46 protein-coding genes (2 of these 46 running past the window's edge) are annotated in these 57,671 nt (G+C 69.0%); 16 read left to right on the top strand and 30 right to left on the bottom strand.

Features of this window, described 5'->3' with window-relative positions; genetic code table 11:
* Positions 1–206: the 5' portion of a hypothetical protein gene (locus tag OG801_RS15480; RefSeq protein ID WP_406029604.1), read on the bottom strand. It extends 100 nt beyond the left edge of the window; 206 of the gene's 306 nt are visible here — the first part of the coding sequence; the start codon lies at positions 204–206; its stop codon lies beyond the left edge, outside the window.
* A 164-nt stretch (positions 207–370) separates the two neighbouring features.
* Here OG801_RS15480 and OG801_RS15475 point away from each other — a divergent pair, with 164 nt between their 5' ends.
* Positions 371–1,573, top strand: a complete 1,203-nt coding sequence (locus OG801_RS15475; RefSeq protein ID WP_406029603.1) for a sensor histidine kinase — start codon at positions 371–373, stop codon at positions 1,571–1,573.
* The gene (locus OG801_RS15470) at positions 1,570–2,262 is read left to right on the top strand and encodes a response regulator (protein ID WP_406029602.1); all 693 of its coding nucleotides are present in this window, start codon (positions 1,570–1,572) and stop codon (positions 2,260–2,262) included. The genes OG801_RS15475 and OG801_RS15470 overlap by 4 nt, the downstream gene beginning before the upstream one ends.
* Before the next feature lie 113 nt (positions 2,263–2,375).
* Here OG801_RS15470 and OG801_RS15465 read toward each other — a convergent pair whose 3' ends face one another.
* The 6 genes from OG801_RS15465 to OG801_RS15440 form a co-directional block, all read right to left on the bottom strand.
* A complete protein-coding gene (locus OG801_RS15465) occupies positions 2,376–4,460 on the bottom strand; it encodes a DEAD/DEAH box helicase (protein ID WP_406029601.1) in 2,085 nt (694 codons plus the stop codon).
* Positions 4,461–4,487: 27 nt separating this feature from the next.
* The gene (locus OG801_RS15460; protein ID WP_406029600.1) at positions 4,488–6,116 is read right to left on the bottom strand and encodes an ABC-F family ATP-binding cassette domain-containing protein; all 1,629 of its coding nucleotides are present in this window, start codon (positions 6,114–6,116) and stop codon (positions 4,488–4,490) included.
* Positions 6,117–6,517: 401 nt separating this feature from the next.
* Complete coding sequence (locus OG801_RS15455; RefSeq protein WP_406029599.1) at positions 6,518–8,203, bottom strand: M4 family metallopeptidase; 1,686 nt, start codon at positions 8,201–8,203, stop codon at positions 6,518–6,520.
* Positions 8,204–8,365: 162 nt separating this feature from the next.
* On the bottom strand, positions 8,366–10,318 hold the full coding sequence (locus OG801_RS15450; protein WP_406029598.1) for a M13 family metallopeptidase: 1,953 nt from the start codon (positions 10,316–10,318) through the stop codon (positions 8,366–8,368).
* A 50-nt stretch (positions 10,319–10,368) separates the two neighbouring features.
* A complete protein-coding gene (locus tag OG801_RS15445) occupies positions 10,369–11,583 on the bottom strand; it encodes a M15 family metallopeptidase (protein WP_406029597.1) in 1,215 nt (404 codons plus the stop codon).
* A 61-nt stretch (positions 11,584–11,644) separates the two neighbouring features.
* Entirely contained in the window at positions 11,645–12,238 is a 594-nt protein-coding gene (locus tag OG801_RS15440; protein ID WP_355018765.1) for a TetR family transcriptional regulator, read from the bottom strand.
* Between the two features lie 104 nt (positions 12,239–12,342).
* Here OG801_RS15440 and OG801_RS15435 point away from each other — a divergent pair, with 104 nt between their 5' ends.
* Together OG801_RS15435 and OG801_RS15430 are read left to right on the top strand one after the other, a co-directional pair.
* The gene (locus OG801_RS15435) at positions 12,343–12,903 is read left to right on the top strand and encodes a TetR/AcrR family transcriptional regulator (protein ID WP_406025209.1); all 561 of its coding nucleotides are present in this window, start codon (positions 12,343–12,345) and stop codon (positions 12,901–12,903) included.
* A gap of 25 nt (positions 12,904–12,928) precedes the next feature.
* The gene (locus OG801_RS15430) at positions 12,929–15,271 is read left to right on the top strand and encodes an MMPL family transporter (RefSeq protein WP_406029596.1); all 2,343 of its coding nucleotides are present in this window, start codon (positions 12,929–12,931) and stop codon (positions 15,269–15,271) included.
* 66 nt (positions 15,272–15,337) lie between these two features.
* Here OG801_RS15430 and OG801_RS15425 read toward each other — a convergent pair whose 3' ends face one another.
* Entirely contained in the window at positions 15,338–16,756 is a 1,419-nt protein-coding gene (locus tag OG801_RS15425; protein ID WP_406029595.1) for a fatty acid desaturase, read from the bottom strand.
* A 77-nt stretch (positions 16,757–16,833) separates the two neighbouring features.
* On the opposite strand from OG801_RS15425, the gene ppgK reads away from it, so the two are divergent.
* A complete protein-coding gene (gene ppgK / locus OG801_RS15420) occupies positions 16,834–17,589 on the top strand; it encodes a polyphosphate--glucose phosphotransferase (RefSeq protein ID WP_355018769.1) in 756 nt (251 codons plus the stop codon).
* A 2,124-nt stretch (positions 17,590–19,713) separates the two neighbouring features.
* On the opposite strand, the gene OG801_RS15415 is transcribed toward ppgK, so the two are convergent.
* From OG801_RS15415 to OG801_RS15395, 5 genes are all read right to left on the bottom strand, one after another.
* Positions 19,714–20,328: a nitroreductase family protein gene (locus OG801_RS15415; RefSeq protein WP_355018770.1), complete on the bottom strand. Its 615-nt coding sequence runs from the start codon at positions 20,326–20,328 to the stop codon at positions 19,714–19,716.
* A gap of 53 nt (positions 20,329–20,381) precedes the next feature.
* Positions 20,382–21,017, bottom strand: coding sequence for a YitT family protein (locus OG801_RS15410; RefSeq protein WP_355018771.1), 636 nt, complete (start codon positions 21,015–21,017; stop codon positions 20,382–20,384).
* A gap of 85 nt (positions 21,018–21,102) precedes the next feature.
* On the bottom strand, positions 21,103–22,503 hold the full coding sequence (gene pntB / locus OG801_RS15405; protein WP_406029594.1) for a Re/Si-specific NAD(P)(+) transhydrogenase subunit beta: 1,401 nt from the start codon (positions 22,501–22,503) through the stop codon (positions 21,103–21,105).
* 12 nt (positions 22,504–22,515) lie between these two features.
* Positions 22,516–24,057, bottom strand: coding sequence for a Re/Si-specific NAD(P)(+) transhydrogenase subunit alpha (locus OG801_RS15400; protein WP_355018773.1), 1,542 nt, complete (start codon positions 24,055–24,057; stop codon positions 22,516–22,518).
* A 212-nt stretch (positions 24,058–24,269) separates the two neighbouring features.
* Positions 24,270–25,274 carry an aldo/keto reductase gene (locus OG801_RS15395; protein WP_406029593.1) on the bottom strand — a complete coding sequence of 335 codons (1,005 nt, stop codon included), beginning with the start codon at positions 25,272–25,274 and terminating at the stop codon, positions 24,270–24,272.
* Positions 25,275–25,376: 102 nt separating this feature from the next.
* On the opposite strand from OG801_RS15395, the gene OG801_RS15390 reads away from it, so the two are divergent.
* Positions 25,377–26,231 (top strand): helix-turn-helix transcriptional regulator, encoded by an 855-nt coding sequence (locus tag OG801_RS15390; protein ID WP_406029592.1) that lies wholly within the window; start codon positions 25,377–25,379, stop codon positions 26,229–26,231.
* Here the strand turns inward: OG801_RS15390 and OG801_RS15385 are convergent.
* Together OG801_RS15385 and OG801_RS15380 are read right to left on the bottom strand one after the other, a co-directional pair.
* Entirely contained in the window at positions 26,203–27,402 is a 1,200-nt protein-coding gene (locus tag OG801_RS15385) for a glycosyltransferase (RefSeq protein ID WP_406029591.1), read from the bottom strand. The genes OG801_RS15390 and OG801_RS15385 overlap by 29 nt on opposite strands.
* The gene (locus OG801_RS15380; protein ID WP_406029590.1) at positions 27,399–29,402 is read right to left on the bottom strand and encodes an ArnT family glycosyltransferase; all 2,004 of its coding nucleotides are present in this window, start codon (positions 29,400–29,402) and stop codon (positions 27,399–27,401) included. The genes OG801_RS15385 and OG801_RS15380 overlap by 4 nt, the downstream gene beginning before the upstream one ends.
* Positions 29,403–29,840: 438 nt before the next feature.
* On the opposite strand from OG801_RS15380, the gene OG801_RS15375 reads away from it, so the two are divergent.
* The 4 genes from OG801_RS15375 (at position 29,841) to OG801_RS15360 (ending at position 35,165) form a co-directional block, all read left to right on the top strand.
* A complete protein-coding gene (locus OG801_RS15375) occupies positions 29,841–31,115 on the top strand; it encodes a DUF222 domain-containing protein (protein WP_406029589.1) in 1,275 nt (424 codons plus the stop codon).
* Positions 31,116–31,856: 741 nt separating this feature from the next.
* A complete protein-coding gene (locus OG801_RS15370; protein ID WP_406029588.1) occupies positions 31,857–33,206 on the top strand; it encodes an FAD-dependent oxidoreductase in 1,350 nt (449 codons plus the stop codon).
* 123 nt (positions 33,207–33,329) lie between these two features.
* Positions 33,330–34,091, top strand: a complete 762-nt coding sequence (locus tag OG801_RS15365; protein WP_406029587.1) for a Clp protease N-terminal domain-containing protein — start codon at positions 33,330–33,332, stop codon at positions 34,089–34,091.
* An 84-nt stretch (positions 34,092–34,175) separates the two neighbouring features.
* Positions 34,176–35,165, top strand: coding sequence for a hypothetical protein (locus tag OG801_RS15360; protein ID WP_406029586.1), 990 nt, complete (start codon positions 34,176–34,178; stop codon positions 35,163–35,165).
* 57 nt (positions 35,166–35,222) lie between these two features.
* Here the strand turns inward: OG801_RS15360 and OG801_RS15355 are convergent, their stop codons facing one another.
* The 4 genes from OG801_RS15355 to OG801_RS15340 form a co-directional block, all read right to left on the bottom strand.
* On the bottom strand, positions 35,223–36,116 hold the full coding sequence (locus tag OG801_RS15355; RefSeq protein WP_406029585.1) for a dioxygenase: 894 nt from the start codon (positions 36,114–36,116) through the stop codon (positions 35,223–35,225).
* On the bottom strand, positions 36,116–37,168 hold the full coding sequence (locus OG801_RS15350; protein WP_406029584.1) for a maleylacetate reductase: 1,053 nt from the start codon (positions 37,166–37,168) through the stop codon (positions 36,116–36,118). Before OG801_RS15350 ends, OG801_RS15355 begins: the two co-directional genes overlap by 1 nt.
* 25 nt (positions 37,169–37,193) lie before the next feature.
* A complete protein-coding gene (locus tag OG801_RS15345; RefSeq protein WP_406029583.1) occupies positions 37,194–38,984 on the bottom strand; it encodes an FAD-dependent oxidoreductase in 1,791 nt (596 codons plus the stop codon).
* 118 nt (positions 38,985–39,102) lie between these two features.
* On the bottom strand, positions 39,103–42,597 hold the full coding sequence (locus tag OG801_RS15340; RefSeq protein ID WP_406036278.1) for a BTAD domain-containing putative transcriptional regulator: 3,495 nt from the start codon (positions 42,595–42,597) through the stop codon (positions 39,103–39,105).
* A gap of 184 nt (positions 42,598–42,781) precedes the next feature.
* On the opposite strand from OG801_RS15340, the gene OG801_RS15335 reads away from it, so the two are divergent.
* The gene (locus OG801_RS15335; RefSeq protein WP_355018786.1) at positions 42,782–43,039 is read left to right on the top strand and encodes a hypothetical protein; all 258 of its coding nucleotides are present in this window, start codon (positions 42,782–42,784) and stop codon (positions 43,037–43,039) included.
* Between the two features lie 38 nt (positions 43,040–43,077).
* Here the strand turns inward: OG801_RS15335 and OG801_RS15330 are convergent, their stop codons facing one another.
* Positions 43,078–43,962, bottom strand: coding sequence for an alpha/beta fold hydrolase (locus tag OG801_RS15330; protein WP_406029582.1), 885 nt, complete (start codon positions 43,960–43,962; stop codon positions 43,078–43,080).
* 121 nt (positions 43,963–44,083) lie between these two features.
* Here OG801_RS15330 and OG801_RS15325 point away from each other — a divergent pair, with 121 nt between their 5' ends.
* Positions 44,084–44,542, top strand: a complete 459-nt coding sequence (locus OG801_RS15325; protein ID WP_406029581.1) for a nuclear transport factor 2 family protein — start codon at positions 44,084–44,086, stop codon at positions 44,540–44,542.
* Positions 44,543–44,585: 43 nt separating this feature from the next.
* Complete coding sequence (locus OG801_RS15320; protein ID WP_406029580.1) at positions 44,586–45,824, top strand: epoxide hydrolase family protein; 1,239 nt, start codon at positions 44,586–44,588, stop codon at positions 45,822–45,824.
* Between the two features lie 82 nt (positions 45,825–45,906).
* Here OG801_RS15320 and OG801_RS15315 read toward each other — a convergent pair whose 3' ends face one another.
* The 7 genes from OG801_RS15315 to OG801_RS15285 form a co-directional block, all read right to left on the bottom strand.
* Positions 45,907–46,506, bottom strand: coding sequence for a TetR/AcrR family transcriptional regulator (locus OG801_RS15315; RefSeq protein WP_406029579.1), 600 nt, complete (start codon positions 46,504–46,506; stop codon positions 45,907–45,909).
* A 41-nt stretch (positions 46,507–46,547) separates the two neighbouring features.
* Positions 46,548–47,612 carry a branched-chain amino acid ABC transporter permease gene (locus tag OG801_RS15310; protein ID WP_406029578.1) on the bottom strand — a complete coding sequence of 355 codons (1,065 nt, stop codon included), beginning with the start codon at positions 47,610–47,612 and terminating at the stop codon, positions 46,548–46,550.
* On the bottom strand, positions 47,609–48,475 hold the full coding sequence (locus OG801_RS15305; protein ID WP_350662735.1) for a branched-chain amino acid ABC transporter permease: 867 nt from the start codon (positions 48,473–48,475) through the stop codon (positions 47,609–47,611). The genes OG801_RS15310 and OG801_RS15305 overlap by 4 nt, the downstream gene beginning before the upstream one ends.
* A complete protein-coding gene (locus OG801_RS15300) occupies positions 48,475–49,194 on the bottom strand; it encodes an ABC transporter ATP-binding protein (protein WP_355018793.1) in 720 nt (239 codons plus the stop codon). The genes OG801_RS15305 and OG801_RS15300 overlap by 1 nt, the downstream gene beginning before the upstream one ends.
* The gene (locus tag OG801_RS15295; protein WP_406029577.1) at positions 49,191–49,928 is read right to left on the bottom strand and encodes an ABC transporter ATP-binding protein; all 738 of its coding nucleotides are present in this window, start codon (positions 49,926–49,928) and stop codon (positions 49,191–49,193) included. The genes OG801_RS15300 and OG801_RS15295 overlap by 4 nt, the downstream gene beginning before the upstream one ends.
* The gene (locus OG801_RS15290) at positions 49,925–51,217 is read right to left on the bottom strand and encodes an ABC transporter substrate-binding protein (RefSeq protein WP_355018795.1); all 1,293 of its coding nucleotides are present in this window, start codon (positions 51,215–51,217) and stop codon (positions 49,925–49,927) included. Before OG801_RS15290 ends, OG801_RS15295 begins: the two co-directional genes overlap by 4 nt.
* Positions 51,218–51,441: 224 nt before the next feature.
* Positions 51,442–52,416 (bottom strand): helix-turn-helix domain-containing protein, encoded by a 975-nt coding sequence (locus OG801_RS15285; protein ID WP_406029576.1) that lies wholly within the window; start codon positions 52,414–52,416, stop codon positions 51,442–51,444.
* A gap of 136 nt (positions 52,417–52,552) precedes the next feature.
* Here OG801_RS15285 and OG801_RS15280 point away from each other — a divergent pair, with 136 nt between their 5' ends.
* The gene (locus tag OG801_RS15280) at positions 52,553–53,083 is read left to right on the top strand and encodes a DNA starvation/stationary phase protection protein (RefSeq protein ID WP_355018797.1); all 531 of its coding nucleotides are present in this window, start codon (positions 52,553–52,555) and stop codon (positions 53,081–53,083) included.
* A 74-nt stretch (positions 53,084–53,157) separates the two neighbouring features.
* Here the strand turns inward: OG801_RS15280 and OG801_RS15275 are convergent, their stop codons facing one another.
* The 3 genes from OG801_RS15275 to OG801_RS15265 form a co-directional block, all read right to left on the bottom strand.
* Positions 53,158–54,438: an NAD(P)/FAD-dependent oxidoreductase gene (locus tag OG801_RS15275; protein ID WP_406029575.1), complete on the bottom strand. Its 1,281-nt coding sequence runs from the start codon at positions 54,436–54,438 to the stop codon at positions 53,158–53,160.
* Positions 54,435–54,782, bottom strand: coding sequence for a non-heme iron oxygenase ferredoxin subunit (locus OG801_RS15270; protein ID WP_355018799.1), 348 nt, complete (start codon positions 54,780–54,782; stop codon positions 54,435–54,437). The genes OG801_RS15275 and OG801_RS15270 overlap by 4 nt, the downstream gene beginning before the upstream one ends.
* 62 nt (positions 54,783–54,844) lie before the next feature.
* Entirely contained in the window at positions 54,845–55,651 is an 807-nt protein-coding gene (locus tag OG801_RS15265; protein ID WP_406029574.1) for an IclR family transcriptional regulator C-terminal domain-containing protein, read from the bottom strand.
* 122 nt (positions 55,652–55,773) lie between these two features.
* Here OG801_RS15265 and OG801_RS15260 point away from each other — a divergent pair, with 122 nt between their 5' ends.
* Complete coding sequence (locus tag OG801_RS15260; RefSeq protein ID WP_355018801.1) at positions 55,774–56,997, top strand: MFS transporter; 1,224 nt, start codon at positions 55,774–55,776, stop codon at positions 56,995–56,997.
* Positions 56,984–57,671, top strand: the 5' portion of a protein-coding gene (locus OG801_RS15255) for an aromatic ring-hydroxylating dioxygenase subunit alpha (protein WP_355018802.1). It continues 596 nt past the right edge of the window; the window shows 688 of its 1,284 coding nt (coding positions 1–688); it begins with the start codon at positions 56,984–56,986; its stop codon lies off the right edge, out of view. Before OG801_RS15260 ends, OG801_RS15255 begins: the two co-directional genes overlap by 14 nt.

Here is a 57,671-nt window from a genome sequence, read left to right as displayed (position 1 = left end):
TACTCCTCCTGCGACAGCGTCGGGTCGAGCTGCGCCTGGAACCGGATCCGCCACCGGTGCCGGAGGGCCTGAGCCAGACGCTCCGGGGTGCCGAAGGCCTCGGCGTGGGCCGGTGACCACGGCAGCCGGCGCGCGACGCCGGATCGCAGCTCCGCCTCGGCCTCGTTCAGCAGCCGGTAGCGCTCATGGGTCTGGTTCCACGTCATCGTCCTCACCGTCTCCGTTGTCGTCGCGATGGTTCGACGCTACGGATCGGGGAGACCTCGGCGCATCAGCCGCTGGCAGGCACCTGCGTTCCTACCGTGGTAGGAGAGCGGGCGCCTGCCGTGGTCGGATGCGACGCGAGTCACGCGTTTCTAGACTGAACGGCATGAGTGTCCAGGACTCGGCTCGCGATGTGCGTGATTTCCTGGAACGGCGCTGCCGCAGCAAGGGTCTCGACATCCCCTGGTGGGCACCGCTGCTGTCGGCCTTCGGGCTCCTCGCGATGGTCACCGTGGCGGTGCTACAGCGCGAGGCCGCCGGTGACATGGTCATCGCGGGGCTGGTCATCGTCGTCCCGTCACTGAGCATCTTCTTCATCCCGAACACGGGCGAGTGGCTCAAGAACCACATGTGGGCCGTCGACCTCGTGCCGACCCTGGCCGGGTCGGCCTGGCTGATGTCGCAGCCCGCCTCCGCGTTCTGGCCACAGCACGACTTCGCGCCGGCGGTGCTGGTCCCGCTCACTCTCGAGATGGTCGTCCGAGAAGGTTTCCGGACCGGGACCCTCTACGCGATCGCCTCGGCCGTGGTGATGGGGATCTTTGCCTCCGACACACCCAGCGGCGTCGGCGTCCACTTCCTGCTGCTCTTCGTCGGCTGGATCCTCGGGCTGCTGATCCTCGCCCAGATGCGGGCGCTGCGGGCCGAGCGGCAGGCACGATCGCAGGAGCACGCCCGCGCGACCGAGGCCGAGCGCATCCGGATCGCCCGCGAGATCCACGACCTGGTGGGGCACTCGCTCTCGATCACCCTGCTGCACCTGACCGCGGCGCGACGCTCCGTCGCCGAGGGCGACGAACCGGACGAGGCGGTGTCCGCGCTCACCGAGGCGGAGGCCGTCGGGCGCCGGGCGATGGCCGAGATCCGGCGTACGATCGGGGCGCTGTCCACCGCGGGCACCGGCACCGCGCCTCTCCCCGGCGCCGCGGACGTGGTCCGGCTCGTGGAGGAGGGCCGCAGCGCGGGTCAGGCGATCACGTTCTCGTCCTCCGGCGACCTCTCCCGCATCGACGCCGGGGTCGGGCTGGGCATCTACCGGATCCTGCAGGAGTCGCTCGCCAACGCCATCCGGCACGCTCCCGGCGCACCGGTCTCGGTCTCGTTGGCGGTCGCCGACGGCGTACGTCTCTCCGTGCAGAACCCGCTCGTCGGCACCCGGCGCGGGGTCGGCGAGGGATCCGGGCTGGCCGGCATGGCAGCCCGCGCCGAGCAGCTCCGCGGCCGGTTGTCGGCGGGAGCCGAGGAGTCGATGTGGAAGGTTGACCTGGTGATCCCGTCGCACTGTCTCGTACGCAAGGCCCTCGCATGACGCCGGTCAACCCCACCGCCAGCAACACAGCCTCGCCGATCCGGGTGATCGTGGTCGACGACCAGGAGCTCGTACGCAGCGGCCTGCGCCGCATCCTGCGGCGGCGCGACGGGCTGGAGATCGTCGCCGAGTGCGGCGACGGCTCCGAGGTGGTCGCGGCCCTCGAGGCCAACCGGGCGGATGTCGTCGTCATGGATCTCCGGATGCGGCAGGTCGACGGGATCACCGCCACCGGCCTGGTCCGGGCGCTGCCGTCGGCGCCGCCGGTGCTGGTGCTGACCACGTTCGACGAGGACGAGCTCGTCTCCGGCGCCCTCCGCGCCGGCGCCGCCGGCTTCATCCTCAAGGACTCGCCCGCCGAGGAGCTGGTCATGGCCGTACGCTCCGTCGCTCTCGGCGACGCCTGGCTCGACCCCGCCATCACCGGCCGCGTCCTGGCCACCTACCGCTCCGCCGTCGCACCGACGTCGAGCGCCGTCGAGGTCTCCGAGCTCACTGACCGCGAGCTCGAGGTCCTCCGCGGCCTCGCCTCCGGCTGGACCAACTCCGAGATCGCCGAACGGCTCGTCATCTCCGAGCTCACCGTCAAGTCCCACATCGGCCGCATCTTCGCCAAGCTCGACCTCCGCGACCGCGCCGCCGCCATCGTCTTCGCGTACGACCACGGCATCGTCCGGCCAGCGAGCTGAGGGAGTGTTCCTCCATCAAGGTATGCAGCCGAAGGCGCACATCCCACGCCGAGTTCCGCTAGGGATGTGGACCTTGGCCTGCATACCTTGACGAAGTAACAAGCTGGCGCACCCTACGTCGTCGTCGCCAGCACCAACGGACTCACCGAGCCGGCGCCGGCGTCGAGGAGGGCTCGAGCGGCGAGGGTGACGGTCCAGCCGGTCGCGATGCGGTCGTCGATGAGGAGTACGTCGGCGCCGGGCGGGACGTCGGCGTGGAGCGAGAAGCGGCGGCCGATGGCGGCGACGCGCTGGGCGGAGTTGGAGGCGCCCTGGCCGGGAGCGACGTCGGGGTCGACGATGGCCCACGAGCCGAGGACGGGGACGCGGAGATAGCGCGAGAGGCCTTCGGCGAAGTCGCGGGTCAGGGTGGGGCGGGTCGACGACTCGACGTAGACGATGGCGCCGACCCGTGGACGCCAGTCGCCCAGGACCTCGACGACCGCCTTCACCAGCGGAACCGGGACCGGGCCGTCCTGCGCGGGTTCGCGGAAGAGGTCGCGCAGCGCCTGGCCGTACCCGAGGTCGGTCAGCCGCGCGACCCCGCGCCCTTCGAGCGGGCCGTCCTTGATCTTGCCCTTGAGCGAGATGCCGAGCCGGTCGAGGCCGGTGGGCCACATCTTCTTCGGTTCCACGACCACCCCGGGACGCGACAGCCGCGCCGAGGCCTCCTCGACCGCTCCCTCGGAGACCGACGACGTCACCGCGAAGCCACCGCAGTTGTCGCACCGACCGCAGTCGACGGCACCGGGATCATCGAGCTGCTCGCGCAGGAACCGCATCCGGCACTGGTCGGTCGAGATGTAGGCGAGCATCGCGTCCTGCTCGCGGCGCCGGGCCTCGGCGACCCGGGCGTACCGCTCCGCGTCGTAGTCCCACGGGACACCGGTCGCTTCCCAGCCGCCGCCGACCCGGCGCGCGGCGCCGTCCACGTCGAGCACCTTGAGCATCTGCTCCAGGCGCGAGCGGGACAGGTCGACGTACGTCTCCAACGCCTGTGTCGACAGGGCCCGGCCGGCCTCGGACAGGACCCCGAGCGTCTGGCGCACCTGCTCCTCACGAGGGAACGCCAACGATGCGAAGTAGGCCCAGATGTCGCGGTCCTCGATGCCTGGGAGCAGCACGACGGAGGCGTCGGAGGTGCCGCGCCCGGCACGGCCGACCTGCTGGTAGTAGGAGACCGGCGAGGAGGGCGCGCCCATGTTGACCACGAACCCGAGCGTCGCGTCGAAGCCCATCCCGAGCGCCGAGGTCGCCACCAGCGCCTTGATCTTCCCGGCGGCCAGCGACTCCTCCAGGTCGGCCCGCTCGGCCGCCTCCGTGCGCCCGGAGTAGGCGGCCACGTCATGACCGCGCGAGCGCAGATAGTCGGCGATCTCCTCGGTCGCGGCCACGGTCAGGCAGTAGACGATGCCCGAGCCGGGCTGCTCGGAGAGATGGTCGGAGAGCCAGGCCAGCCGCTGCTCGGGGGTCTTCAGATCAACCACCCCGAGCCGCAGCGACTCCCGGTCCAGCGAGCCGCGCAGCACAAGGACGCCCTCGCCCATCTGCTCGGCGACGTCCGAGGTCACCCGAGAGTTGGCGGTCGCGGTCGTCGCGAGCACCGGGATCCCGTCGGGAAGGTCGGCCAGCAGTGTGCGGATCCTGCGGTAGTCGGGCCGGAAGTCATGCCCCCAGTCGGAGATGCAGTGGGCCTCGTCGACCACCAGCAGGCCACACTCGGCAGCCAGCCGAGGCAGCACCGCGTCGCGGAACTTCGGGTTGTTGAGCCGCTCCGGGGAGACCAGCAGAACATCCACCTCACCTGCGTGGATGGCCTCCTCGGTCGCCGCCCAGTCCTCAGGGTTGGTCGAGTTGATCGTCACCGCTCGGATCCCGGCCCGCTGCGCCGCCGCGATCTGGTTGCGCATCAGCGCGAGCAGCGGCGAGACGATCACGGTCGGCCCGAGACCGGCCTCACGAAGCAGCAGCGTCGCCACGAAGTAGACCGCCGACTTCCCCCAACCGGTCTTCTGCACGACCAGCGCCCGGCGACGCTCGACGGCGAGCGCCGAGATCGCCGACCACTGGTCCTCACGCAGCGCCGCATCCGGACGCCCCACCAGGGCGCGCAGATGCGCCTCGGCACGGGCACGTACGTCGGTGGCCGGATCAGTCATGACCACAGGTCTACCAGGGACCACCGACTACTTTCCCAGCGCCAACGTCGGCCAGTCGGCCAGGTCAGCCAGCATCTGACGATCGTGCGTGGCCACCACGACCGCAGCCGGCGTCGCCCGCAGCGCGGCCGTCAGCTTGTCGACAAGACCGGCCGAGAGATGGTTGGTCGGCTCGTCCAGGATCAGCAGCTGCGGGAGCGAGGCGAGCCTCAGCGCCAGCTCGAGCCGCCGCTGCTGCCCTTGGGACAGCCGCGAGGCAGGCGTACGCCGCGCCTCGGCGTCCACCAGCCCGGTCGACCGGAGCGACGGGATCGCCCGCTCCGGCACCACCCCGGCGGCGACCAGCTGCCCACAGTGCTGGGAGTAGACCTCCGCCGCCGTCAGACCCGGCGCCCACTCGGGCTCCTCCTGACCGACGAGCGCGACCCGCGCGCCCGAGGATGTCCACACCGACCCCTCGGACGGAGGAAGTACGCCGCCCAGAACCTGCAGCAACGTCGACTTGCCCGCCCCGTTCGGACCGGTGACGACGAGCCGCTCGCCGCCGTCGAGGGCGAACGAGACCGGTCCGGACAACCGGCCGGGCACGCGTACGCCTTCACACCGCAGCAAAGTTCCTCCGACATCCGAGGAGAGCGCCGGGAACCGCAAGGACATCGGCGGCTCCGGCACGGAGATGCGGTGCGCATCGAGCGCCGCGAGGTCACGGTTGAAGGAGCGCACCAGACCGGGCGCCCGGGTCTGTCGCTGATGCTTGCCGGTGCCCTTCGGCGGGCGCCAGCCGGTGCTCAGCCGGTCCCGCGCCGCCGAGACCGAGTCCTGCAGCCGTCGGTGCTCCTCCTGCTGAGCCGCGTAGTCCTGCTCCCAGCGCTCCCGGTCGCGGCGACGACCCTCCTGCCAGCCCTGGTAGCCACCGGCGTACGTCCTGGGCCGGCCGTCCTCGCTCGGATCCAGGTCGAGGAACTCCTCGCCGACCTCGCGCAGCAGCGCCCGGTCGTGCGAGACGAGTACGACGCCGCCGGCATGAGTCCGGACCTGCTCGGTCAGGAACGCCAGCCCCGACGCGTCGAGATGGTTGGTCGGCTCGTCGAGCACGAGGAGGTCGTGGTGCGCCCCGAGCAGGCAGGCCAGCCGCACCCGGTAGCGCTGGCCGACCGACAGCGTCGCCAGCTCTCGTCCGTGATCGGTGCACGCGCCGAGCGCCTCCAGGGCGATCTGGACCCGGCGGTCGGCGTCCCAGGCGTCCAGCGTGGTCGCACGCTCCAGCGCGGCGGCGTACCTCCCGCCGGAGTCCGTCGGGTCGTCCGACAACGCAGCAGCAGCCTCGTCGAGCGCGCGGAGCGCGGAGTGCGACTCGGCCAGCGCGGCAGAAGTGAGGGTGCCGACGGTGTCCCCGGTGCGTACGTCCAGGGCTTGTTGGGCGATCCCCAGACTGCCGTGCCGCTGAACCCGGCCGGAGTCGGGTTCGAGCAGCCCGGCGAGGACGTGGAGCAGCGTCGTCTTGCCGCGGCCGTTCTCACCGACGATGGCCAACCGCGACCGGTTGGCGGCGGAGACGGTCAGGGAGACGCCGCGCAGGACGGGGCGACCGCCGCGGGTGACAGAGATGTCCTCGGCGCGCAGATGGGCAGAGGTGTGGTGGGTCTGTACAGACACGAAAGTGAACTTCCAGCTCGCATACGGGAGCCGGGAAAGCGAAGGCAGCTACCCGGCATGGCCGGACAGCGGCGTGAGTATGCCTCGCAGCGCCGCCGTCAGGCGGCGGGGCGCAGGCGCATGTAGGCGATACCGGAGTACATGCCTCCAGGGTAGACAGCGACGACCCGTCCACGCGAACCGTTATTCACCCGAGCGCGCAAGCAAACGCCGAGCCGGCGCTGTTGGTCCTCCCCCACGGGGACCCGCAGAACCGGCCCGGCATCTCCAGTATGCGTCCAATCGCCGAACCGGCATAACCACACGCCCGAATTCGTACTTTAGTTACCCAAAGCGGTCGACGGCGCCGCCTCCTGTAGGAAACGGCGCCGTCGGGCCACTCTGTTGTCAATGTGGCGAGATCAGCTCACCGAGACCGCGGTCCACGCCGCCTCGACGGCCGTGACCTCGGGGCTGGAGGCGCCGTAGAGGTCCGAGGCCGCCTGCACCGTCGCGTCGCGCGCGCCGGCGTAGTCGGTGGTCGAGGTGAAGTAGGTCGAGTTGGCCCGGAACCAGATCTTCTCCGCCTTGTCGCGACCGATCCCGGCGATCGTCGAGCTGTCACAGGTCGTGCTCGAGTGCTCGACCCCACCGATCGTCTTCGTACCCGAGCCCTCGGAGAGCAGGTAGAAGAAGTGGTTGCCGACGCCGCTGGAGTAGTGGACGTCGAGGCCCCCGGTCGAGGACGACCAGCAGTTGACCGAGTTGCCGTCGAAGGACGGGTTGTCCATCCGGCGCAGCGGGTCGCCGCCGTCGAGGATGAAGGACTCACCGATCAGGTAGTCGCCCTGGTCCTCGGCGTTGTCGGCGTAGAACTCGACCGCCGTGCCGAAGATGTCCGAGGTCGACTCGTTGAGGCCACCGGACTCACCGGAGTACTCCAGGCCCGAGGTGTTCTCGGTGACACCGTGGGTCATCTCGTGGCCCGCGACGTCCAGCGAGACCAGCGGTCCGTAGCCGACACCGTCGCCGTCGCCGTACGTCATCTTCTCGCCGTCCCAGAAGGCGTTGACGTAGTCGTTGCCGTAGTGGACCCGGTTGTAGGAGCCCGAGCCGTCACCGAAGATGCCGTCGCGGGCGTGGACGTTCTTGAAGTAGTCCCAGGTGACGTTGGTGCCGTACTGCGCGTCTGCCGCCGCGGTCGCCCGGTCGTCGTTGGAGCCGTTGCCGAAGGTGGTGGTCGGGCTGGTGACCACCGTTCCCGCCGCGCAGCCGAACCCGAGAAGCTGGCACAGCAGGCTGTCCTCGGCGTTGTTCATGTCGGTCGTGTAGGTGCCGCCGCGGGTCTCGTCACGCAGCTCGTACGTCGAGCCGTTCTGCTTCACCTGCAGCGGGACGGTCCCGGAGTAGAGGGTGCTGCCCTCGCCGTCGATGGTGTGGATGCCCTCGACCCGGCGCAGCACCTTGCCCGTCTCCGCGTCGACGTAGGTCGCCAGGCGCGAGGGAGTGCCGTCGGCCTGCTTGCCCTTGGTGGTCACCCGCCACGCCAGCGTCGGGGCGCCGTCGACCGCGTCGACGACGAGCTCGGGTGCGTACTTCTTGTCGGCCTGGAGCTTGGTGATCGTCTTGGTCACGGCGTCCAGGGTCAGCGCGGCCTTGGTGGCCGCGGCCCCGGTGACGGCCGGCTTCACCGAGAGGTCGAGCACCTTGGTCAGCCCCTGGGAGACCGAGGTCAGGGTGCCGGCCTTGCTCTGGTGGGCGACCAGGTCGCCGCCGACGACCTCGAGGCCCTCGTACGTCCGGTTCATCCGGACGTGGGTGGCACCGTTGGTGTCCTTCAGGGTCACCACGGGCTCGAGCTCCTGGCCCGCGCCGACCTTCCAGGTCGACGGCTTGCTCGTCAGCGCGCGGATCGCCTTGTCCGCGATCGACCCGTCGTCGATGACCTTCTGGGCAGCCAGGCCCGTCTGCGTGATGCTCGTCGGCGTGATGGCGGAGGCGGAGTCGGCAGGGGTGGCGCCGGCTGGGCTTCCGAAGGAGGCGATGAAGGCGGTTCCTGCAACGGCGGCAGCGGTGGTGGCACCAGCCGCTCGAACGAATCTACGCATGGGGGTACTCCTCGAGATCAGGACCAGGATGGGACCGGATCCTTCCACCCGAATCGGGTGTGCGACCGAACAAATTCCTGCAATGCAGCTTTATGAAGCGGTCGCCCCGCGTAACTCGTTTACGTCGTTATCAAATATTAACCAAACGCACCCGGGGGCATATCACCAGATGCGCACTCGGTCCTCCGGATCGAGCCACAGTCCGTCGCCCGGAGCGGTGCCGAAAACCTCGTGGAACTCGTCCAGGTTCCGGGCGATGTTGGCACGGAACTCCGGCGGGCTGTGCGGGTCGATCGTGAGGTACTGCTGCGCCTGCTCCTTGCGTCGCACCGTACGCCACACGTAGGCCCAGTTGAGGAAGAGCCGCTGCCGGTCGCCGACGCCGGCGGCACCGTCGGTGGCGAGCATGTAGGCGGTGTGCGCGATCGTCAGGCCACCCAGGTCGCCGATGTTCTCGCCGACGGTCAGCGCACCGTTGACGAACTCACCCGGCAGGTCCCGCGGCGAGAGCGCCGAGTACTGCTCGATGAGCGCCTTGGTCTTCACCTCGAAGGCCGCCTTGTCCTCCGGCGACCACCAGTCCTGCATGTTGCCGTCGCCGTCGAACTGGGCACCCTGGTCATCGAAGCCGTGCCCGACCTCGTGGCCGATCACCGCGCCGATGCCGCCGTAGTTCTCCGCCGGGTGCGCGTCCTTGTCGAAGAACGGGCGCTGCAGGATCCCGGCCGGGAAGCAGATCTCGTTGGTGCCGGGGTTGTAGTAGGCGTTGACCGTCTGCGGCAGCATGAACCACTCGTCGCGGTCCACCGGGCTGCCGAGCTTGCCGAGCTGCCGGTCGGTCTCGAAGACCGAGGCGGCCGAGACGTTGCCGATCAGGTCGTCCTTGGAGATGGTCAGCGCCGAGTAGTCGCGCCACTTCGACGGGTAGCCGATCTTCGGTGTGAACTTGTCGAGCTTCTCGTACGCCTTCTCCTTGGTCTCCTCGCCCATCCAGTCGAGCTCGGAGATCGACTTCCGGTAGGCCTCGAGGAGGTTGTGGACGAGCTCGTCCATCTGCGCCTTCGCCTCGGGCGGGAAGTGACGCGCGGCGTACTCCTTGCCGACCGCCTCACCGATCGCGCCCTCCACGATCGCCACCCCGCGCTTCCAGCGTTCGCGCAGCTCAGGCGTGCCGTTGAGGGTGCGCCCGTAGAAGTCGAAGTTGGTCTCGACGAAGTCGTCTGTCAGGTAGGGCGCCGCCCAGCGCAGGACGTGGAAGTAGAGCCACGACTTCCAGTCGTCGATGTCGACCTCGCCGAGCACGGTCGAGAGGTGGGAGAAGAACGACGGCTGCCGCACGACCACCTCACCGAGCACCGCCTCGGTGGACAGCTTCGAGCCGGAGAGGTTGCGGACGTACGCATCCCAGTTGAAGTTGGGGGCCAGCTCGCGCAGCTCGGCGATGGTCAGCAGGTTGTAGGTCTTCTGCTTGTCGCGGGTCTCCTCGCGCGCCCAGTGGCCCTCGGCCAGGCGGGTGTCGATCCTGATGATCGTCTCGGCGGCCGCACGCGGGTCGGGGTGCTCGGCGAGCTCGTAGAGGCGGGTCAGGTAGTCGGCGTACTTCGCCAGCACCTCGGCGAACTTCTCGTCGAAGTAGTAGTCCTTGTCGGGCAGCCCGAGGCCGCCCTGGAGCAGGTTGAAGATGTAGCGGTCGGACTGCTTGTCGTCGTTGTCGACGTAGGACCCGAACAGCCCGTGACCGCCGATCCGCTCGACCTCGCCCAGGAACGCCGCCAGGTCGTCCGCGTCGCGAAGCCCGTCGACGGCAGCCCTCAGACCATCAAGAGGACGTACGCCGCGCGCAGTCACCCCCTCCACGTCCATGAAGCTCGCGAAGAGGTCGCCGATCTTCTGGGCGTCGCTGCCCTGCTCGCCACCCGAGGCCGCGAGCTCCTCGATGATCGCCCGCACGTCCTTCTCGGCCTGGTCGGCGAGCATCACGAACGGCCCCCAGCTGGACCGGTCGGACGGAATCTCGACCTCCCGGAGCCAGGTGCCGTTGACGAACCCGAACAGGTCGTCCTGCGGCCGAATGCTGTCGTCCATGCCCGGGCGGGCGTCATCGAGGATCGTCACGCCCCCCAGCGTAGATGCGAGGTCCCAAGCAGGTCAGCAACAACCCCGGATCAGCCCGGTTTGACGATGCGGTTCATCTCGAAGTGCATGGGGTCGGTCCACTTCCAGTTGCCGCCCCAGGTGAAGCCCCAGCGCTCGAAGATGGAGACGACGGTGCGGTCCATCTCGCCGACGGTGCCGCGTTGGTTGCCGGCGGTGTTGAGGTCGACGGCGGTGCCGAAGGCGTGGTTGGAGAGCTGGGTGGTGTTGGCGATGAAGCGGGGGTAGAAGCAGCCGGCGTACTGCGACGGATTGATCTTCTTGGCCAGGCCGCGGTCGACGACCTCCTGGAGCGCGGCGCGCAGCTGCGGGATCATCACCTTGTTGCAGGTCACCGAGCCCAGGATCGGCACCTGGGCGGTCACGATGTGGGAGCTGACCCAGCTGGAGGCGGGGGTGATGGTGCCATCGCCGTTGGCCCGGTAGGTGTAGTTGCCGACGGCCTCGGCGACGGTGCCGACGACGTACGCCTTCTGGGGAGCGTTGGGGTCGAGACCCGCGCGGGCGACGACGTCGAGGCGCTGGACGGAGGCGTCCGAGCCGACGACCGTCTGGATCGGCTTGACGACGCGATTGGGGGCGATGGCGGCGGTGGAGACGATGAGCGCGTTGCCCTTCTCCATCCCCATCTCCTCGCCCCACTTGTGGTTGACGACGGCCGCGGCGAGACCCGGCGGCTGGGGAGCGTAGGCACCGACGTGGACGGAGGCCGCGTCCTTCTTGGAGCCGAGCCTCACGAACCCGTCCTTGTCGGCCGGGAGCTCGTCCTGGCGCTCGGGGTCGATCGCCACCTCGCCACCGGCGACGCGCTGCCAGACCTCATCGGAGTCGGCGCTCTGGAAGGGGGCGAAGTTGCGGTAGGTCGCGGGATCGACGGCGACCACCTTCACCAGCCGTCCCTCGACGCTGACCTGGGCCATCGAGATCTGCTCGACGCCGGAGACGCCGTCGAGTCCTCGGATCTTCTTGACGTCGGCGGACGAGAGGGTGTCCTCGGAGAGGATCAGCAGGTCGGTGGAGTGCAGCGTGCCCTCGCGCTTGCCGGGGATGTCGACGGCGTGCGAGGGGTCGGCTATTGGGCTCTCGTCGTTCGCTGCCCCGCTGGCGCTCGGACTCGGGCTGCCGCTCGGCGAGGCCGGCTTCGACGGCTCACCCGCACAGGCGGCCAGGGTCACCACGAGCACCGCGCCGATTGCCGCAGCCCCTCTCCACGAGACCTGTCGCATCCATCTACCTCCCCGCAGGAAGATTAGGCGAGGCCTGGTCAGCACCCAACTCGCTGGTAACTCAGCCGTTCAGGACCCGCGAGATCAGCCACGCGATGTCGTCGGCGGTCTCGTCGGGTGACTTGGTGGGCTGCATGACATGGCTGAGGACCACGCGGACGGTCATCTCGATGGCGGTGTCCGCCTGGTCGTCGGTCAGCCCGTGCTCGAACTTCTCGACGTGCTCGTGGATGAGCTCGGTCGCATAGCCCAGCAGTCCCTCGCTGTGGCTGGTGAGGTAGGGCAGCAGCTCGGTGTCGGCACCGTGGGTCGCCGAGACGACCGCGTGCAGCAGCTTGTTGTCCTGGGCACGGTCGAGGACGCCGTACGTCGCCTGGCGGATCGCCCGGATGAAGTCGTCCTCCTGGGCGAAGGCGGTGCTCACGACCGCGAGGAACTGCTCCAGCTCACGCAGGATCAGCGACTTCGCCAGGGTCGGCTTGGCGCCGATGTCGTTGTAGACCGTCTGCCGGCTCACCCCGCACCGCTGGGCGATGCGGGACATCGTCACACTCGCCCACCCGGTCTCGGTGGTCATCTCGACGGCGGCATCGAGGATCCGCTGTCGGGTGGTTTCAGGTGCGCCGGCCGCCATGAAGGCAAAGTCTACGGCCATGCCTCCCTGCGGATGACGGGCCGGGTGAACTGTCCCACATCGTTTTGCACTCAATACCCCCAGGGTGCAACAATGCACTCTATGAGTGAGAGTGCAATCGGATGATGCGACGGGATCGCACCGCGGCCGCCATCCATCGCGCCGCGCTCCAGATGACCGACGAGTTCGGCTTCGACGGCTGGACCATGGACCATCTCGCCGAGCGGGTCGGCGTCTCGCGACGTACGTTGTTCAACCACGTTCCGAGCAAGATGGATGCCGTCCTCGGTCCTGACCACGAGCCCGATCCCGAGCTGGGCGCGACCTTCGTCGGAGGCGGCCCCACCGGACACGTCGGCCGCGACCTCGGCGTCCTCGTACGCACGGTGCTCGAGGCCGAGAAGATGGACCACGACGACCTCGTCCTCATCCGTCGCGTCCTGAAGACCGACAAGCAGGTGCTCGACGCCGCGCACGCGCGCTTCGAGAAGGCGACGGCTCACTTCGCCGAGGTGATCTCTCAACGCGAAGGCGACCAGATGACCCCGGAGCTCGCCGGCGTCGCCCTGCGTCTGGTGATCGTCGTCTTCGACGCCGCGCTCGACGCCTACCTCGCCAATCCTTCGGCCGGCACCGTCGCCGACCACTTCACCCGGATCTTCGACGACCTCGTCGATCTGTTCTGAACCACTGACCAGGGGGAACCCCGAAATGGCCAAGCTGCTCTATCGACTCGGAAAGACCGCCTACCGGCGGTGGCCGATCTTCGTCGCCGTCTGGATGATCGTGATCATCGGGATCGGCGCCGTGGCGACCACGATGTCCAAGCCGATGTCCACGACCTTCACCATGCCCGGCCTCGAGTCGGTCGAGGCCGCCGAGGAACTGCCCGAGATCATGGGCAGCGAGGAGGGCTCGGTGCTCGACGCCGCCTCCATCGAGGTGGTCGTCGCCGCGCCCGAGGGCGAGACCCTCACGAGCTCCGACAACCAGGCCGCCGTGGCCGAGCTCGTCACGAACCTCGCGGCGCTCGACGACGTACCCGACCAGATCTCCTACATCTGGACCCCGGAGATGGCCGAGGCGGCCGCTCCGGCGACGGCTGAGGCCATGTCCGCGCAGAGTGGTCAGCAGGTGAGCGAGAAGCAGGCGCTGCAGATGCTGCTCGGCCAGCTCGAGGCCCAGCCGACGCTGTCCGAGGACGGCCGGATCGGCCTGATCTCGACCCAGTTCGAGGACGTCGACGTCTCCGAGGTGACCCCGGAGATGCAGCAGGAGGTCACCGACGTCGTCGAGGAGGCCGATGCGGCCTCCGGCCTCCAGGTCGAGGTACGTGGCCAGGGCATGCAGGTCCAGGAGATCGGCGGCGCCAGCGCCGAGCTGGTCGGCATCGTGCTCGCCCTGCTCATCCTGCTGCTGACCTTCGGCTCGTTCGTGGCCGCCGGGCTCCCGATCCTCACCGCCGCCATCGGCGTCGGCATCGGCACCATGGGGATCACGGCGCTCACCGCGTTCACCGACGTCTCCTCGACCACCCCGATGCTCGCCACGATGATCGGCCTCGCGGTCGGGATCGACTACGCGCTGTTCATCCTGGCGCGCTACCGCAGCGAGCTCGACCACACCGACGACCGTGAGGAGGCGATCGGCGTCGCGGTCGGCACCGCCGGCTCCGCGGTCGTCTTCGCCGGCCTCACCGTCGTGATCGCTCTCTCCGCGCTCAGCGTCGTCGGCATCCCGTTCCTGACCTACATGGGCCTGGGCGCCGCGGCCACCGTCGTGGTCGCCGTCCTGGTCGCGCTGACCCTGCTCCCGGCACTGCTGGGTGTGTTCAAGTCGAAGGCCTTCGGCCTGTCCGTACGCCACTACAACCCCAAGCGCGAGGCCAACGGCCGCGTGCTCAACAACGGTGTCCGCTGGGCTCGGTTCATCGGCAAGGCGCCCATCGTCTGGGTGCTGATCGTGGTCATCGGCCTGGGCGCCCTGGCCATCCCGTTCAAGGACCTGCACCTGGGCATGCCGGGCGACAGCACGGCCCCCGCGGACAGCTCGCGCCGTCAGGCGGTCGAGCTGGTCGAGGAGGGCTTCGGCCCGGGCCGCCTCGACCCGATGATGCTGGTGGTCGATGCCCGCGAGACGCCCGGCGACGCGGCGGCCAAGCAGGCCACGTACGCCCGGGTGGCGGAGTGGGCCGGCTCCCTGGACGGGGTAGCCAAGGTGGTGCCCCCGTCGGGCAACGAGAACGGCGCGGTGATCCTGATCGAGCCGGAGACCGCACCGGAGGATGAGGCGACCGAGGACCTGCTGGCGGAGCTGCGCGAGGGCGAGGGCGCCCTCGAGGAGGAGACCGGCACCGACCTCGCGGTCACCGGCACCTCCGCGATCATGTCCGACATCTCCGAGAAGCTGAACGACGCACTGCTGCCCTACCTCGCGATCGTGATCGGCTTGGCGTTCCTCCTGCTGATGCTCGTCTTCCGCTCGATCCTGGTGCCGCTGACCGCGACGCTCGGCTTCCTGCTGTCGGTCCTGGCCACCCTCGGCGTCACCGTGGCGGTCTTCCAGGAGGGTGCCTTCGGGATCTTCGACGGCCAGCCGATCGTCAGCTTCATGCCGATCTTCCTGATCGGGCTGGTCTTCGGCCTGGCGATGGACTACCAGGTCTTCCTGGTCACCCGGATCCGGGAGGCCCACGTCCACGGTGCCTCCTACAAGGAGGCCGTGGTCGACGGGTTCCGCAACTCGGCCCGGGTGGTCACGGCCGCCGCACTGATCATGACCGCCGTCTTCTCGGGCTTCATCCTGATGGACGACCCGATCATCAAGTCCATGGGCTTCGCACTCGCCGCGGCGGTCGTCTTCGACGCCTTCATCGTGCGGATGCTCCTCATCCCGACGCTGATGTACCTGATGAGGGAGAAGGCCTGGTGGCTGCCGAAGTGGCTCGACCGGATCCTCCCGAACGTCGACGTCGAGGGCGAGAGCCTGGAGCGGCACTACCTCGCCGACCACTACGCCGAGGAGCCGCGGGAACCCGAGCTCGCAAAGCGCTGACCGTCGCCGGCAGCAGACAGCCCCCGATCTCGTACGAGGTCGGGGGCTGTCGCCGTCCGAGGAGAGCTACGAGACGGAGTCCGAGGCGAGAGGCACGAAGTCGACCTTCTCGCGCACGCCACAGTCCGGGCAGCACCAGTCGTCCGGCACGTCCCCCCACGATGTGCCGGCGGCGAACCCTTCTGCCTCGTTGCCCTCCTCCACTCGGTAGGTGTGGCCGCACCCGGGACAGCGGGCGGCCAGCACCTCCTGGCCGATGACCTGCACGACGGTGTCGTCGCCGGTCTCGGCACGATCTGCGACCGGCGCCGGATACTTCGCCAGGATCCTGTCCCGCTTGCGCGGCAGGATGTTGGCCCGCGACATGTCGCCGTCGAAGTGCGCCAGCACCCTGGGGTCCATCACCCGGCGCCAGACCGGCGGCACGAGCGCGAGCAGGATCATCCCGGCATAGCCGGTCGGCAGCACCGGAGACTCCTTGTAGTCGCGCAGGGTCTGGTAGCGGCGTACGGGATTGGCGTGGTGGTCGCTGTGGCGCTGCAGGTGGTAGAGCAGCACGTTGGTGGCGATGTTGTTGGAGTTCCAGGAGTGGCTGGGGTCGACGCGCTCGTAGCGCCGGCCGACGCGTTGGCGCAGCATGCCGTAGTGCTCCATGTAGTTGATCACCTCGAGCAGCGAGAACCCGACGACGGCCTGGATCAGCAGGAACGGGATCACCACGGGCCCGAGCCACAGGATCAGCCCGCCCCAGAGCACCGCCGACATCAGCCAGGCGTTGAGTACGTCGTTGCCGATCCGGAACGGGTGCTGGTCGCGGCGGGCGTACCTCTTCTTCTCCAGCCTCCAGGCGCTCTTCAGCGACCCCGAGACCGTGCGCGGCCAGAAGGTGTAGAAGGACTCGCCGACCTTGGCCGAGGCCGGGTCCTCGGGAGTCGCGACGCGGACGTGGTGGCCGCGGTTGTGCTCGATGTAGAAGTGGCCGTAGAAGCTCTGCGCGAGCGCGACCTTGGAGAGCCAGCGCTCGACGTCCTCGCGCTTGTGGCCGAGCTCGTGGGCGGTGTTGATGCCGATGCCGCCGATGCAGCCGACCGAGATCGCCAGCCCGACCCGGTCGATCATGCTCAGGGTGTGGCCGTCCAGGGCGCCGTGGGCGGCGAGGGCCATGCCGCCGATGAAGACGGCGTACTGCAGCGGGAGGTAGGAGTAGACGATCCAGCGGTAGTACCTGTCGTTCTCCAGCGCCTCGATCATGTCGTCGGGCGGGTTGGACTTGTCGAGCCCCGCGAACAGGTCGATGGCCGGGACCACGATCAGGATGATGATCGGACCGGTCCACAGGAACGCGCTGATGTCGGTGAGATGCCAGCCGCCGATCGCGATGAACCCGAGGAGCGGCACCACCAGGCCGAGCAACCACAGATGGCGCTTCTTGTCGCGCCACTGTTCGATCGAGCCGTCGGGCACCGTGCTGTTGGCGATCTCCATCGTTGGCCCCTTTGACAAACCAGGATGATATGTCAAGTGTCGTACGTCACGTCGGTGCTTGTAAATAGGATGGGGTCATGACGACGAGCCTGCCCTTCGGCATCGACTTCGGCGGCACGGGCATCAAGGGTGCCCCGATCGATCTCGCGACCGGCGAGTTCGCCGAGGAACGCATACGCATCCCGACACCCGAACGCTCCACCCCCGACGCCATCGCCGAGATCTTCGTGGATCTGCTCTCCCAGTTCCCGGACTACGACGGGAAGGTCGGCGTGACCGTCCCCGGCGTCGTACGTCACGGGGTGGTCCACTCCGCTGCCAACATCGACAAGTCCTGGATCGGCGCCGACGCGGACGCGATCTTCACCGCGGCCACCGGCCGGGACGTGCACGTGGTCAACGACGCCGACGCCGCCGGCCTGGCCGAGGTGCGCTACGGCGCCGCTAAGGGTCGCCGTGGACTGGTCATCATGACCACGCTCGGCACCGGCATCGGCTCGGCGCTCCTCTACGACGGCGTGCTCGTGCCCAACTCCGAGCTCGGCCACCTCGAGCTCGACGGCCACGACGCCGAGACCCGCGCCTCCAACATCGCCCGCAAGCGCGAGGAGCTCTCCTGGAGGCACTGGGCCAAGCGGCTGCAGAGGTACTACCAGCACCTGGAGATGCTCTTCTCCCCCGACCTATTCCTTGTCGGCGGAGGGGTCTCTAAGGAGGCGGCGGAATTCCTGCCGCTGCTCGACCTGGACACCGAGATCATCCCGGCGAAGCTGCTCAACACCGCGGGGGCCGTCGGGGCCGCGCTGTACGCCGAGGAGCTCGCCACCGACTGACGGCGGACCCGGCGGCGGCACGGGCGGCATCGGCGGCCAGGCAGGTCGAGAGTCCCACGGAGCTCCCGCCTTCCTCGTCTTCTTCGCCTGCACGAGGTAGGCCCTGCGCTCGGCCCGCCGGCGTCGCGCCGACGGGTTCCAGAACACCCGGTACGCCGCGTACGCCGCGCAAGCGAGCACCAGCAGCGCGACCAGTCCGACGACCAGTGCCCAGTCGGCCCGGGCGCGCACCCCGGCCGCGGTGGCCGAGGCGTCCTCGAGATAGCCGTTGTTCAGGTCGGCTCGAGCACTGGCCGCGCCCACGTCGAGGAACAGCACCAGCTCACCGAGCTCGGTCAGCGGGTTCTGCATGCCCTCGACGTCGGCGGTCGCGTCACCGACCTCGGTGATCACCTCGGCGGTGCGGGGCAGCGTGGTGGCGAGCTCGCGATACCGGTCGTCCTCGTTGGCGCCCTCGTAGGCCTCCTTCGCCGCGGCCGGCACCGGCAGATCGGCTTTCTCGGCCGCCTCCTGGACTGCGGCGGCATCGGCGTTCGCCTCACCGATCAGGCCGACGACACCGTCCACGTCCTCGAAGGTCCACGCGGCCATGACGTCGCGGAGACCCAGCGGCGGCAGCCACTCGCCGTTGACGCGGTCGATCTCGGCGTACGTCTTGCGGGCCTCGGCCCTGGGCTCGAGCTGCTTGGCCTCGGCGCGGGTGAGCACCCAGTTCTTCAGCGGCTTCTCTGGGGAGGCATCGGTGTCGTACCGCTGCACGATGTCGAGGAAGAGGCGCCAGTCGACCGGGCCGCTGGTGATCTCGTCGTCGGCGGCGTCGTAACCGGTGCGGCCGTCGTAGACGTCGTCGACCACATGGGTCAGCTCCTCGTCGGAGAGGTCCGCGAGCATGGCCGAGACGGCTGTATAGGCAGCCGGGTAGCCGTACGCGTCCTTCTCCTGGCTCCAGCCGGCGGCATCCCAGGTCAGGAGGGGGAACGCGGCCTTGCTGCGACGCTTCACCTTGCCGTACTTCTGCCCCTTGGCGCCGACCTTCTCCGTCGCGTGCTGGGCGACCAGCTCGGTCAGACCCTCGCTCAGCCAGCGGCCCTCGACGATGTCGGGGTTGATCCAGGCGTGGGTCATCTCGTGGTAGAGGATCGCCGTGTCCAGATCCTCGGAGACGACGATCTCGTCGGCGTCGGAGTCGAACCAGGCGTAGCCGACCGCCTCCGCCGAGCCATCCTCACGAATCGTCTCCAGCCCACCGGGCCACTCGTTGCCGGTCAGCTCCTCCAGCACCGGCATGCCCTCGGTGACCCGCTTCTCGGCGAAGTCGATCCACTCCTTGTCCTTGGGAAAGCTCTGCAGCGACAGCTTCGTGTCGCCGACCTTGATCTTCTTCTCGTCGAAGGCCTTGGGGTCGCGGGCGGAGACGCCGGCGTCGACGAAGTCGCCCTCGGAGTGCCAGGTCGTCGTCTTGCCCTTGGTCCGCTTGCTGAAGTCGCCCGAGGAGGCGGTGAACGTCATCGACTTCGGCAGCACGACGTCGACGGTCACCTGCCCGTCGTCGCCGAGGCCGATCACGGGGAAGACGGCGTACCCCTCGCCGATCCGGGTGTGGTTCTTCTTCGCCCGGATCGGGGCGCCCTTCAGCTCGTACGTCCAGGTGATCGTGCGTGACTTGCCGTAGTAGAGGTTCGGGAAGGACACGGTCACCACCGCGAGACCGGTGCCCTTGATCTTCTCGGAGCTCACCGGCAGCTTCGCGCCGTTGCTGGTCGCCCTCACCTTCGTCGCCCCGGCCGGGATCGGGATCGCGTGGCCGGTCAGGAAGTAGTAGGTAGTGGCCGTGCTCGGCTGCTGGTTGGTGACCGTGACCTCGGCCTTCACCTTGACGGTCTTGGCCTTCTCGTCGAGCACATAGCGGGTGCGCGAGGACTCGCCGACACCGTCGTTGGGCGCCGCGACCGCCGCCGGCGCGGTCGTCACCAGACCAGCGCCCAGCACCCCCAGCACGAACACAGCTGCCACGACGCGCCGGAGTCGACCTGTTGCCTGACCGTTCTCCACCCAGGAACCTTAGACCGATGCCCCGATGGGTACGTCCTTTTTAAAGCCTTCCGGGACGTCCGCCCCGGGGTATCAGACCCACGGCGTGCCCCATTTGTCGGCGAAGGCGATCTCCTCGAGCGGCCGCCGGACGCGCTCGCGCTCCTCGCGCTCGGCGTCGCGCGGGTCGACCTGCGCGGGGTCGCCGTGGAGGCCGACCGCGATCCCGGTCATCACCTTCCACCAGTCCGGTACGCCGAAGGCCGCTGCCACGGCATCGTGGTCGAACCCGGCGAACTGGTGGGAGGAGAGGCCGAGGGAGGCGGCCTGGACGGTGAGATGAGCGGCCGCCTGACCGAGGTCGTAGTGGGAGTAGTCCGACCACTTCGGGCCGTTGCCGTCCGGGCCCACCCCGACCTGGGAGATCGCGACGAACACGGCCGATGCCCGCGGCACCCAGCCGGAGTTGCCGCGCGAGAGGTGGCTCACGAACGTCGCGTGACCGGCGGACCCCCGGGGCAGCACCAGGAACGACCACGGCTGGCTGTTGCCCGCGCTCGGCGCCCACCGGGCCGCCTCGAGGAGCACCCTGATCTCGGCGTCGGCGAGCTCGTGGGCAGGGTCGAAGACACTCACCGACCAGCGGTCACGCAGGTGCTCGGTCAGGTCCTCGGCGCCGGCCTGGGGCGCGCGCTTCGCGGCAGTCATGCCTCTATTCTGCAATGTCTACCGACTTGGAAGACAAACGTCTCAGGGCAGCGTCAGGCGAGGTATCGGCCGGGCCGGTGGTTGAAGGCCAGGATGATGTTGAGGACGACCGCGCCGAGGGCGGAGAGGAGAACGGTCGCCGGCGAGACGACGAAGAGCGCGAGCAGGATGACGCTGACGTCGAGGCCCATCTGGACGTACCCGGCCCGGAGGTTGAGCCGCTCCTGCAGGAGCAGGGCGAGCACGTTGAACCCGCCCAGCGAGGCACCGTGGCGGAAGATCACCAGGAGCCCGAGGCCGACGAGCAGGTTGCCGGCCACGACCCCGTAGACGGTGTCGAGGCCCTCGAGCGGAAGCAGGTCGGCGTGGACCCGGGTCATCGCCGAGACCGCGATGACGCAGCCGAGCGACCGGAGGGTGAACCCGATGCCCTTCTTGGAGAGCGCGAGCCCGAAGAAGGGCAGGTTGACCAGGACGAACAGCACCTCGAACGGCAGCCCGGTCCAGTAGCTCACCAGCAGGCTCAGTCCGGCGGTGCCGCCGGTGACCGCTCCGACCGACTGGATCAGGTAGAGCCCCAGCGAGGTCACCACGATGCTGGTCACGTAGCCGAGCGCGTCCTCCAGCAACGTATGGGGGACGCGGATCGACTCGAGGGAGTCTGTAAACGGCTCGGACACGACACTCATTCTGGGTGTCGTGCCCGAGCCGTGCAGAATTCACCAGGGCGAGACTTGCGTCACGTTTCCGCTGGTCAGGTGTTGTTTATCCAGGTCAGGCAGGCACCCGGGCGAGGGCGTTGACGATCTCGTCGACCTTGGTCTTGGCGTCGCCGAAGAGCATCTGCGTGTTCTCCCGGAAGAAGAGCGGGTTCTGCACACCGGCATAGCCCGCGGCCATCGACCGCTTGAAGACGACCACGTTCTTGGCCTCCCACACGCGCAGGACAGGCATGCCGGCGATCGGGCTGGTGGGGTCCTCGGCGGCGGCCGGGTTCACGGTGTCGTTGGCACCGATGACCAGGACGACGTCGGTCTCGGCCAGGTCGTCGTTGACCTCGTCCATCTCCAGGACGATGTCGTAGGGCACCTTGGCCTCGGCCAACAGCACGTTCATGTGACCAGGGAGACGGCCGGCGACGGGGTGGATGCCGAAACGTACGTCCACGCCCTTGTCCCGCAGGATCCGGGTGAGCTCGGCGACCGGGTACTGCGCCTGGGCGACGGCCATGCCGTAGCCCGGGGTGATCACGACGGAGGAGGCACCGGCGAGGAGCTCGGCGGTGTCCTCGGCGTTGATCTCGCGGTGCTCGCCGTAGTCGACGTCACCGGCAGGCCCGGCCTCGATGCCGAAGCCACCAGCGATCACCGAGATGAACGAGCGGTTCATGGCCTTGCACATGATGTAGGAGAGGTACGCACCCGAGGACCCGACCAGGGCACCGGTGACGATCAGCAGGTCGTTGCCGAGGAGGAACCCGGAGGCGGCCGCGGCCCAGCCGGAGTAGCTGTTGAGCATCGAGACCACGACCGGCATGTCACCGCCACCGATGGAGGCGACCAGGTGCCAGCCGAGCGCCAGCGCCACGACGGTGACCGCGATCAGCAGCGGGAGCGTCGGGTTGATGACGTAGACGACCGTCAGGATCACGAAGACAACCAGGGCCCCGATGTTGATGACGTTCTTTCCGGGCAGCATCAGCGGCGCCGACTTCATCCGCGCGGAGAGCTTGAGGAATGCGACGATCGAGCCGGTGAAGGTGACCGCACCGATGAAGACGCCGATGAAGACCTCGGCCGAGTGGATGGCGCCACCGTGGACGTGGCCGGCAGCGGCCTCGAGGTGGCCGTTCCAGCCGATCAGGACGGCTGCCAGACCCACGAAGGAGTGCAGCAGCGCGATCAGCTCGGGCATGCCGGTCATCTCGACGACCTTGGCACGCCACAGGCCGATGACCGCACCGACCGCGACCGCGACGACCAGGACGATCACCGCGGTGGTGGTGCCGCCGTCGACGACCTGGATGACGGTCGCGACCAGCGCCAGCGTCATGCCGGCCACGCCGTAGAGCCAGCCCTGGGAGGCGGTCTCGTGCTTGGACAGTCCTGCCAGCGACAGGATGAAGAGGAGGGCGGCGACGAGGTAGGCGGCGCCGGCGATCGAGAAGATATCCATGACGTACTTACCTCAGGCCTTCCGGAACATCGAGAGCATGCGGCGGGTCACGGCGAAGCCACCGAAGATGTTGATGCTCGCCAGCAGCGTGGCGATGCCCGCGAGCACGAGCACCACGTTGTCAGCGACGGTGAGCTGCAGCAGGGCGCCCACGACGACGATCCCGGAGATCGCGTTGGTCACCGACATCAGCGGGGTGTGCAGCGCGTGGTGCACGTGGCCGATCACGTAGAACCCGATCACGATCGACAGCGTCAGCACGGTGAAGTGGCGGGTGATCTCGGCCGGAGCGACCGCGTTGAGCAGGAAGAGAGCGAGCGCACCGGTGCCGACCAGGGCGAGCTTGGCGGAGGCGGAGAGCGGCTTCTGAGTCTCCTTCACCGCCACCTCGGCCGGAGCTGCCGCGGCCGGAGCCGCGGAGACCTGGACCGGCGGGGGCGGCCAGAGCACGCCGCCGTCGTGCACGACGGTCAGGCCGCGCTGGACCTGGTCCTCGAGATCGAGGGCGAGTACGCCGTCCTTCTCCGGGGTCACCAGCTTCATCAGGTTCACCAGGTTGGTGCCGTAGAGCTGGCTGGACTGCGCGGGAAGACGCGCGGGCAGGTCGGTGTAGCCGATGATCGTGACGCCGTTGGGGGTGGTGACGACCTCGTCCTTCACCGTGCCCTCGACGTTGCCGCCCATCGCGGCCGCCATGTCGACGATGACCGAACCGGACTTCATGCTCGCCACGTCGGCCGCCGTGATCAGCTTCGGCGCCGGGCGGCCCGGGATCAGCGCGGTCGTCACGATGATGTCGACGTCCTCGGCCTGCTCGGAGTAGATCTCCGCGGCGCGCTGGTCGTAGGCCTCCGAGGTCGCCTTGGCGTAGCCGTCGGTCGACTTCTCGACCTCGACCTCGACCTTCAGGTATTCACCGCCGAGCGACTTGACCTGGTCAGCGACCTCCGGACGAGGGTCGGTGGCGCGCACGATCGCGCCCAGCGAGCTCGCCGCACCGATCGCGGCCAGACCGGCCACACCGGCACCCGCCACGAGCACCTTCGCCGGCGGCACCTTGCCCGCCGCGGTGACCTGGCCGGTGAAGAAGCGGCCGAAGTGGTGGGCCGCCTCGACCACGGCGCGGTAGCCCGCGATGTTGGCCTGGCTGGAGAGGATGTCCATGGACTGTGCCCGCGAGATGCGCGGCACGGCGTCCATCGCGAAGGCGTCGACCTTGCGGGCGGCCAGGGCGTCGAGCAGCTCGCTGTTCTGCGCCGGCGCCAGCGGGGCGACCAGGGTGGCGCCGCTCTTCAGCAGCTCGACCTCGCCGACGGAAGGCGCGTTGACCCGGAAGACCAGGTCGGCACCCCACGCGTCGGCGGCCGTGCCGATGCGGGCGCCGGCCTCGGCGTACGCCTCGTCCTTGAAGCTAGACGCCTCTCCGGCTCCACCCTCGATGACGACGTCATAGCCCAGACCGGTCAGTTGTTTGACGGTCGTGGGGGTGGCCGCTACCCGGGTCTCCCCGGCCGAACCTTTGACCAGCGTCTCTCGGGTCACTCCGATGAGCATCCTCGACTCCTTGGGTCTAGCTGCGCAGTGTCTTCAGTCTCCAGCATGGTGGGATCCCGGTCAGCCGATCAGCGCGTGACCGATTCATGACCGGCGGGGGTCCGGAACCCCACCGTGCTGGTTACTGGCCGGTAACGGTAGGGCAGATCAGCAGGTGGACACCAGGCTTGGCCGGTTGTATCGGTCCAATACCTGTGGTCTTCCTCACGTCCTCACAGCTCGCTGTCGAGCTGCGCCATGAACTGGGTCGGGTAGCGGTCGCCGCGGACGGCGCCGACGGGCACGGCGGCGTCGATTCGAGTGAGATCGGCGTCGTCGAGGGTGACGTCGTTCGCACCTGCCATCGACTCGACCTGGCTGACCCGGCGAGAGCCGATGACAGGGACGATGTGCTCGCCGCGGGCGGCGACCCAGGCGATCGCGAGCTGGGCCAGGGTGACGCCCTTGGCCGCGGCGATCTCCTCCAGGGTGGTGAGCAGCGCGCGGTTGTGGTCGAGGTTGTCGCCCTGGAAGCGCGGCATGTGGGCGAGCGAGCCGCCGAGGGCGCCGCTGCCGCCGATCAGGCCGCGACCGAGGACGCTGTACGCGGTGATCCCGATGCCCAGCTCGCGACAGGTGTCGAGGATGCCGTTGGTCTCGATCCCCCTGCTGAGCAGGGAGTACTCGATCTGCAGGTCGCTGATCGGGGCCACCGCGGCGGCCCGCCGGATCGTGTCGGCGCTGACCTCGCTGAGCCCGATGTGGCGTACGTATCCCGCCTCCACGAGCTCCTGGACCGCGCCGACGGTCTCCTCGATCGGCACCTGCGGGTCGAGACGCGCGGGGCGGTAGATGTCGACGTGGTCGGTGCCGAGCCGCTGGAGGGAGTAGGTCAGCGAGGACCTGACCGCCTCGGGCCGGCCATCGAAGCCGGCCGGCATCCCGACCGGGGTGAGCAGTGCGCCGAACTTCACCGAGAGCACCACGTCGTCGCGGACACGCTCGCGCAGCGCCCGGGCGATCAGCATCTCGTTGTGGCCGGCGCCGTAGAAGTCGCCGGTGTCGATCAGGGTGCCGCCGGCGTCGAGGTAGGCGTGGATGACGCGTACGCCCTCCTCGTCGTCGACCTCGCCGTAGGCGCCGGAGAGGCTCATCCCGCCCAGGGCGGGGGAGGTGACCGTCGGACCGTTCTTGCCGAGCTGTCGGCTGCTGCTGAGCTTGTTCGTGTTGGTCGTCATGACGTCCAGCGTGCGGCGCCCGTTGGGCCCTCGGGAGGCACAGCACATCCAGGGACGAGCCGTCCCTGGATAACCGGACGCCACCGACGGAGGATGAGGAGCGTGACCGACCGCCGTGAGCTCGCCGACTTCCTCCGCCGTCGCCGGGAGCTGCTCCGGCCCTCCGACGTCGGCCTCCCGGACGGGTTGCGGCGGCGTACGCCGGGGCTTCGGCGGGAGGAGGTCGCCTCGCTCGCCGGGGTCTCGACCGACCATTACACGCGGCTGGAGCAGGCACGCGGGTCGGCGCCGTCGGAGTCGGTGCTCTCCGCGATCGCGCGGGCGCTGCAGTGCGATCTCGACGAGCGCGACCACCTCTTCTACCTCGCCGGGATGACGCCGCCTCTGCGGCGGGCGGGCAACTACGTACGTCCCGGCCTGATCGCCCTCGCCCGGCGGCTGACCGACATCCCCGTCGTGATCTGCACCGACACCGGCGAGATCGCCTGGCTCAACCCGCTCGCCACCACGCTGCTGCCGCAGCTGCCCGACGGACCCGGCCGGGGCCGCAACCTGATGTGGCGCTGGTTCACCGAGCCCGACCGACGGCCGGCGCCGCGGGAGGACTGGGACCGGATGTCGGCGAGCCACGTGATGGATCTGCGGGCGACGTACGCCCGGCGGGCCGGCGACTCCGACATCACCTCGCTGGTGCACGACCTCCTCGCCGCGAGCGAGGAGTTCCGCGGGCTGTGGGAGCGGCACCAGGTCGGCGTGCGGCGTGCCGATCTGAAGACGTTCATCCATCCGGAGGTCGGCCCGGTCGCCGTGCGCTGCGAGGTCCTGCTCACCGAGGAGGCCGACGTGAAGCTGCTCGCCTACTTCCCGGCCGAGGGCACCGATGCCGCGGAGAAGCTCGAGCTGCTCCGCGTCATCGGCTCCCAGCGGCTCACGAGCGCGGACTCATCACCCACCTGAGCGCGATGAAGCGGATCAGCGTGGCCGCAGCGTTGGCGGCCACGAGCACGACGATCTCGATGGCTCGCGCGGGTGTCGGCGCGGCCAGGTGGAGGAGCGCGAGCGATCCCGAGGTCAGGGTCAGCCCGACGCCGAAGGCGGCCAGCCCGGCGACGTGATGCTTCACCGCGCCCTGCCGCGCGGTGATCCCGAAGGTCAGCCGGCGGTTGGCCGCGGTGTTGGCGACCGCGGTCACCAGGAGCGCGATCAGGTTCGCCGCCTGCGCTCCGACGGCGGTGCGGAGCAGGACGTAGAGGAACAGGTACGCCAGCGTGCTCAACACGCCGACGGCGCCGAACCGGATCACCTGAGCCGCCAGACTCGGGCTCCGGACGGGCCCGGGCGGACGTACGCCAGTCAGGTCGATCCGGCCGCTGACCAGCCCGAACAGCAGCCGGCGGATCCCGACGAGATCCTCCTTGACCGTCTTGACGATGTCGACGCGCGAATCGGGGTCGTCGACCCAGTCGACCGGCACCTCGTGTACGCGCAGCCCGGCCTCGGAGGCGAGGACGAGCAGCTCGGTGTCGAAGAACCAGCTGTCGTCCTCGATCAGCGGGAGCAGCTTCTCGGCGACGTCGCGGCGGAGCGCCTTGAAGCCGCACTGGGCGTCGGTGAACTCCGCGGACAGGACACCGCGCAACAGCAGGTTGTAGCCCTTGGACAGGAAGTCGCGCTTCGGGCCCCGCTCGATCCGGCTGCCGCGGGCCAGCCGGGACCCGATCGCGACATCGGAGTGGCCCGAGAGCAGCGGGGCGAGCAGGGGCGGCAGGGCGCGCAGGTCGGTGGAGAGGTCGACGTCCATGTAGCCGACCACCTCCGCCCGCGAGGTGGACCAGGCCGCCCTGAGCGCTCTGCCCCGGCCCTTCTGGTCGAGGTGGATCGCGCGGACCCGGGTGATCTCGGTCGCGAGCCGCTCCGCGATCTCCCAGGTGCCGTCGGTGCTGGCGTTGTCGGCGATCGTGATCGTCGTGGAGTAGGGCAGGGTGCGCAGGTAGCCGTCGAGATGGCGTACAGACTCCTCCAGGCCCTTCTCCTCGTTGTGGACCGGGATCACCAGGTCGATCGTCGTCAGCAGTCGCTTCTCGTCGACGACCCGCAGTCCGCTCGCGAGTGTCGTGTCCGCGGTCATGCGGCCCCCTCGGTCAGGTCGTAGACCGTGGAGCTGCCGATCGTGGTCTGGGTGAAGTTCTCCTCCACCCAGGCGCTGATCTGGGAGGCGCTGGAGGTCTCGTCGCTGTTGCCTCCCCGGGCGCCCATCCCGCCCATGCCGCCGCCGGCGATGAAGTAGTGGATCTCGCCGTTGGCGACGTACTCCTGGAACTGCTCGAGCGTGATGCTGTTCGAGGTGCCGTTGAAGCCACCGATCGCCATCACGGCCTCGCCGGTCTCCAACTGGAGGCCGGCCGCGGTCTGGGAGCCGATCGTCGCGGCCACCCAGGTGTAGTTGCCGGCGTTGGTGCTCACCGCCTCGGCGAGCTCCTCGTCGACGTTGCCACCGCCCATCATTCCGCCTCCGCGGGTCCCGCCGGGCATGCCGTCGGGCATCCCGCCGCCAGGCGTCTGCGGCATCTGGCCGGTCGGCGGGGTCCCGTTCTGGGCCTGAGGACCGGGGCCGCCGCCGGCACCACCGGGGCGACCACCGCCCATCCCGCCCATGCCGCCGCCCTCGGACGGCCCGGCCGTCACGATCGAGCCGGTATGGGCGGTGCCGATCGTCTGGATCGCGTACGCCGCGGGCCCGAGACCCACGGTCACGGCTGCCGTCGCGAGGACCGCCGCGGCTGCCCGGCGGGTGAGCCTGTCCGCGAAGACGAACGCGGCAGCGAGCCCGAGGCCGATGATCAGGACGGGCCAGCGCAGTGCGTCGTACGGCTGCTCACCCGACTGCCCGAGGAGCACCCAGCCCCACACGGCGCTGCCGGCCATCGCGACCGCCAGGGTGATCCGGGCGAAGAGGCTGTCACGGTCGCGCCACATACTGCGCCATAGGACGGCCGCGCCGACGACCGCGGTGATCGCGATCCACGGAGCCAGCGCGACCACGTAGTAGTCGTGGTAGATGCCCTCCATGAAGGAGAAGACCAGGCCGGTGACGAGCATCGTGGCGCCGCTGAGCATCAGCGCGGCACGGGTCAGGTCGGTACGCGGCGACCTGCGCAGCGCGACAAGCCCGGTGACGAGGAGGAGCAGTGCCGCCGGGAGCAGCCAGGAGACCATGCCGCCGGAGACGCCCTGGAAGAGCCGCAGGATCCCGGCCGCGCTGGAGAAGCCGGCGTTGCCGAGGCCGCCGTAGTCGCCGCCGTTGAGCCGGCCGACGCCGTTGTAACCCAGCGTCAGCTCGAGGAGCGAGTTGCCGGTCGAGCCGTCGATGTACGGGCGCCAGGACTCCGGAATCAGCTCGACGATCGCGATGTACCAGCCGGCGCTCGCGACCATGGCGACGAAGCAGGCGATGCCGTGGGTCATCCTCCTGCCGAACGATCCCTTGCCCGCGATCAGGTAGACGACCGCGATCGCCGGGATGATCAGGAACGCCTGCAGCATCTTGGTCAGGAAGCCGAAGCCGAGCAGCACACCGGCCAGCACCATCCACCTGCCCTTGCCGGTCTCGATCGCCTTGAGCGTCGAGAACCCGGCACCGACCAGCAGCAGGAGCAGCAGCGCGTCCGGGTTGTTGAACCGGAACATCAGCGCCGCCGCCGGGGTCAGCGCGGTCAACGCCCCCGCCGCGATCCCCGCCTGCCACGGCGCGACCTTCTTCACCATGGCGAAGACGAGCCCGACGGTCCCGACACCCATCAGCGCCTGCGGCACCAGAATGCTCCACGAGGACAGCCCGAAGAGGCGTACGGACAGGCCCATCACCCACAGCGACGCCGGCGGCTTGTCGACCGTGATCGAGCTACTCGCGTCGAGCGCCCCGAAGAACCACGCCTTCCAGTTCTCGCCGCCGGCTTGTGCGGCGGCTGAGTAGTACTGATTGGCGTATCCAGACTCCGACAGCGTCCACAGGTACGCGGCTGCTGTCAGGGTCAGCAGGATGATGAGCGCCGCGCGCTCGGGGGTGGGGCGCCAGCTTCTTGTCTTCGTTGGCGATGTTGCCGTTGTTGGGTCGAGGAGTTGGGTCATGGCGACCACGCTCGGGGGTGGGGCTGTGATCGTGGTTTTGTCCGGCTGTGAGGGGCCTATGGGCTGCTGTTTCTTCTTGGTTGGTGTGGGCCGCCGACCCGTTCTTGGAGGGTCTCTCGATCTGGACCGGCGTCAAGGACGCCCTTCGGGCGCCGGCTTCGCCGGCCGCTTCGCGGTCCTGGACTCCGGACCAGATCGAGAAAAGATTTGGCTGGCTATCGGGGCGGCGGCCCGGGTGTGGCGCAGCGGAATCGTTGCTCGAAAGGTCGGGGTCGAGGGGTGCGCGGGTGGCCCTTCGGGCCACTTACCATCCACAGATGCTAGGCCGTTCGCTCACCGCGAAAATGGTGGTTGACCTGGGAAAATAGATAGCCAGGGACGGGCTGGAGGCGTAGAATCAGACTCATCACAGCACACCTCTGAAGGGGAGGATGGGCGATGAGTCTCGGCCGCTCGATCGACCACTGGGGCACCAACCCCGGCGACGCGATCGACGCAGCCTTGAAGGCCATCGAGACCGCCCTCCAAGACCTGCTGGCCACCGATCCCGCCTACTGGCGCACGGAGCAGAAGAAGGACTTGCTGGAGCGGTTGGAGAAGCTTCAGGCCCAGCAGGCCGCGCTCAAGCTGCGGGTGCTCGCGTCCGCCGGCGATATCGCTGAAGAGACCGGTGCCAAAGACGCGTCCGGCTGGATGCGGGCCGAGTTGTTGGTCGACAAGGCCGTGGCCCGCTCTCAGATCAAACTCGCAACCAGTGTTGCGAAGTACGACCTCGTCGCCGCCGGTCTCGCTGAGGGTGTCGTGTCCCAGGACAAAGCCAGGGTGATCACCAAGGCGCTCGAGAAGATCGAGACCAACCCGGTCGCCAGTAGTGAGGACCTGATCATGGCGGAGAAGCTGCTGGTCGACTACGCCACCCACCTGACCGCCAACGAACTCCGCATCGTCGCGAAGCGGATCCTGCGCGAGGTCGACCCGGTCCGGTTCGAAGACGCCGAAGCCAAGGCACTCCTCGCCGAAGAAGAACGCGCCCAGCAGAAGACGGCGTTGCGGGTGTGGGACAACCACGACGGGACCGTCGGCTTCGAGGGTGTGTTGCCGACTTCGATGGGGATGAGGTTCAAGCGCCTCGTCGAGGCCTGGGCCCAACCCCGCAAACAGCAGCTCGTCGGCAAGGGTGCCCCGCTTCCGCCGTGGGAACGGCTGATGGGGCAAGGCTTCGCCCGGCTCCTGGAGACCGTCGACCCCGCCACGTTGCCTCGCCACGGTGGCGACGCCACCACCATCAACGTGGTCATCAGCCTCGAGGAGCTCCGCAAGGACCTCGGCGTTGCCACCCTGGGCTATGACGAGACCAACGGCACCACCATCAGTGCGGCGGAGGCGCGGCGGATGGCGTGCAACGCCACCATCATCCCGTGGGTGCTGGGTAGTGACGGTCAGGTCCTCGACGCTGGCCGGGACAGCAGGTTCTTCCAGCCCATCCAACGCAAGGCCATGCGACTCCAGCAGAATTGCTGCCAAGCCGAAGGCTGCGACATGCCACCGGAATGGTGCGACGCCCACCACCTAGAACCATGGGCTGCCGGCGGGAAAACAGATCTCAAGGACGGCGCGCTGTTGTGTCCCCATCACCACCGCCTGGCGCACAACCCGGCTTACGTCCATGAGCGGCTACCGGACGGCAGCATCCGGTTCACCCGCCGCCCCTAACCGGCTGCGTTGGGACCTCTCGACTCCACACTCGCCGTTTCTTTGCTGGTGGGGATATGTCCCCACCGCGGCGGAGGTTCCCCACGCTTCGGAGGATGGGGAACCTCCGCGCCCGTGGGGAACCCTTCGGATCAGTGGTGAACTCGTGACCCGGCCGGCACCGAACCCGACCCGGGCAAGGCGACGGCTCGCTTGTGAACGATTCACAAGGTCACGCCCACTGCCATAGGCACCCGTGAGGCATCAAGCCGCCCGCGCACGACCAGCCCACTTCCCCAAGCCCGCACCCAACTGAATCCGCTGCGCCACACCCTCGCCGCCGACCCGATACAGGCCAAATCTTTCTCGATCGGGTGCCGGGTCAAGGATCGCCGCAGGCGACCGGCGAAGCCGGCGGGCGCAGCCCGTCCTTGACGCGGCGCGCGATCGAGAAACAATCGAAGCAAGGGTCGGCGGCGAAACACTGAAACGAAAACACGGCAACTTCCGCGCGCCCTCCCGAGACCAAACCAAGGACTCGACAAAGCTCGACCACCGAAACCAGCACCCAAAGAACCACGACCCGACGCGCCGTACGTGTCCGAGATCACGTTCCCAGACACACCCAAGACAAGAACACATTCTAGGATTGAGCGTGAACCCCACGCACGACCTCGTAACCACCTGGTGGAACGGATTCGGAGGGTTACACGACCCCCTTTAGGCTTGCCTTAGTACATCCACGGAAGGTTGAACTCCCTTATGCGTGACATCCGCGTTGCGATCGTCGGTGCCGGCCCGGCCGGCATCTACGCTGCCGACATCCTCACGAAGGAGCACCCTGGTGCGCGCGTCGACGTCATCGAGCGCCTGCCTGCTCCCTACGGCCTGGTTCGCTACGGCGTGGCTCCTGACCACCCGCGAATCAAGGAGATCATCAAGGCTCTGAAGCGCGTCCTGAACCAGGACAGCATCCGCTTCATCGGCAACGTCGACTTCGGCACCGACCTCAAGCTCGACGACCTGCACCGGTTCTACGACGCCGTCATCTTCGCCACCGGCGCGATGGCCGACCGCGAGCTCGACATCCCGGGGATCGACCTGCCCCAGTCCTTCGGTGCGGCCGACTTCGTCAGCTGGTACGCCGGACACCCCGACGTCTCTCGCGAGTGGCCCCTCGACGCCGAGGAGGTCGCTGTTCTCGGCGCCGGTAACGTCGCGCTCGACGTCGCCCGCATGCTGGCCAAGCCCGCCGACGAGCAGCTGGTCACCGAGATCTCCGACAACGTCTACCAGGGTCTGAAGAAGAACCCGGCCAAGACGGTCCACGTCTACGCTCGCCGCGGCCCGGCGCACATCAAGTTCAGCCCGATGGAGCTGCGCGAGCTCTCCCACTCCCCCTCGGTCGACGTCGTCGTCGAGGAGGAGGGCTTCGAGATCGACGAGGCCGGCGAGAAGGCGATCCAGAGCCACAAGGCGACCAAGCTGGTGGCCGACATCCTCCTGAAGTACATGGAGGCGCCCGCCGGCGACAAGCCCCACAAGATCGTCATCCACATGATGCAGAACCCCGTCGAGATCCTCGACGAGGACGGTCAGGTGGTCGCGCTGCGCAGCGAGAAGACCGAGTACAACGGCGACGGCACCGTCACCGGCACCGGCGAGTTCACCGACACCCCGGTCCAGGCCGTCTACCGGGCCGTCGGCTACCTCTCCGAGGCACTCCCCGACGTGCCCTTCGACAGCGAGAACGGCGTCATCCCCAACGCCGGCGGCCGAGTGCTCGACCTCAACGGCGAGCACATCAACGGGACGTACGTCACCGGGTGGGTCAAGCGCGGACCGGTCGGCCTCATCGGCCACACCAAGTCCGACGCCAAGGAGACCATCGACAACCTCCTCCACGACCTCGACAAGCTCAAGCCTGCCGAGCTCGGCTCGACCGCGGCGGTCCTCGAGCACCTGTCCGGCAAGGGCGTCGAGTTCACCACCATCGAGGGCTGGGAGAAGCTCGACAACCACGAGCGGTCCCTCGGCGAGGCCCAGGGCCGCGAGCGGATCAAGGTCGTCCCCCGTGACGAGATGATCCAGATCTCCAACCACTGCCACTGACGCACGACGTACGAAGCGGGCCGGCCATCCACACGGATAACCGGCCCGCTGGCATTTCGCCGCAGCCGCACGCATCGTCAACTCTAGGTTGACGCCGACGCATCGTCAACCTAGAGTTGACGCATGACGACTCCTCGCGATGCAGACCCTGGCCTCAAGGCCGTACGCCTCGACACCCTGATCGACTCGATCAAGCAGGCTCGGACCGAGCCCCTGGACCAGCTGGCCGACGCGATGGTGGTCGGCGAGCATCTGGGCGAGGTGGCCGACCATCTGATCGGACACTTCGTGGACCAGGCCCGCCGCTCCGGTGCCTCCTGGACCGAGATCGGGACCCGGATGGGGGTGACGAAGCAGGCGGCGCAGAAGAAGTACGTCCCGAAGGCCGGCGAGACGGCGCTCGACCCGAACGCCGGGTTCGCGAAGTTCACCCCGCGCGCTCGCACGGTGGTCGTCGCCGCCCAGGGGGAGGCACGGAAGGCCGCGAACGCGGAGACCGGCGTACCTCACCTCGTGCTCGGCCTCCTCGCCGAGCCGGAGGGCGTCGCGGGCCACGCGATCAGGGCCCAGGACGTCACCCTCGACGCCGTGCGCGCCGCGGCGACCGCGGCCACTCCCGAGCCCTACGGCGAGGTCGGGGAGATGATCCCGTTCACCGCCGACGCCAAGAAGGTGCTCGAGCTGACCTTCCGCGAGGCCCTGCGGCTCGAGCACTCCTACGTCGGCACCGAGCACATCCTGCTCGCCCTCCTCGAGTACGAGGACGGCGCCGGGATCCTCCATGAGGCCGGGATCGAGAAGGCGAGCACCGAGCAGACCATCGCCTCGATCCTGGAATCGCTCCAGGTCGACTTCGCCGCCGCCGACAGCGCCGCCCAGGAATAGCCTGGGCCAGGATGGGCTACCTGATCTGAGGGACCGCCGGTACGTGCGAGCAGCACGCGTCGGCGGTCCCGATACGTTCCGAGGATGTCCCGCTGCTTCGCCCGACTCGTACTCGGCATCGTCCTGGCCGTCGCGGTCCTCAACGTGCCCGCCGCAGTGACGGCACCCTCGGCGGAGGCGGCCTGTCGGCCGGCGCTCAAGTCGCTGACCCTCGCGAGAAGCAGTGTTGCCGGAGGGTCGTCGACCACCGCCACTATCCGGCTCACCTGCCGGACTCCCAGGCGCGCCAAGGTGCAGCTGTGGGCCAGCACCGGCATCCGGGTCCCGGCGTACGTCTATGTCGCCGGCGGCCGGAGCACGCGCGTCGTCACCGTCCGGACCTCACCCACGACGGTCCGCAGCAGCGGCAGGATCAAGGCGGTCTACCGGCAGGTGGTACGCCGCTCGACGCTCGTCCGCACGGCGACCCCGTGCTACCCGACGCCGGTGCCCACCGCGGTGGCGTTGCCTGCCTACGTCCACGCCGGCCAGAGAGCCACCGGGACGGTCACCCTCGACTGCGTCGCCAAGACGTCGCTGGCGGTGAGCCTCACCTCGAGCTCGTCCTGGGTCACGGTCCCGGGCACGCTCACGATCCAGGCCGGGCGCCGTACGGCGTCGTTCACAGCGGTCACGAAGGCGCCGGACACCGGGACCCTGCCCGCGTTCAACGTGACGATCAGGGCGACCCGGAACCGGAAGAGCGCCGCCCGGGTGATGCAGGTCCGGCCGGAGATCCGGTCCTTCCGGCTCGGCGACCAATTCACCGTCAACGAGCCGGTCCTGACGCCCGAGGGGACCGATGGCTGGGTGCGGGGAACCCTCCGGATCACGCTGGACCATCCGGCGCCGCCGGGTGGGCTCGACGTCAAAGGCTCGATCGTTCCCGAGGGCGGGACCTGGACGGACGTGAGGATCGATCTCGACTCGTATCCGCCCGACTCCCGCGTGACCGACCACCTCACGATCACCGACTCCGCGGACAACGTCCTTCTCGACGAGGACTTCACCTACATCGTCCATCCGGCACCGTGAGGGGGTCCCTGGCGTGCCGAGGCAACACCCCTGTGCCCAAAGCACGCCAGGGACGACTCAGGCGCCGGCGGGCGCGAGGACGATGTCGAACCGCACCTTCGACCAGGTGCCGTCGACGTCCCGACCGTCCGGGGTCGGCGTCCCAGTGGCCTGCCGCTCGAACCTCTTGATCAGCGACTCCTTGACCCCGAAGACGGTGTCCTTCCAGCCGATCGGGTCGCCCTCGGGGAAGATGTGGGTGACCAGCGTGCGGCAGCCCTCGTGGGTGACCATGAAGTGCAGGTGCGAGGCGCGCAGCGGCGAACGCCCGACCGCGGCCAGCATCTTGCCGACGGGGCCGTCGTCCGGGATCGGGTACGGCGTGGGCGTCAGCCCCCAGAACCGATAGCCGCCCTCGGCGTCGGTGAACAGGTGCGCCCGGGCCGCCCGCGCGCCGGCATCGCGCTGGACGTCGTAGAGCCCGTCCTCGTCCGCCTCCCAGACCTCGATCTTGGCTCCGACCAGCGGTTTCCCGTCCGTGCTGGTGACCGTACCGGTGACCCAGCACGGCTCACCCGGGGCACCGAAGGCCATGTCTCCGCCCAGCTCGATCGCCGGGGAGTCCTCCACGAAGAACGGCCCGAAGACCGTGGCCTCGGTCGCATCGGCGTACGCCTGGTTGTTGATGTTGATCGTCTGCATCGAGGCGCCGAGGGTGTCGGAGAGAAGGATGAACTCCTGGCGTACGTCGTCGGTGATGTGGCCGGCCTTGGTCAGGAACTCGATGGCCGCGCCCCACTCGTCCTCGGTGAGGCGTACGTCGCGGATGAACGCGTGCAGGTGACGCGTCAGCGACACCATGACCTCCTTCAGGCGTGGGTCCTCGCAGGCGTCGAAGGAGGCGACGACGGTGTCGACCAGGGTCTGCTCGACCGCCTGCTGCTCCGGCGATACGCCAGGTACGTCGCTCATCAGCTCTCCTCTCCTGACCACGCCGCGGTCAGCAGCGCGGTCAGGTTCTCCTCGGTGACCGGGGTCGGGTTGTTGTCGGGGATCGCGGCCATGATCGGCGCGACCGCCTTGGCGATGCCGTCCTCGGGCATGCCGTAGTCCTTGAGCGCCTTCGGCGCCGAGAGCGTCGTACGCAGCTCCGCCAGCCCCGCCACGGCGCTCGGCGCGCCGAAGGCCGCCGCGATCCGCGCCTCCGCCTCGGGGGCGGACGGCGCGTTGAACGCGAGCACGTGCGGGAGCACAACCGCGTGGGTCTGGGCGTGCGGCAGGTTGAACATGCCGCCGAGCACGTGACAGATCTTGTGGTGCATCCCGGATCCGGCGGATGTGAACGAGACGGCTGCCAGGTAGGCGCCGTAGAGGGTCTGCTCGATCCCCTCGATGCTCTCCGAGTCGGCCTTGACCAGGGGGAGTCCGGCGGCGAGCCCGCGGATCCCCTCGGCGGCGTTGACCTGGTCGATGGGGTCCACCCGCGGGCCCCACATCGCATCGACGCAGTGCGCGAGCGCGTTCAGGCCGCTGGCGACGGTCATCTCGCCGGGCAGCGTGGTCAGCAGCGAGGCGTCGTAGACGACCGATCGCGGCAGGACGCGCGCGTCGATGCCGGTCGTCTTGGTCTCACCCGTGGTCAGGCCCCAGACGTTGGTCGCCTCGGAACCGGCGTACGTCGTCGGGACCGCAACGATCGGCAACCCCGTGGTGAGTGCGACGGCCTTGGCCAGGCCGGTGGTCGAGCCACCGCCGACGCACACCAGTGCGTCGACGGCGGACTCGGCCGCCCGCTCCCGAGCCCGCTCGGCGACCTCGACCGGCACGTGCATCACGACCTCGTCGTGGCGCAGCGCGACCGGTACGTCGGCCGTCACCCGGGCGGCGAGCTCGGCCTCGCGCGCGCCGGCGATGACCATCACCCGCCGCGCACCGAGCTCGTCGATCTCTGCTGCCACCGCAGCGGGCGCCTCGCCGGTGGCGAAGCGGACCCGCTGCGGCAGCGACTCATGCGTGAACTTCATGGTTCCCCCCGCTCGACCGGAACGTTCAGGCCTTGCCCAGCAGCGTCGCGACCGCCTCGCCCAGCGCGGCGCCGGGGTCGTCGGGAAGCGACATGGAGCGCCAGGCGATGTGCTTGTCGGGACGTACCAGGATCGCGCCCGACTCCTCGACCTCACGGAGCTTGGCCCAGTCGAAGTAGAGGTCGGTGACCGGCCGGCCCGGGCCGATGACAACGGTCTGGAGCGGGATCCCGAACTTCGTCCGGGCCGCCTCCGCCGCGTCCTCCCACGCCTCGCCGGCGACACCAGTGATCAGCGTCCACGTCGTGTAGGGGGCGAGGTCGAGCATCGCGTGCTTCTCGACGTTGTCGCCGACCCAGGCGTGCGGCAGGTGAGCACCCGGCGAGGTCGACATCCGGTGGTAGAGGTCCTCGTCGTCGGTCGGCGCCGGGCGGGTGCCGTCGGAGACGATCGCGTTGGACTCGTAGAACTGGCCGAGCTCGACGCCGTGGGCGTTGAACTCGTAGTTCTTGCGCTCCATCGCGGTGACCAGCGCGGCGCGCTTGGCCGCACCCTCGGGAGTGTTGGCCTTGCGCTCCTCGATGGCCTTGGCCATCTCCTCGCCCTCGAGGCCGACCACGCCGAGCGCCTCGAAGAGCTCGCCGAACTCGCGCGCGGACTGGTTGGCGCGGGTGACGATCCGCTTGGCCACCGGGGCACGCTCGGCGGAGTAGGACTCCAGCAGCGAGGTCTCCGCGTAGCCCTGGAGCACCGCGGCGAGCTTCCAGGCCAGGTTGTACGAGTCCTGGATCGACGTGTTCGAGCCGAGACCGTTCGACGGCGGGTGCCGGTGGATGGCGTCGCCGGCGCAGAAGACGCGGCCCTTCTGGGCATGGGTCGCGTACATCTCGTTCACGCCCCACAGCGAGTAGCCGGTCACGTCCGGCTCCAGGTCGGGCATTCCGAGCAGGTCGCGGATGACCTTGACCGCGTACTCCTCGGTCAGCTCCGGCGGCGGCTGGTTGATGTCGTAGCCCCACACGATCAGCCACTCGTCCCAGGGGCGGACCATGCGGACCAGGCCGGTGCCGATGCCGCCGACGTTCGAGCCCGGCTGGATGACCCAGTAGAGGACGGATGGGCGGTGGTCGACGAGCTCGGAGAGGTCGGCCTTGAAGGTGATGTTCATCGACCCGGCGATGTCCATCGCGCCCTCGAGCGGCAGGTCGATGTCGGCGCCGACCTGGGTGCGGGCGCCGTCGGCGCCGATGAGGAACTTCGACCGGATCTTGTACTCGTGGCCGGTCAGCCGGTCGCGGGCGATCGTGGTGACGCCCTCGTCGTCCTGGGTGTGGCTGAGGTATTCGGTGGAGAACCGGGTCTGGGTGCCACGCTCGGTCGCGTTGCGGACCAGGATCGGCTCGAGGTACGTCTGCGGAATGTCGACGGTCAGGCACGGCGAGGCGAGCTGGTAGTCGGCCTCGCGGTCGGGGCGGGTGCCCCAGGTGCGGATGCGGCCGATCTCCTCGCCGGCGATGCTCGTGCAGAAGACGGTGTCACCGACGAGCTCGTGCGGCGTCGCGTCGGCCAGCACCTGGTCCTCGATACGCAGGTCGCGGAAGATCTCCATCGCGCGCTGGTTGGTGATGTGCGCGCGGGGCGTGTTCGCGGTCCAGCGGTACTTCGTGATCATGATGTTGTCGACACCGAGCTCGCTCAGGAAGAGCGCGGCGGACGCGCCGGCCGGGCCGGATCCCACGACGAGTACGTCGGTGGTCACGACATCCTCGGTCTCGGGGACCTCGGTCTCTTGCTGGCCGTCGTCGAAGACTGGCATGTTCCTCACCTTTCCGAGGCCGCGGCGGGGTGTGGGATCGCAGCCTCAGGGCGAGTCTTGCGGCCCGCTCGGGCCGCATCAAAGGTGGGGTCGTGGGTTGGCGGAAATGCGTACGCGACTATCGCCTCGCCGGCTGATCCGCGTCGGGCGCGGTCAGGGCCACCACCGCTCGCTCGATGGGCTTGGCGCCCATCTTCCGGGACAGTCGAAGGGCCTGCTCGAGCATGGCGTCCGCCTGGCTGGACTGCCCCGTTCTCGCTGTCGCCTCGGCGCAGCGCCACGAAGCGACAGCCTCTTCCCAACCCCAACTGGCGTTGGCGCAACGGTCGAGGGCGGTGTGCCAGAGATCGACCTCGTCGTCGCTTCTTCGACAACGAGCTGACTCTGCCTCGAACAGCGACCCCAGTTCGGGTTGGGCTGCGAAGGGATCCCAGGGAAGCAACTCTGCATCCTCGAGCAGCCTGTCGAGCAGACGCTGCCCGCGACCGGTCGACCCGGTTCCCGAGGAGTCGATCGACGCCAGGTCCGCAGCGGCCCACGCACCCAACCGCAGCAGCTCGGCGGCTGTGTCCGGGTCGGTGCGGTCGAGCTGGAGATGGTCGAGGACCACCTGTCCTGCTCGCTCAGGTCTGCCGTGGCTGATCAAGTGCTCCGCGGAGGTTCTTGCGCCGATCAGGCCGACCATGGACAGGAAGTCCGGGATCAGTTCCTCGGCACGGTGCAGGTGCTGGTCCGCTTCGTCGAGTCTCCCCAGCCGGCAGGCGAGGCCACAGCTCACCAGCCTGGCGGCCACACCGCTGCTCTTGGGGAGCCGAGCGGGCAGGATCTCCCTGAGCGAGTCGCGCGCTCCGGCCAGATCCCCTTCGCCCAGGGCGGCGTCTGCAGCGATGATGGCGAGCCAGGCTCCTGGCACCGGTGATCCGTGGGCGGCGACATCGCCGTAGGCCGACCATGCCACGCGTCGAGTCTCCCCAGGCCATTGCGTCAAGTTCGTCAGCCCCCACCCGGTCCGGGCGAGCAAGGCGGGATCGCCGATGGACAGCGCCAGTTCGTGGGCCCGCTCGGCGTCGCCCCGCTGTGACTCGTGGTAGGCGGCGCGGCCGCTGCCGAACACTGCAAACGTCTGGGCTTGGAGACCGACGGCTTTCGCGAGGTCCGTACCGCACCGAACGGCTGCCTCGAGTGCCTGCTCGGCATGTTCAGCGGCCGCTGGCAGTCCTCGCCAGTTTTCGGTCTCGGACAGGAGGCCCAGAGCCCGCACGTATTCCACGCTGTCGGGGAATGCCGATGCCAGGTCGACCGCCTCGCGGATTTCGACGATGGGCCGTTCCGAGGCGTGTCCGGAGTTGAACGCCGCGTCCCACCACAGGCACAGGATCTTCGAGGCCAGGAGGGGGTGGGTAGCTCGATCGAGCAGCATGCGGGCGCGGTCGAGCCAGTCGTACTCCGCATCGAAGGCGCCCGTCAGCGCGGCCACCTCCGCCGCACGGGTGAGCAGAAGGACCTGGTCACCGACGGCCCGCCGGGTCGGTTCACCGGCCCTCGGCAAGAGCTCGATGACGCGCCTGAGGTGGGTCAGCTGCTCGGGGAAGACGCGCAAGTCCTCCGCCAGCCCGGCCGCCGTCAGCGAGCAACGGATGGCCTCATCGACGGCACCCGCCCGTTCGTGGTGCAGGGCGAGATCTCCCCAGCGGCGCATCTCCCCGGCCCGCGAGCCGCTGGGCGTGGTCAAGGTGGCGGCGATCGCCGCATGCAACGGAACGGCCTGCCCGGGGAGGAAGGTGTCGTAGAGGACTTCGGCCAGCAGCGGATGATGGAACCAGTAGCGGTCATCGCGGTCGACCGTGACCACTCCAACCGCGGTCGCCTGCACCAGGCACCGGGACAGGGCCTGGCTGTCGAGTGCGATCAGGCCGGCCATGACGGCATACTCCTCGAACGTCAGCGGTCGGCCGGCGACCGAGAGCAGTCGCGCGACCTCCTGGGCGTCCCGTCCGAGCCGGCGCCACGCGGCCAGCAGTGCGTCCGCCAGAACGTCGGGGAGGGCCGCCGCAAGGGCTTCACTTCCCATGTCGAGGTCGTGGGCCAGCAGCTCGGTGAAGTACGCATTGCCCAAGGACCGGCCGTGGACCGCCTCCAGCAGTTTCAGGCTCGGCCTGGCACCGAGCAGCGCCTTCAGCTGCTGCTCCGTCTCCTCGACCCCCAGGCGGCGGAGCCGCAGCTCCCGGACTCCGGGGAATCTACGAACGTCAGCCAACCACCCGTGCAGTCGATGGCTCGGATCGAGCTCCTCGTCGCGGACCGTCGCCATGACGACCAGGTCCTGGGCATCGAAGCCCGCGATCAGGTACCCCAACAGGTCCAGCGAGGAGTCGTCGGCCCACTGCAGATCGTCGATCACGAGCAGAGCGGGGCCGTGGGTCGCCAGCCAGGCCAGGCCCCGCGCAATCTCCGGAAGGAGGCGTTGGGGCTCCGCGTCCGCCGCCCCAGCGAGCGAGGGGAGGATCGAGTCCAGCCGTGGCGCGACGGCCAAGAGGTCGGCCCGGGCTGTCGTCGATGCATGCGCCAGCCAGGCTTCCAGGGCCATCGCGAACGGGGAGTACGGCGACGAGGCAGCGCCGAAGCGCGTGCAGCGCCCCCACAGCACGTCGTACCCGAGATCCCGCGCCGTATCGGCTGCCTCCGTGACCAACCGTGTCTTCCCGACACCGGCCTCGCCATGGACGATCACGGCACCCGGGGAACCGTCGATCCCTCGTCTCAGCAGCTCTCCCAGTATCTGCAGCTCCTCCATCCTTCCGGCCAGCCGACGGTCCGGCGGCGCCCCGGGAATGTGTGGAGCGGTCCGGGGTGCCCGTGGCGGTGGGGTCGCGCTGACGGCAGCAGCCTCGAGGTCCGCGTCGTGGTTGAGGATGGCGGCTTCGAGCCGCACCATCTCCTCGCCCGGATCCAGCCCGAGCTGGTCGGAGAGGAGGGCGCGCAGGGTATGCAGCGCCTCCAGGGCCTCCGCCTGCCGATCGCTGCGGTACAGGGCGAGTGCCAGCTGCGCCCATCGGTGCTCGCGCATCGGTGCAGCATCAACCATCGCTCGTGCGCGTGGGACGATCTCGCGATGGCGGCCGGCGCGAAGCTCGCCTTCGATCAGCAGTTCCTCGGCGTCGTGTCGCAGCTCCTCCAGGCGCCCGGCCTCCTGCCGGCCCCGATCCCAGTCCTCGAGCTCGGGGTAGGCAGACCCCCGCCATAGGCCCAACGCCGACTCGAGCAGGTCGTGCGCCGCAGCCCAGTCGTCCTCGACGAGCGCCCGAGCCTGCTTCAGCAGCTCCTCGAACCGCTGGGAGTCCAGGGTCCCGGCCGGCACCGTCAGTCGATACCCATTGGGCACGGTCCCGATCGCATCCGCTCCCAGCAGGCTGCGAAGACGCGAGACGCAACCCTGGATGTTCTTGGCAGACGAAGCCGGCGGTCGATCCCCCCAGAGAATGTCGGCAAGGCGATCCACGCTGAAGGCCTCACCGGGTGCCGTGGTCAGGGCGGCCAGGACCAACCGGTCACGGCCACCGACCCGAAGCGGGTCGTCGTGAACGCTCAGGGGACCGAGAACCGCGATCTCCATGTCACCACTGTCGACCGCGCCAGAGCGAGCGTCAAGCCGGTTCGGTTCGGCTGCGAGTAGCGGGCACTGGCGCCGGCGACGCGGTCGATACCGGCGCGATACCGAGCCCCGACCGCCGCGGTACCCGCTGATGTCACAAAGGAGATCCACACCGGGCCACCAGCCCACGACCCAAGGGAACGCCATGAACACCAGCAACACCCGCCGCGCCGTGACGAATCTCGCCGCTACCGCCGCCGTCGCGGGCGCACTTACCATCATGTCCGCAGTTGCGCCCACGACCGCCGGCGCGCACCCTGCCGACCCCATCCCCGACCCGACCACGCGTTGCGCCGAAAGCGTTGGATCCAGCATCGCGTCCATGGACATCGACCAGATCGTCACGATGTTGAAGGTGCAGAGGGCGAGGTACCTGATCGACCACCCGAGCCTCGTCCGCTGAGCGGCGGGGCACGTGGGACTCGACCCCGAGACGCGCGACTAGCGCGAGAGCCAGTCGAGGACCGCCGTGATCGTCGAGTCCGGCCTACGCGCCCACTTGAAGTGGTCGATGCCGGGCTCGTCGAGGTGGACCCTCGCGACGTCGAGCCCGGGCATCCGGCGCTGGATCTCATCGACAGTCGCGCTCGGGGCCAGCCAGTCGCCCTCGATGGAGACGATCAGCGCGGGCTTCTTCAACGCTCGCATCTCCACGGTGACGTCGCGGGCCGGGCTGCCGAAGCGGAGCCGGCCGGTGCGGGCGTACCTGGCCCATTCCTTCATCAGGGTGCGGGCCTCGCGCCCGGCGAACTTGAGCTGCTTGCCCGGGAAGTGGCCGACGACGCGGCCGACGAGGCCCATCACCTGGCTCGCGACCAGGAAACCCGGGCCGTAGTTGCGCCAGTAGGGCGTCTGCGAGGCGACGTAGACCAGGCCGGCGACCCGGTCGGGGTGTAGCGCGGCGTAGGCGCTGGCGGCCTGGCCGCCGAGGCTGTGCCCGAGGACGTACGCCGCACCGGCCGAGGCCGGGATCAGGTCGCCGAGGCGGTCGACGGCGGCGGCGATGTCGTCGACAAGGTCGGCGTAGCCGAAGTCGTAGGACCAGCCGGCGACCCGTCCGCCGAGCTCTTCGTGGCCACGCTGCTCCATCCGGCCGACGTTGATCCCCGCCTCCGCGAAGGCCACGATCAGCTTGTCGTAGTAGCCGGCCGGCATGCCCATCGCGGGCACGACCAGCACGGTCGGCGCCTCGGGGTCCGCCGCACGAACCACGGTCAGCGTGAAGCTGGTGCCTTCGGCACGCTCGATCGCATGGATCTCGGGGATGGCCGTGGGAGAGGACGTCGTCGCGCCTCGTCCGGTCGATCCCTCGCTCGTCTCAGTCACTCCAGGAATGTTACCGGCCAGTACGACATCGTGGACGCTTCACCCGGATTCTGGACTTGTGAGTCCAATTTTGCGGGGTCATCCTGTTTGGACCAAGTGGTCCACAGAGAGAAGGAAGGCCATGCAAACCGTCGAGCGCCTCACGATCACCGAGGACGTACGCCGCCTGATGGCTCGCTACGTCCGCTACGCGGACAACCAACGCTGGAACGATCTGGCGAACCTGTTCACCGAGGACGGAACGTTCACCCCGCACAGGCCGGACGGATCGGTCTGGATGCGCATGAACGGTCGCGCTGAGATCACCGCGACGGTCGGCGCGAGCGGCGGCGCCGGCGTCACGCTGATCCATCACCTGTTCTCCGACGAGATCGACGCTGACTCGGCGGTCAGCGCGCGCGGCGTCTTCGCGATGGAGGACATCGTGACGCGGCCCGAGGACGCCGAGGTGTCCGAAGCGATTCCCTTCCGACACATGCACGGGTTCGGCCACTACCACGCCCGGTTCGTCAGGACCGACGGTTCCTGGCGGATCGCCGAACTGACGCAGACCCGCGTCCGCCTGGACTTCTCCGACTGACTTGCCGACTCCGATTCATCACTTCACAAGAAAGCAGCACACCATGAACGACACGAGCAGGGGCACCGAGCTGGCCCTCTACAAGATCGACGTCGCACAGGACGCCCTGGACGACCTCCGGGACCGTCTGAAGAAGACCCGCTACTTCGACGACCTCGACAACGAGGAGCAGTACTACGGCATCAGCACCGCCTATCTCAAGCCCCTGGTCGAGTACTGGGCTGAAGGCTTCGACTGGCGCGCCCAGGAGGAGCGGCTCAACACCTACAACCAGCACCAGGTCGAGATCGACGGTGCGCCCGTGCACTTCGTCCACGTACGCGGCAAGGGCGAGAACCCGATCCCGCTGATCATCCTTCACGGCTGGCCGTGGCCCGGCGAGTTCAGCTACAAGCTCATCGAGCCGTTGACCGATCCGGGCGCCCACGGCGGCGACCCCGCGTTGTCGTTCGACGTGATCATCCCCGACCTCCCCGGCTTCGGCTTCTCGACGCCCGTCAGCAGGGGCGATCTCAACTACTGGAAGATCGCCGACATCATGCACGAGCTCGTGACCGACGTACTGGGCCACGAGAAGTACGCAGTGGCCGGCTCCGACTACGGCGCCCTGGTCGCGAGCGCACTGGGCCACAAGTACGCCGACAGCATCATCGGCCTGCACTTCGGCCATGACCTCCCGCCGGGAATGTTCGAGAACGAGCGGTTCTGGGACCTGACCGACGGAGCCAAGACCCCCGACGACGCCTCGGAGGAGTGGCGCTCCGGCTGGAAGCACTTCGTCGACACCTACGCCTCGCACGTCGCAGCGCACATGCTGGACGGCTCGACGCTGACCCATGGTCTCAACGACTCACCCATCGGCATGCTCGCCTGGCTGCTGAAGCGCTGGAAGTCCTGGAGCGACAAGCGTGGCGACTTCGAGGCGGCATTCTCGCGTGACTTCATCCTCACGCAGGCAACGATCTTCTGGGTGACGCAGTCCATCGGCACCTCCATCCGGATGTACCGCAACGCGGAGCGCTACCGGTTCGTGCCCTCCCATGACCGCCAGCCCGTCGTCGAGGCGCCGGCCGGCTTCACGTTCCTGCTCGGCGACGCGTACCCGCCCGCCATCGACACCGTCGAGGACCGCATCGCCCACTTCGAGAACGGCCCGACACGCGGCCTGTTCAACGTGATCAACGTCAACGCCCACCTGGAGGGTGGCCACTTCGTCCACTACGAGAACCCGGAGGCCTTCGCCTCTGACCTGCAGGAGACCTTCCGCAGGATCCTCGGCTGACCTGTCGGCCGGCCACCCCGATCCGCGCAGCCTTGGCCGCTGCGGGTCGGGGTGGGCAGCGGGTGCGGCCGACGTCGCGGTCCTAGGCCGCAGCCTGTCCGGAATCGCGCAGGTGGCTGATCAGAAGCGCCAGGATCGCTTCGAGGTGGTCGGTTCGGCCCGTCACCTGCAGCACCGAGACACCGCCCTGGATGCCGGCGATCATCGCTGCCGCCGTTCGCCGCGCATTGATCTCGGCGCTCACGGAACCATTCGCCTGCATGGTCTCGATGCCGCGCCGAAGATAGTCCTGCCACTGGCCGATCAGCGTCGTCGAGACTTCTGCGGCTCCTGGAACACTGCCCACCTGATTCATCAGCGACGCCAGCGGACAGTGGGCACCCTGTGCCTGGTAGCGCGCCATGACCGCCCGGCGCCAGCGGTCCCAGGCGGCCCAGGAGTCGAGCTCGCTGATGTGCGGCTGCTGATCTTCGATCACCCGAGCAGCCTCGAGGCGGGCGACCTCGAGGAACAGCTCCTCCTTGCCACCCGGGAAGTAGTGGAAGATCTGGCTCTTGCTCGTCTGTGTGGCGGCACGGATGTCGTCCAACGTCGCAGCCCCGGGATCGGTGCTACGGAGGTAGGCCGCCGCGCCCTCGAGCATCCGCTGGCGCGTGGCCTGGCCCTTGGTGGTGAACGCCATGGCCCGAGCCTATCTCTTCACCAGAACCAGCTGGTCCAAAATCAGTCGAAATCCACAGACTGGGCCCCTTGTGGAGAACCCTGTGGATAAACCGTGTGACCGACCGGGAAGACCTCGTAGCGACCCCGCGCCGCCAGGCCCCACAACCCGCGCGGAGCCAGCAGCACGACCGCGATCGCGACCGCGCCGAGCGCGACGAGATACCAGGTGCCGTAGGAGTCCAGCAGCTGCTGGAGCGCGAAGAAGATCACCGCGCCCAGGATCGGGCCCTCGATGGTCCCCAGCCCGCCGATGACCACGATGAAGATCATGAAGGCGGTGTACTGGACCGAGAACATCGAGTCCGGCGAGACCCGCAGCCCGTTGACCGCGATCAGCGCCCCCGCCAGGCCGGCGCCACCGGAGGCGGCGACGTAGACCAGACGCTGCGAGCGCCGCACCGCGACCCCGAGCGCGGCCGCGGCCACCGAGTCGTCACGGATCGCGGTCAGGCCGAGGCCGACGCGCGAGCGCATCAGGACGTACGTCGCGAGCACGACGAGCACGGCCAGCGCGAGCGCCAGGTAGTAGACGGTCGCGATCCGGGTCACCCGGTCGACGCCCTGGAAGGCGGTGAGCGAGAGGCCGGAGCCGCCGCCGAAGCCCGGGAGCTCCTGGGTGACCAGCTTGAAGACCTCGGCCACGACCCAGGTGCCGATCGCGAAATAGCCTCCGACCAGCCGGAACAGCAGGAACGAGGTGGGGATCGCCAGGGCGGCGCAGACCACGCCGGCAGCCACGACGGCCACCGGGATCGGCAGCCCGACGACGTCGGCGAGCTTGATGACGCCGTAGCCGCCGGCACCGATGTAGGCCTGCTGCCCGATCGAGACGAGCCCGCCGTAGCCGGCCATCAGATTCCAGGCCGTGCCGAGGATGATCAGCGCGAAGAGCGTGACCAGGTTGGTCACGTCGCCCGGGCTGAAGACGAACCACGGCGCCGCCGCCAGGAACACCACGATCGCGGCGAGGACGCCGCCGCCTGCGAGCGAGGGCCAGCCGCCGCGTACGACCTTCAGGTCTTTGCTGGCGAGGTCCTGGCTGGCGAGAGTTGTCGTTGGGCTCATGCGACGACCGCCTTCGGGAGCAGGCCCTGGGGCCGGAACAGGAGTACGACCAGGAAGACCAGGTGACCGGCGAGGACGCCGTAGGCCGGGTCGATCTGGGCGCCGACGGTCTGCGCGACGCCGAGGACGAGGCCCCCGAGGAGGGTGCCCCACAGCGAGCCGAGGCCGCCGATGATGACCGCCTCGAAGGCGAAGATGAGGACCAGATCACCGTACGTCGGGCTGAACTGCGTCGACATGCCGAGGAAGACGCCGGCCAGGGCGACGGTGCCGATCGCGATCGCCGTGGCCAGGGCGTACATGTGCCTCTCGTCGATCCCCATGAGCGTGGCCGCCTCGGGGTCGTCCTTGGTCGCGCGCATCGCGCGGCCGATGCGGGTGTGGGAGAGGTAGAGCTGCAGGCCGACGATGACGCCGACCGCCACCACGAGCGTGATCAGCGAGAAGACGCCGAGTCGCAGGCCGCCGAGCTCGACGGACGCGGTCGACAGCGTGCCGATCGAGATCTTGCGGGAGTCGGCGGTGAAGATCTCCTGGAGCAGGTTGGCGCCGATGACGGCCAGGCCGAACGAGACCAGCAGCGGTGACAGCTCGCCGTGGCGCAGCGCCGGGTTGAACAGACCGCGCTGGATCGCGTAGCCGACCGCGGCGAGCACGGGGATCACGATGACGATGGTGAGGAACGCCGGCATCCCGGTCTGCTGGACGAGCCAGTAGGCGAGGTAGGCCGAGGCGACGGCGAGGACGCCGTGGGCGAGGTTGACGATGCGCATCACGCCGAAGATGAGGCTCAGACCGCAGGCGAGGAGTGCGTACTGCCCGCCGAGCAGGACTCCCTGGAGGACCGCGTTGATCCAGTCCATCAGCCGACCTCCTGCTCGTCGATCCCGAAGTACGCCGCCTGGACCTGCTCTCGGGTGACGTCCGCCGCCGCGCCCTCGAGGACGGTGCGGCCCTCGAGCAGGCACTGCACCCGGTCGGCGACGGTGAGTGCTTGAGTGAGGTCCTGCTCGACCACGAGCACGGTCGTCCCCTTCGCGGCGATCGTGGGTAGCGCCTTGTAGATGTCGGCGATCACGACCGGGGCGAGGCCGAGCGAGACCTCGTCGAGCAGGAGCAGCTTCGGGTTGGACATCAGCGCCCGGCCGATGGCGGTGGCCTGCTGCTCGCCGCCGGACAGGTGCGCTCCGCGGCGCGTTCTCTTCTCCGCGAGCAGCGGGAACGCGTCGTAGACGGTCTGGAGGTTCCAGGGTCCGGGCCGGCGTCCGTGCGCGCCGACCTTGAGGTTCTCCTCGACGGTGAGCGAGGCGAAGATCCGGCGTCCTTCCGGCGTGAGCGCGATGCCCTCGCGGACCCGCCGATGGGCGGGGGTGTGGGAGACGTTGTGGCCGTTGAAGCGGATCTGGCCGGCGCTCGGGCGGAGCAGGCCGGAGATCGTCTTCAGCAGCGTCGACTTGCCGGCGCCGTTGGCGCCGATCACGGCCAGCGTCTCGCCCTCGGCGACCCGGACCGTGATGCCGTGCAGGGCGCGGAAGTCGCCGTAGGCGACGTCGATCGCGTCGACCTCGAGCAGCGTGCTCATGGGGTCTCGCCTTCCAGGTCGGGGGAGCCGAGATAGACGGCGGCGACCGCGTCCGAGGCCATCACCTCGCGCGGGTCGCCGGTGGCGACGACGTCGCCCTGGGCCAGGCACATCAACCGGTCCACGACCTGCAGCAACGCATGCACGATGTGCTCGATCCAGACGACGCCGGTGCCGCTGTCGCGGATCGCCGAGATGGTCTCGATCAGCGCCGGCAGCTCGTGCTCGGTGAGGCCGCCGGCGATCTCGTCGAGGAGCAGCAGCCGCGGCTGGGTGGCCAGCGCGCGGGCGAGCTCGAGCCGCTTGCGGTCGAGCAGCCGTAGCGAACCGGCGGGGGTGTTGCCCAGGTGCGTCAGGTCGGCAGTCTCCAGCGCCTCCCAGGCCAGCGCGTTGGCCTCCTTCCGGCGCGTGCCCGCACCGAAGGTGGAACCGACCAGCACGTTCTCGAAGACGGTGAGCCCCTCGAAGGGGCGGGGGACCTGGAACGTACGCCCGATCCCGAGGGCCGTACGGCGGGCCGCCGGCATCCGGGTGACGTCGGTGCCGTCGAAGCGGATGGTGCCGGCGTCGGCCGGGAGCGTGCCGGTCACCAGGTTGAGCAGCGTGGACTTGCCGGCGCCGTTCGGTCCGACGATGCCGAGCGCCTCGCCGGCGGCGACATGGAAGGAGACCGAGCGGGCCGTGACGACCTGGCCAAAGGACTTGGCCAGGTCGTCAACGTGAAGCAAGGTCACTTGAGCGCCTCGGGCTCGCCCCCGAGAGGTACGTCGGGAGCCAGCGAGTTCTGCACGACGACCAGCTCGAACGGGTGCTCCCCGCCCTCGACCTGGCGCCACTGACCGCCCGCGAGGGAGGTCTTGGCGACGTACGGCGGGACGTTCGCGTCCTTGCCCCAGGCGACGTCACCGACGACCGTGGAGACCTCGAGCCCGGCCAGCGCCTTGGTGATCGCGTCGGCGTCGGTCGAGCCGGCCTCGGTCACCGCCGCGGTCGCGACCTCGAAGAGCGCGTGCGCGAAGCCCAGCGGCTGGGTCCACTGCTTGCCGGTCTTCTCCTCGTACGCGTCCGCCAGCTCCTGCGCGGACTGGCCGGTCAGCGAGGACTCGTAGGGAGCGGTCGGGGTCCACCACACCTCGGTGGAGAGGTTGTGGGCGATCGGGCCCAGCGCCTCGACACTGCTCGGGAAGAGGAGCGCCTTGCCGATGGTCGCGACCTTCGGGTTGTAGCCCTGCTGCTTCGCCTGCTGCCAGAACGTGGTGAAGTCCGGCGGGATCGGGACGCCGACCAGGACGTCGTGACCCTTGTAGGCGCTGATCTGGGCGGAGAAGTCCTTGGTGCCGTTGGGGTAGTTGCCCGGGTTGTCGATCTTGACGCCCGACGCCTCGGTCAGCGCCGGGAAGTTGGCGCCCCAGGCCTCGCCGTCGGGGTCCTTCGGGAACAGGCCGCCGGCCTTCTTGTTGTTCGGAACCTTGCCCCAGATGTCGGCGTAGACCGTCGAGACGTCCTCGAGACCCCAGAAGAAGTGGTAGCTGTACTTCAACTCGGCCGGCTTGTCGCCGCTGCGGATCGCGAACGGCTGCCACGGGGCGACCGTGGTGATGCACGGGATCGAGTTGGCCTCGCACTGCTCCGAGACCGGGTTGACGATGTCGGGCGTCGAGGAGGCGACGATGATGTCGGCGCCGTCCTTGTTGATCAGGTCGCCGGCCACCGCCCCGGCCTTCGTCGTGTCGCTCTGCGCGTCGCGCACCACGATCTCGACGTCGAGCTCCTTGTCGCCGGCCTTGACCGGGTGGTCCTTGAAGTAGGTCTCCAGCTCGTCGACGACGAAGCTGTTCGCCTCGCCGAACGGCGCCGAGGAGCCCGTCTCGGTCGAGACGAACCCGATGGTGAGCGTGTCCTCCCCGCCACCGCCTTCGTCATCGATGCCGCCCGACCCGCAGGCCGTCAAGGTCAGCGCCATCGCTGCGACACCGGCGGCGGCCAAGCTCAGGCCGCGTCCGGTGGTGAGTCCGTTGCGCACGTACGTCTCCTTAGAGAGTGTGGGGTGTTCGAGAGTGTCGTCCGCCACCGCCCCTACAGGTGGGAAGCAGGGTCCGGTTGGCGGAAAATCGCATGGAAGACCTATCGGACTTTGGTGGACTTGTCACCCTTTCGCGCCGAGAAGTGAGTTGTGGCGTACGAAAGTCGACTTTCGTACGCCACAACTGAGGATTCGGCCGCCACAGGTGCGGACTCGGCTGGGGGTCAGGCGCGGGCGGCGCGGCGTACGTCTCCGGCGGCGACGCCGAAGCGCTTGCGGAAGGCGTGGGAGAAGTACGAGGCCGAGGTGAAGCCGCACTTCTCGGCGACGTCGACGGTGCGGATGGCCGGGTCCGAGCCGGTGGCGAGCATCGCGTAGGCGAGCTCGAGGCGGCGGCCGAGGATGTGGCGGGGGACGCTGGTGCCGGCGTCGGCGAAGAGCCGGGAGAGGTGGCGCTCGGAGATGCCGGCGCCCGCTGCGACAGTGGTGGCGGAGAGGCCGGGGTCGGCGAGATGGTCCTCGATGAACGCCTTCGCCGCCGCCCGATGGGCCGTGGCCAGCGAGACCTTCCCGGCGGTGGCGATCACCGAGATCAGGTCGAGCACGGCGCCCTCGTCGGCCGGCACCGGATCGTGCGGCCGCAGGGCGCGGCCGACCATCTGGACGAGGGCTCGGCCGTGCGGGTCCTGGTCGCGGCCGGCGTCGAGGACGAGCGGCGACGGCATCGACGCCATCCCGGTGCGGGCCGCGAAGGCGTCCACCGGGACCTTGACCGCGAGCTCCTCGAGCCCGTGCCCGAAGCCCCGCAGGAAGGGCGCGTCGACGTCGCACACGATCAGCTGTCCGGGCCGGATGACCTTGCGGCGGCCGGCGTACTCCAGGATCGCCTCGCCGCGCAGGCTGGCGTAGACGGCGATCGACCGGGCGGGGATCTCCTTGACGAGGCTGGCCGGCCGCTCGACGACGTGGCGAGTGGCCCGTACCCGGGCAAGATGGATCTCGTCGAGCTGCAGGTTGACCTCCTGCGCGTCGAACCCGTGGCCGTCGATCGGCCGGCAGGAGAGCGCGACCAGGGCGCTGGCGTTGTGGCGTTCCCAGGCCTCGACCTGCGCGTCCGCGTTCAGCCGGCTGGTCTCGAAGACCTCCGGGCGGCGAACCCGCGCGACGAGAGGGACTGGATCGTCTCCGGCTGGCGGCACGAGCCGACTCTACGGCGTACCGAGAGCCACGGCGATGACTTAGGGAAGACTAACCTTTCTGGAATGGTTCAAGAAAAGGTGGCACAGTGGGTGTCACCACGAAAGCCAACACTTCAACCTGGGGGATCCACCGAACATGGCCACGAAGACCGACACCAGCAGCGCCACCCACACCTCGCACCCCGCGTTCATCCCGAGCCCGGCGTTCGCGACCCAGATGCAGCGTCTGCTCGTCGATCTGACCGAGCTCAGCCTGCAGGGCAAGCAGCTCCACTGGAACGTCGTGGGCAAGAACTTCCGCGACATGCACCTCGTCCTCGACGAGGTCGTCGACGCCGCCCGCGACTTCACCGACGAGGTCGCCGAGCGCATGCGTGCGCTCTACATCCTCCCCGACGGCCGCACCGGCACCGTCGCCGAGGACACCACCCTCGCGCCGCTCCCGGCGACCGAGGTCGACACCGCGACGGCCGCCGACCTCGCCGCCGCCGCGCTCTACGCCACCTCGAAGACCGCTCGTGACATCCACGACGACATAGACTCCGAGGACCCGACCACCGCCGACCTGCTGCACGCGATCATCACCCGCGTCGAGCAGCTCGCCTGGTTCATCGACTCCGAGAACCGCGTCGCCAACCAGTCCAAGCCGGCTCAGCTGACCGTCTGAGACCTTTCCCTGAGAACGGCGTCCCGCGAGCTGCTCGCGGGGCGCCGTTCTTCGTTCGTACGTGTTGCCGCGAGCTATCTCGACCCTCGCAGCAGCCTTCGTAGGTCGGTCTCGGGATCGGCGAGGTCGGAGGCGCGTACGTCGACCCCTCGGTCGATCATCCGGCGCGCCGCGCGCACGGCGTTGGGGTCGTCGACCGCGACCGCGCCGATGACGCGCTCGCCGCGGAGAGTGAACACCGCGAAGGGCGGCTCGCCGAGGGTGCCGCGTACGACTCTGATGTGCTCCGCGTCCGCCGACCGCATCTCGCCGACCCCTTCGACGTGGAGGCCGTAGCGGTCCGACCACCACCAGGGCGCGGTGGCGACCGGCGGCTCGGTCTCGAGGATCGTCGCCGCCGCCCGGGCACCGTCCAGCTGGGCCGCCTCCCAGTGCTCGGCGCGATGGTGGTCGCGGAGCCGGGCACAGTCTCCGACCGCGAGCACCGCCGGATGGCTGGTCACCTGGCCGGCATCGACCAGGATGCCGCGCGAGGTGTCCAGGCGCGCGGCCTCAGCGAGCCCGGTCTCGGGAACCAGGCCGACAGCCAGGAGCACGGCATCGAACTCGCGCGAGACCGGCTCGCCCCTCAACTGCGCCGCGACCCCGGTCCGGGTCTCCAGCAGCGTCTCGACCGTGGTCGTCAGCACCTCCACCCCGTGGTTGGCATGCAGGCCGTGCAGCCACCGGGCCACCTCGATCCCGACTGCAGCAGCGAGAGGCGGATCGAGCGGATCGACCAGCACGACCTCCGCCCCCAGCCCGCGCGCGGTCGAGGAGACCTCGGCACCGATCAGTCCGGCACCGACGATCAGCAGCCGAGCCCCGGGCACCAGCTGCGTACGCAGCCGGTCGGCGTCAGCGACCTCCCGCAGGACGTGGATCGGCGATCGGTCAGATACGACGGGACGATCTTGCCCATTACCCACCGGTAGACCGACCGAAACGTCCCGTCGTACCTCGCCGATAGGCGGCCAGATGGCCCGACCCCCCGTCGCGAGCACGATCTTGTCGGCGGTCAGCACCCGGCCGTCGGCGAGCTCGACCTCGCCGGCGTCCGGGCGGATCGCGACCGCGACGGCTCCCCCGACCAGCGAGATCTTCTGGTCGGCGTACCACTGCGAGGGCTGCAGCACGATCGACTCGAGGTCGCGGCCGCCGGCCAGATACGCCTTGGACAGCGGGGGGCGGTCGTAGGGGACCGCGTCGGCCGAGACGAGCGTCAGCTCACCGGCGTATCCGTTCGTCCGCAACGACGCGACCGTCGAGACGCCGGCGATCCCGCCACCTACGACGAGGACCGACGAGACCGTCACGGCCTCTCGCCGGGGAACAGGTACACCTCACCGTCGCGCACCTCGACGCGGTGCGCGACGGTGTCCCGGGTGGCCGGGAGCCCGTCGACCTTGCCGGTCTTGAGGTTGAACCGCGAGGAGTGCAGGGGGCACTCGACATCGCCGTCCTCGACCCAGCCCTCGGCCAGCGAGGCGGTCTCGTGGGTGCAGGTGTCGTTGAGGGCCCAGCAGGTGCCGTTGTCGTCGCGCAGGATGGCGATGTCGTCCTCGGTGCCGGTGATGTCGGAGGAGATGGCGATCCCCTCACCCTCCGGGATGTCGTCGACGGACGCGACGCGGATTCCTGTGCTGTTTCCGGTGTCCATGGCCCCATCTTCTAACGCCGCACACAAGGAACCGACCACCTCCCCCGTCCGGAACGTGCGTCTCAGGCCTGGTGGGACTGGTGGAGGTCGTCGCCGATACGCACCGCTGTACGCACCAGATCGGGCACGGTGTCGAGAAGATCGAGCACCGGCGCTTGACCTCCGGTGCGCGTCGAGACGTTGAGCCCGGCGACCACCCGACCGGTGCGGTCACGGATCGGCGTCGCGACAGCACTGAGCCCCGCCTCGAGAACCTCCGAGACGTGGCACCAGCCGCGGGCGCGGATGTCGACCAGCTCCTTGCGCAGGTCATCGGCGGACAGCCCGATGCGTTCCGACTGCTCCCGGAAGCTGTCGGAGGCTAGGAAGCCGGCCAGTTCCTCATCGGGGAGTCCGGCCAGGATGACACGGCCTATAGCCGGAAGTGATGCCGGCAGTCTGCTGCCAACGTGGATCGAGACGGCAACCAGGCGCGGCGCGCCGACCCTCAGCAGGTAGACGATGCTGTCGCCGTCGAGCCGCGCGAGAGACACCGTCCGTCCCAGCCGGTGAGAGAGCTCCTGGCAATGCGGCAGCGCCACCTCGGCGAGCGAGAGGCGTGACTGGCTGGCGTAGCCGAGGTCGAGCAGCCGCGACGTGAGGCGGTAGTGACGGCCGTCGTACACCGCCAGTCCTGCGGCCATGAGGGTGCGCAGCAGCCGCCGGGTTGCCGACCGGCTGAAGCCGGTGCGCTCGGCCGCCTCGTCCAGCGAGAGCCCGGGATGGGTGCCGTCGAAGGCCCGCACGACGGCCAGCCCGCGCATCAACGACTGGACGACATCACGGTCGGAGATCCGCCGCTCATCACCCGCAAAGATCGGTTCCGCCATGCGCACACCCTAACGAAGATCGGGCAGATATTCCCGTCCTCCACTTGACCTCGGATCTCCGTCATGTAACGGTGTGCTGACGGTCACAATGCACAGTTGTACGCATAACGGAATGGAGTAGGATGAAGAGCGGCACGGTCGACGTCGCCACCGCCCGGGAGCAGGCCTCCCCCAGGCTGTGGATGTCGCTGTTCGTGTGCATGGGCATCGGGCCGATGTTCCTCTACACGCTCACCGCGATCTCCCCGCTCGTGATCGCCGACCTCGACCTCAGCCCGGCTGAGTACGGCGCGATCTCGACCGTGACCTTCGGCGCCGCAGCGCTCTCGGCGCTTCTCCTGGGCGCACCCTCGAGCCGCTTCGGTGCGCGCACCGTGATGGTCGCCGTCTCGGTCGGCTCGATCGCCGGCCTCGCCGTGCTAGCCCTCGCCGAGTCGTACGCCGTCGTGGTGGTCGCGGGTTTGCTGAGCGGTGCCGCTCAGGCACTCTCCAACCCGGCAACCAACCGCATGGTCGCCGGCCTGCCGGTGAAGCAGCGGGGCGCACTCATCGGCTGGAAGCAGTCCGGGGTCCAGGCCGCGCAGCTCGTCGCGGGTCTCGCCGCCCCCCTGATCGCGGCCGCCGCCGGATGGCGCTGGGCCGTCGCTGCAGGCATCGCCCTCGGGCTCGTCGGCGTCGTCAGCGCGCTCTCGACCCGGGCTGAGGCCGCCCCGAACCAGACATTGGGGAGAACCGGAGAAGCGACCGACCCCATCACGGTCGCGAGGCTGACGGCGTACACGTTCTTCATCGGGTTCGGTCTCCAGGCCACCAACGCCCACCTCCCCCTCTTTGCCCACGTGGAACTCGGTCTGAGCCTGCGCGCCGCGGGTCTGATCGCCGCGCTGGTCGGGCTGGTCGGACTGCTGAGCCGCATCTTGTGGGGCCGCCGCGCGGACACGGACTCCCGGCAGGTCTCCACGCTCCTCACCCTGGCCATCGGCGCCGCACTCGGTGTCGTGCTCGTGATGGCCTCGACCCTGCTCGGCGACTGGCTGGTGTGGGTCGGTGCCGCCGTGTTCGGCGCGGCCGCGCTCGCCTCCAACGCCGTGACCATGGTGGTCTTGGTGCGCACCGTCCCCATCGCCTCCCTCGGCACCGCGACGGCATTCCTGGCCACCGGCATGTACGTCGGCTTCGGCTCCGGACCGCTCGCGTTCGGGCTCACCCTCGACCTCGGCGCCGGCTTCGGCGTCGCCTGGCTGGTCCCGCTGACCGCCTTCGTGGCGGCGGCACTCATCAGTCTTCCCCCAACCTTCCCCACCGCATCACCCCTCCTGAAAGGCAACCTGCATGCTCACCCGTGAACAGAACGACCTGCTGACCCAGACAGGTCCGGGCACCCCCATGGGCAACCTGTTCCGTCGTTACTGGATCCCCGCGCTGCTCGCCGAGGAGATCGAGGGCGCCGACTGCGATCCCGTGCGGGTGCAGTTGCTCGGCGAGAAGCTGATCGCGTTCCGTGACTCCGAGGGCCGCATCGGCCTGATCGACGAGTTCTGCAGCCACCGCACGGCGTCTCTCTACTTCGGGCGCAACGAGGAGGGCGGCCTGCGCTGCGCCTACCACGGCTGGAAGTACGACATCGACGGCAACTGCGTCGACATGCCGTCCGAGCCCGAGGGCAGCAAGTTCTGCTCCAAGATCAAGCAGCGGGCGTACAAGGCCGTCGAGGCCGGCGGTCTGATCTGGGCCTACATGGGCGACCCGGACAAGGAGCCGCCACTGCCGGACCTGGAGTGGATGGGACTCAACCCGCAGAAGCGCTTCATTTCGAAGCGTCGCCAGTTCTCCAACTACCTGCAGGCGATGGAGGGCGGCATCGACTCCAGCCACGTCTCCTTCGCACACCGGTTCAACCTCGACGACGACCCGCTGCACTCTGGCACCGAGGGCAACAAGTACCTCAAGTCCGACACCCGCCCGAAGTTCGAAGTGGCCGAGTCCGACGGCGGTCTGCTGATCGGTGCCCGTCGCAACG

Source organism: Nocardioides sp. NBC_00163 (genome assembly GCF_045206295.1).
In the GTDB taxonomy this organism is placed as follows: domain Bacteria; phylum Actinomycetota; class Actinomycetes; order Propionibacteriales; family Nocardioidaceae; genus Nocardioides.
This window is presented reverse-complemented; position numbering and strand designations above follow the sequence as displayed.

What these genes read in the sequence shown, in the direction of transcription:
- OG801_RS15365 (WP_406029587.1), top strand. Translation starts at nt 33,330, where the DNA reads ATGACGACTCCTCGCGATGCAGACCCTGGCCTCAAGGCCGTACGCCTC.
- OG801_RS15260 (WP_355018801.1), top strand. Translation starts at nt 55,774, where the DNA reads ATGAAGAGCGGCACGGTCGACGTCGCCACCGCCCGGGAGCAGGCCTCC.
- OG801_RS15435 (WP_406025209.1), top strand. Translation starts at nt 12,343, where the DNA reads ATGCGACGGGATCGCACCGCGGCCGCCATCCATCGCGCCGCGCTCCAG.
- OG801_RS15280 (WP_355018797.1), top strand. Translation starts at nt 52,553, where the DNA reads ATGGCCACGAAGACCGACACCAGCAGCGCCACCCACACCTCGCACCCC.
- OG801_RS15425 (WP_406029595.1), bottom strand. Translation starts at nt 16,756, where the DNA reads ATGGAGATCGCCAACAGCACGGTGCCCGACGGCTCGATCGAACAGTGG.
- OG801_RS15395 (WP_406029593.1), bottom strand. Translation starts at nt 25,274, where the DNA reads ATGACGACCAACACGAACAAGCTCAGCAGCAGCCGACAGCTCGGCAAG.
- OG801_RS15320 (WP_406029580.1), top strand. Translation starts at nt 44,586, where the DNA reads ATGAACGACACGAGCAGGGGCACCGAGCTGGCCCTCTACAAGATCGAC.
- OG801_RS15340 (WP_406036278.1), bottom strand. Translation starts at nt 42,597, where the DNA reads ATGGAGATCGCGGTTCTCGGTCCCCTGAGCGTTCACGACGACCCGCTT.
- OG801_RS15385 (WP_406029591.1), bottom strand. Translation starts at nt 27,402, where the DNA reads ATGACCGCGGACACGACACTCGCGAGCGGACTGCGGGTCGTCGACGAG.
- OG801_RS15430 (WP_406029596.1), top strand. Translation starts at nt 12,929, where the DNA reads ATGGCCAAGCTGCTCTATCGACTCGGAAAGACCGCCTACCGGCGGTGG.
- OG801_RS15315 (WP_406029579.1), bottom strand. Translation starts at nt 46,506, where the DNA reads ATGGCGTTCACCACCAAGGGCCAGGCCACGCGCCAGCGGATGCTCGAG.
- pntB (WP_406029594.1), bottom strand. Translation starts at nt 22,503, where the DNA reads ATGGATATCTTCTCGATCGCCGGCGCCGCCTACCTCGTCGCCGCCCTC.
- OG801_RS15455 (WP_406029599.1), bottom strand. Translation starts at nt 8,203, where the DNA reads ATGCGTAGATTCGTTCGAGCGGCTGGTGCCACCACCGCTGCCGCCGTT.
- OG801_RS15400 (WP_355018773.1), bottom strand. Translation starts at nt 24,057, where the DNA reads ATGCTCATCGGAGTGACCCGAGAGACGCTGGTCAAAGGTTCGGCCGGG.
- OG801_RS15470 (WP_406029602.1), top strand. Translation starts at nt 1,570, where the DNA reads ATGACGCCGGTCAACCCCACCGCCAGCAACACAGCCTCGCCGATCCGG.
- OG801_RS15370 (WP_406029588.1), top strand. Translation starts at nt 31,857, where the DNA reads ATGCGTGACATCCGCGTTGCGATCGTCGGTGCCGGCCCGGCCGGCATC.
- OG801_RS15445 (WP_406029597.1), bottom strand. Translation starts at nt 11,583, where the DNA reads ATGCGACAGGTCTCGTGGAGAGGGGCTGCGGCAATCGGCGCGGTGCTC.
- OG801_RS15415 (WP_355018770.1), bottom strand. Translation starts at nt 20,328, where the DNA reads ATGACTGCCGCGAAGCGCGCGCCCCAGGCCGGCGCCGAGGACCTGACC.
- OG801_RS15300 (WP_355018793.1), bottom strand. Translation starts at nt 49,194, where the DNA reads ATGAGCACGCTGCTCGAGGTCGACGCGATCGACGTCGCCTACGGCGAC.
- OG801_RS15325 (WP_406029581.1), top strand. Translation starts at nt 44,084, where the DNA reads ATGCAAACCGTCGAGCGCCTCACGATCACCGAGGACGTACGCCGCCTG.
- OG801_RS15475 (WP_406029603.1), top strand. Translation starts at nt 371, where the DNA reads ATGAGTGTCCAGGACTCGGCTCGCGATGTGCGTGATTTCCTGGAACGG.
- ppgK (WP_355018769.1), top strand. Translation starts at nt 16,834, where the DNA reads ATGACGACGAGCCTGCCCTTCGGCATCGACTTCGGCGGCACGGGCATC.
- OG801_RS15360 (WP_406029586.1), top strand. Translation starts at nt 34,176, where the DNA reads ATGTCCCGCTGCTTCGCCCGACTCGTACTCGGCATCGTCCTGGCCGTC.
- OG801_RS15355 (WP_406029585.1), bottom strand. Translation starts at nt 36,116, where the DNA reads ATGAGCGACGTACCTGGCGTATCGCCGGAGCAGCAGGCGGTCGAGCAG.
- OG801_RS15270 (WP_355018799.1), bottom strand. Translation starts at nt 54,782, where the DNA reads ATGGACACCGGAAACAGCACAGGAATCCGCGTCGCGTCCGTCGACGAC.
- OG801_RS15465 (WP_406029601.1), bottom strand. Translation starts at nt 4,460, where the DNA reads ATGACTGATCCGGCCACCGACGTACGTGCCCGTGCCGAGGCGCATCTG.
- OG801_RS15410 (WP_355018771.1), bottom strand. Translation starts at nt 21,017, where the DNA reads ATGAGTGTCGTGTCCGAGCCGTTTACAGACTCCCTCGAGTCGATCCGC.
- OG801_RS15305 (WP_350662735.1), bottom strand. Translation starts at nt 48,475, where the DNA reads ATGGACTGGATCAACGCGGTCCTCCAGGGAGTCCTGCTCGGCGGGCAG.
- OG801_RS15335 (WP_355018786.1), top strand. Translation starts at nt 42,782, where the DNA reads ATGAACACCAGCAACACCCGCCGCGCCGTGACGAATCTCGCCGCTACC.
- OG801_RS15440 (WP_355018765.1), bottom strand. Translation starts at nt 12,238, where the DNA reads ATGGCCGTAGACTTTGCCTTCATGGCGGCCGGCGCACCTGAAACCACC.
- OG801_RS15375 (WP_406029589.1), top strand. Translation starts at nt 29,841, where the DNA reads ATGAGTCTCGGCCGCTCGATCGACCACTGGGGCACCAACCCCGGCGAC.
- OG801_RS15380 (WP_406029590.1), bottom strand. Translation starts at nt 29,402, where the DNA reads ATGACCCAACTCCTCGACCCAACAACGGCAACATCGCCAACGAAGACA.
- OG801_RS15310 (WP_406029578.1), bottom strand. Translation starts at nt 47,612, where the DNA reads ATGAGCCCAACGACAACTCTCGCCAGCCAGGACCTCGCCAGCAAAGAC.
- OG801_RS15345 (WP_406029583.1), bottom strand. Translation starts at nt 38,984, where the DNA reads ATGCCAGTCTTCGACGACGGCCAGCAAGAGACCGAGGTCCCCGAGACC.
- OG801_RS15350 (WP_406029584.1), bottom strand. Translation starts at nt 37,168, where the DNA reads ATGAAGTTCACGCATGAGTCGCTGCCGCAGCGGGTCCGCTTCGCCACC.
- OG801_RS15265 (WP_406029574.1), bottom strand. Translation starts at nt 55,651, where the DNA reads ATGGCGGAACCGATCTTTGCGGGTGATGAGCGGCGGATCTCCGACCGT.